Annotated in this window: 44 protein-coding genes (1 of these 44 cut by a window edge); 11 read left to right on the top strand and 33 right to left on the bottom strand. The window is 38.7% G+C overall.

Going from position 1 to position 57,671, the window contains the following annotated elements:
• On the bottom strand, positions 1-354 hold the start of the coding sequence (locus KZP23_RS18030) for a sulfite exporter TauE/SafE family protein (RefSeq protein ID WP_226333178.1). It extends 402 nt beyond the left edge of the window; 354 of the gene's 756 nt are visible here — the first part of the coding sequence; its start codon is at positions 352-354; its stop codon lies off the left edge, out of view.
• A 271-nt stretch (positions 355-625) separates the two neighbouring features.
• Between KZP23_RS18030 and KZP23_RS18025 the strand changes: the two genes are divergently transcribed.
• The 5 genes from KZP23_RS18025 (at position 626) to KZP23_RS18005 (ending at position 6,709) form a co-directional block, all read left to right on the top strand.
• The gene (locus KZP23_RS18025; RefSeq protein WP_226333177.1) at positions 626-1,372 is read left to right on the top strand and encodes a hypothetical protein; all 747 of its coding nucleotides are present in this window, start codon (positions 626-628) and stop codon (positions 1,370-1,372) included.
• Positions 1,373-1,918: 546 nt separating this feature from the next.
• Entirely contained in the window at positions 1,919-2,203 is a 285-nt protein-coding gene (locus KZP23_RS18020) for a hypothetical protein (RefSeq protein WP_226333176.1), read from the top strand.
• Positions 2,204-2,347: 144 nt separating this feature from the next.
• Positions 2,348-3,544: a hypothetical protein gene (locus tag KZP23_RS18015; protein ID WP_226333175.1), complete on the top strand. Its 1,197-nt coding sequence runs from the start codon at positions 2,348-2,350 to the stop codon at positions 3,542-3,544.
• Complete coding sequence (locus KZP23_RS18010) at positions 3,544-4,719, top strand: hypothetical protein (protein WP_226333174.1); 1,176 nt, start codon at positions 3,544-3,546, stop codon at positions 4,717-4,719. The genes KZP23_RS18015 and KZP23_RS18010 overlap by 1 nt, the downstream gene beginning before the upstream one ends.
• 523 nt (positions 4,720-5,242) lie before the next feature.
• Positions 5,243-6,709 (top strand): SLC13 family permease, encoded by a 1,467-nt coding sequence (locus KZP23_RS18005; protein WP_226333173.1) that lies wholly within the window; start codon positions 5,243-5,245, stop codon positions 6,707-6,709.
• A gap of 350 nt (positions 6,710-7,059) precedes the next feature.
• Here KZP23_RS18005 and KZP23_RS18000 read toward each other — a convergent pair whose 3' ends face one another.
• Entirely contained in the window at positions 7,060-7,455 is a 396-nt protein-coding gene (locus tag KZP23_RS18000) for a group III truncated hemoglobin (protein ID WP_226333172.1), read from the bottom strand.
• Between the two features lie 259 nt (positions 7,456-7,714).
• Here KZP23_RS18000 and KZP23_RS17995 point away from each other — a divergent pair, with 259 nt between their 5' ends.
• Positions 7,715-8,131, top strand: a complete 417-nt coding sequence (locus tag KZP23_RS17995; protein ID WP_226333171.1) for an OsmC family protein — start codon at positions 7,715-7,717, stop codon at positions 8,129-8,131.
• 109 nt (positions 8,132-8,240) lie between these two features.
• Here KZP23_RS17995 and KZP23_RS17990 read toward each other — a convergent pair whose 3' ends face one another.
• The 22 genes from KZP23_RS17990 to KZP23_RS17885 all read right to left on the bottom strand — a co-directional run bounded on the left by KZP23_RS17990 (position 8,241) and on the right by KZP23_RS17885 (position 40,711).
• Positions 8,241-8,621, bottom strand: coding sequence for an endonuclease domain-containing protein (locus tag KZP23_RS17990; RefSeq protein ID WP_226333170.1), 381 nt, complete (start codon positions 8,619-8,621; stop codon positions 8,241-8,243).
• Positions 8,622-8,693: 72 nt separating this feature from the next.
• Positions 8,694-10,001, bottom strand: coding sequence for an ATP-binding protein (locus KZP23_RS17985; protein ID WP_226333169.1), 1,308 nt, complete (start codon positions 9,999-10,001; stop codon positions 8,694-8,696).
• Positions 10,002-10,082: 81 nt separating this feature from the next.
• Positions 10,083-10,907, bottom strand: coding sequence for an N-acetylmuramidase domain-containing protein (locus tag KZP23_RS17980; RefSeq protein WP_226333168.1), 825 nt, complete (start codon positions 10,905-10,907; stop codon positions 10,083-10,085).
• A gap of 4 nt (positions 10,908-10,911) precedes the next feature.
• Positions 10,912-11,781: a tetratricopeptide repeat protein gene (locus KZP23_RS17975; protein ID WP_226333167.1), complete on the bottom strand. Its 870-nt coding sequence runs from the start codon at positions 11,779-11,781 to the stop codon at positions 10,912-10,914.
• Positions 11,782-11,790: 9 nt separating this feature from the next.
• The gene (locus KZP23_RS17970; RefSeq protein ID WP_226333166.1) at positions 11,791-15,369 is read right to left on the bottom strand and encodes an eCIS core domain-containing protein; all 3,579 of its coding nucleotides are present in this window, start codon (positions 15,367-15,369) and stop codon (positions 11,791-11,793) included.
• 47 nt (positions 15,370-15,416) lie between these two features.
• The gene (locus tag KZP23_RS17965; RefSeq protein WP_226333165.1) at positions 15,417-16,877 is read right to left on the bottom strand and encodes an eCIS core domain-containing protein; all 1,461 of its coding nucleotides are present in this window, start codon (positions 16,875-16,877) and stop codon (positions 15,417-15,419) included.
• Between the two features lie 5 nt (positions 16,878-16,882).
• The gene (locus KZP23_RS17960; protein WP_226333164.1) at positions 16,883-18,499 is read right to left on the bottom strand and encodes a contractile injection system tape measure protein; all 1,617 of its coding nucleotides are present in this window, start codon (positions 18,497-18,499) and stop codon (positions 16,883-16,885) included.
• On the bottom strand, positions 18,500-22,765 hold the full coding sequence (locus KZP23_RS17955; protein WP_226333163.1) for a hypothetical protein: 4,266 nt from the start codon (positions 22,763-22,765) through the stop codon (positions 18,500-18,502).
• A gap of 11 nt (positions 22,766-22,776) precedes the next feature.
• The gene (locus tag KZP23_RS17950; protein WP_226333162.1) at positions 22,777-25,578 is read right to left on the bottom strand and encodes a hypothetical protein; all 2,802 of its coding nucleotides are present in this window, start codon (positions 25,576-25,578) and stop codon (positions 22,777-22,779) included.
• Entirely contained in the window at positions 25,566-28,727 is a 3,162-nt protein-coding gene (locus KZP23_RS17945; RefSeq protein WP_226333161.1) for a baseplate J/gp47 family protein, read from the bottom strand. Before KZP23_RS17945 ends, KZP23_RS17950 begins: the two co-directional genes overlap by 13 nt.
• 12 nt (positions 28,728-28,739) lie before the next feature.
• Positions 28,740-29,150, bottom strand: a complete 411-nt coding sequence (locus KZP23_RS17940) for a GPW/gp25 family protein (RefSeq protein ID WP_186757803.1) — start codon at positions 29,148-29,150, stop codon at positions 28,740-28,742.
• Positions 29,151-29,153: 3 nt separating this feature from the next.
• A complete protein-coding gene (locus tag KZP23_RS17935) occupies positions 29,154-29,444 on the bottom strand; it encodes a PAAR domain-containing protein (RefSeq protein ID WP_226333160.1) in 291 nt (96 codons plus the stop codon).
• Positions 29,445-29,508: 64 nt separating this feature from the next.
• Positions 29,509-31,254, bottom strand: a complete 1,746-nt coding sequence (gene vgrG, locus KZP23_RS17930; RefSeq protein ID WP_226333159.1) for a type VI secretion system tip protein VgrG — start codon at positions 31,252-31,254, stop codon at positions 29,509-29,511.
• On the bottom strand, positions 31,255-31,941 hold the full coding sequence (locus KZP23_RS17925) for a CIS tube protein (RefSeq protein ID WP_226333158.1): 687 nt from the start codon (positions 31,939-31,941) through the stop codon (positions 31,255-31,257).
• A 3-nt stretch (positions 31,942-31,944) separates the two neighbouring features.
• Complete coding sequence (locus tag KZP23_RS17920; protein ID WP_226333157.1) at positions 31,945-32,097, bottom strand: DUF5908 family protein; 153 nt, start codon at positions 32,095-32,097, stop codon at positions 31,945-31,947.
• A complete protein-coding gene (locus KZP23_RS17915) occupies positions 32,097-32,540 on the bottom strand; it encodes a phage tail protein (RefSeq protein WP_226333156.1) in 444 nt (147 codons plus the stop codon). Before KZP23_RS17915 ends, KZP23_RS17920 begins: the two co-directional genes overlap by 1 nt.
• A 5-nt stretch (positions 32,541-32,545) precedes the next feature.
• Positions 32,546-32,974, bottom strand: coding sequence for a phage tail protein (locus tag KZP23_RS17910; protein WP_226333155.1), 429 nt, complete (start codon positions 32,972-32,974; stop codon positions 32,546-32,548).
• Positions 32,975-33,103: 129 nt separating this feature from the next.
• On the bottom strand, positions 33,104-35,071 hold the full coding sequence (locus tag KZP23_RS17905; RefSeq protein ID WP_226333154.1) for a phage tail sheath C-terminal domain-containing protein: 1,968 nt from the start codon (positions 35,069-35,071) through the stop codon (positions 33,104-33,106).
• Positions 35,072-35,083: 12 nt separating this feature from the next.
• On the bottom strand, positions 35,084-35,938 hold the full coding sequence (locus KZP23_RS17900; RefSeq protein ID WP_226333153.1) for a hypothetical protein: 855 nt from the start codon (positions 35,936-35,938) through the stop codon (positions 35,084-35,086).
• Between the two features lie 3 nt (positions 35,939-35,941).
• Positions 35,942-36,535, bottom strand: coding sequence for a DUF4255 domain-containing protein (locus KZP23_RS17895; RefSeq protein WP_226333152.1), 594 nt, complete (start codon positions 36,533-36,535; stop codon positions 35,942-35,944).
• Between the two features lie 806 nt (positions 36,536-37,341).
• On the bottom strand, positions 37,342-38,727 hold the full coding sequence (locus KZP23_RS17890) for a DEAD/DEAH box helicase (RefSeq protein ID WP_226333151.1): 1,386 nt from the start codon (positions 38,725-38,727) through the stop codon (positions 37,342-37,344).
• Between the two features lie 316 nt (positions 38,728-39,043).
• Positions 39,044-40,711 carry a DUF6909 family protein gene (locus KZP23_RS17885; protein ID WP_226333150.1) on the bottom strand — a complete coding sequence of 556 codons (1,668 nt, stop codon included), beginning with the start codon at positions 40,709-40,711 and terminating at the stop codon, positions 39,044-39,046.
• Positions 40,712-40,940: 229 nt separating this feature from the next.
• Here KZP23_RS17885 and KZP23_RS17880 point away from each other — a divergent pair, with 229 nt between their 5' ends.
• The gene (locus tag KZP23_RS17880; protein ID WP_226333149.1) at positions 40,941-42,494 is read left to right on the top strand and encodes a SulP family inorganic anion transporter; all 1,554 of its coding nucleotides are present in this window, start codon (positions 40,941-40,943) and stop codon (positions 42,492-42,494) included.
• A 10-nt stretch (positions 42,495-42,504) separates the two neighbouring features.
• Here the strand turns inward: KZP23_RS17880 and msrA are convergent, their stop codons facing one another.
• The 4 genes from msrA to KZP23_RS17860 all read right to left on the bottom strand — a co-directional run bounded on the left by msrA (position 42,505) and on the right by KZP23_RS17860 (position 45,051).
• Positions 42,505-43,077, bottom strand: coding sequence for a peptide-methionine (S)-S-oxide reductase MsrA (gene msrA / locus KZP23_RS17875; RefSeq protein ID WP_226333148.1), 573 nt, complete (start codon positions 43,075-43,077; stop codon positions 42,505-42,507).
• Positions 43,078-43,098: 21 nt separating this feature from the next.
• Positions 43,099-43,338, bottom strand: a complete 240-nt coding sequence (locus KZP23_RS17870; RefSeq protein WP_226333147.1) for a hypothetical protein — start codon at positions 43,336-43,338, stop codon at positions 43,099-43,101.
• 12 nt (positions 43,339-43,350) lie between these two features.
• Positions 43,351-44,406 (bottom strand): PA0069 family radical SAM protein, encoded by a 1,056-nt coding sequence (locus KZP23_RS17865; protein ID WP_226333146.1) that lies wholly within the window; start codon positions 44,404-44,406, stop codon positions 43,351-43,353.
• Between the two features lie 102 nt (positions 44,407-44,508).
• Positions 44,509-45,051, bottom strand: coding sequence for a class I SAM-dependent methyltransferase (locus tag KZP23_RS17860; protein ID WP_226333145.1), 543 nt, complete (start codon positions 45,049-45,051; stop codon positions 44,509-44,511).
• A gap of 92 nt (positions 45,052-45,143) precedes the next feature.
• Here KZP23_RS17860 and KZP23_RS17855 point away from each other — a divergent pair, with 92 nt between their 5' ends.
• Positions 45,144-47,141: an LTA synthase family protein gene (locus KZP23_RS17855; RefSeq protein ID WP_226333144.1), complete on the top strand. Its 1,998-nt coding sequence runs from the start codon at positions 45,144-45,146 to the stop codon at positions 47,139-47,141.
• Positions 47,142-47,212: 71 nt separating this feature from the next.
• Here KZP23_RS17855 and KZP23_RS17850 read toward each other — a convergent pair whose 3' ends face one another.
• Genes KZP23_RS17850 through KZP23_RS17830 form a run of 5 tightly spaced genes read right to left on the bottom strand, consistent with a single transcriptional unit; the run spans position 47,213 to position 53,005 of the window.
• A complete protein-coding gene (locus KZP23_RS17850; RefSeq protein ID WP_226333143.1) occupies positions 47,213-48,403 on the bottom strand; it encodes a hypothetical protein in 1,191 nt (396 codons plus the stop codon).
• Positions 48,403-49,632 (bottom strand): YaiO family outer membrane beta-barrel protein, encoded by a 1,230-nt coding sequence (locus tag KZP23_RS17845; protein ID WP_226333142.1) that lies wholly within the window; start codon positions 49,630-49,632, stop codon positions 48,403-48,405. Before KZP23_RS17845 ends, KZP23_RS17850 begins: the two co-directional genes overlap by 1 nt.
• Entirely contained in the window at positions 49,622-51,076 is a 1,455-nt protein-coding gene (locus KZP23_RS17840) for a glycosyltransferase family 2 protein (RefSeq protein WP_226333141.1), read from the bottom strand. Before KZP23_RS17840 ends, KZP23_RS17845 begins: the two co-directional genes overlap by 11 nt.
• Positions 51,069-52,628, bottom strand: coding sequence for a hypothetical protein (locus KZP23_RS17835; RefSeq protein ID WP_226333140.1), 1,560 nt, complete (start codon positions 52,626-52,628; stop codon positions 51,069-51,071). Before KZP23_RS17835 ends, KZP23_RS17840 begins: the two co-directional genes overlap by 8 nt.
• A gap of 17 nt (positions 52,629-52,645) precedes the next feature.
• Complete coding sequence (locus KZP23_RS17830) at positions 52,646-53,005, bottom strand: response regulator transcription factor (protein ID WP_215225691.1); 360 nt, start codon at positions 53,003-53,005, stop codon at positions 52,646-52,648.
• A gap of 243 nt (positions 53,006-53,248) precedes the next feature.
• Here KZP23_RS17830 and KZP23_RS17825 point away from each other — a divergent pair, with 243 nt between their 5' ends.
• Genes KZP23_RS17825 through KZP23_RS17815 form a run of 3 tightly spaced genes read left to right on the top strand, consistent with a single transcriptional unit; the run spans position 53,249 to position 57,655 of the window.
• Entirely contained in the window at positions 53,249-54,925 is a 1,677-nt protein-coding gene (locus KZP23_RS17825; RefSeq protein ID WP_226333139.1) for an amidohydrolase family protein, read from the top strand.
• Positions 54,926-54,936: 11 nt separating this feature from the next.
• Entirely contained in the window at positions 54,937-56,316 is a 1,380-nt protein-coding gene (locus tag KZP23_RS17820; RefSeq protein ID WP_394370941.1) for an amidohydrolase, read from the top strand.
• Between the two features lie 37 nt (positions 56,317-56,353).
• On the top strand, positions 56,354-57,655 hold the full coding sequence (locus KZP23_RS17815) for an amidohydrolase family protein (RefSeq protein WP_226333138.1): 1,302 nt from the start codon (positions 56,354-56,356) through the stop codon (positions 57,653-57,655).
• The last annotated feature ends 16 nt before the right edge of the window (positions 57,656-57,671 follow it).

Below are 57,671 nucleotides of genomic sequence, written 5' to 3'. Positions count from 1 at the left end.
GATTACGGTAAGGAAGATAATGATGGCCATAATGATTTTAAAGGTTTGCTCAGGAAGGTCCATACCAAACCAACTTCCCAGCACGATTCCCAATATCATCCAGGGAAGAAATTTGGCCACGTATTTCCATTGGGTATGTCGATTATAATAGATCACCGCAAACACATCTGCCACTATCAATAGGGGCAATACGATGCCAGTGGATTGTTTAGCTTCGAAGGCTATGGCCATAAAAATCACATTGATGACTGCTATTCCTTTGATGCCGGCTTTGGACAATCCGATCACAAAAGCGGCTAAAAAACTTAAAATCCATGAAGCGGTACTGATTTCTGAGATAAGGGATAAAAACATAAATGGTGGTCAAAAGGGAATGACAAAATCTATTCAATCCCGCAAACTTAAAAAAAAGAGCCGGAAGACCGGCGAAATAAGCTGGCTTAAATCAGAAATTAATTACAATCTCAATGCACTTGTGTAATTACTTGGTAATTCCAGGGTGTAGCATATGCTACACCCTGGAATGGTTAGGGATGTAAAAAATACCCCACATGGGGTATTGACTTAATTAACTGATTATTTTAGGTTTAGGTGAAAAGTATTTTTTAACTAAATCCAAGTTTTTATGTCAAAACAAAATTATGAAGCTACCCTTGAGGAGCTTAAGACCATTTCCACCGAAGATGCCAATATCCCGGCCATTCCCGTGGATATTTATGTCCAAGAGGCAGCAGACCTAGCTGTATGGGTGGAAGATGAAAAATCAGCGATGAAAAAGGCCGGTATGGATTGGGAGTTTGCCGAAAAACTACCGATATATGCCGGAGCCTTGCGCCATGCACAGTCCCTGTGGATGAAGGAATTCAATATCCAGGAAGAGGCCCGACGAAAATGGGAGGAAAAGTCTCCTGTGGCATTGGAGCTGAAAAATGACCTAGAGGCAGATTGCCGCTTTGCTTTCCGTAAGCGATCCGATCTACTGGCCAAGGTTCAGCAAGTAGAGCAGGGGACCAGCCATGCGGATATGGTGCAGGACCTGAGTGATCTGGCAGCCTTGGGCAATGCCAATTTTTCCTTGCTCAAAGCCATTGGGGTGAGTGCCGAAAAGCTACAGCTGGCCGAGGATACTGCTACAGAAATGTCTGAGCTATTGGCTCAGATGAATGGGGAAAGCGCCACGAATAATGAGGCCAAGATCATACGGGACAAGGCCTATACGCTGCTGAAAACAGCCGTGGACGAAGTTCGGGAGACGGGCAAATATGTATTCCGTAAAAATCCCGAAAAGCTCAAAGGCTTTACCAGTGCCTACTATCGCAAGATCAATAAAGGCCGCCCTGAAAGATCATCAGAGGATTTTATGGACAATTAAGTTAGTCTATATTTATCAGTAAGATAGTGCCGCTTTCTTTAATTAGGAAGCGGCTTTTTTTGTTGCATAAGTTGCAATACAAATGCGGGGTAGGATTATGTACGGTTACTAGGTGTAGCATATGCTACTCCTAGTAATGGTTTCACGTCATCACGAGCAGCGCGAAGTGATCTCACACCATGAAACCGCAATCTAATTCTATAAACCGCAATCTAGTCCTTGTTTGCAACGAGGACTTTTAAATCCGTGCGTTTATAGCGCCTTATTTATAAAATCAATTAACCGCATTGCAATGCTTTGATTTAGCAAGATACCTTGCAAAAACGGGTTAAACTAGATTTTTTCCAAATAAAATTTGGGGAAACACCTTTCCTGTAGCTGAAGAAGCCGTCCTGTACCCAAGGTATGGCTTCCTGTAGGCAAATGAACCCTCTTGTATGTCCGGGACCCTTCCTGTAGGTCCGGGACCTTTCCTGTAGCCAAAACTATGCTTCCTGTAGGTAAAGTAGGGCTTCCTGTAGGTGGGTAATGCCTTCCTGTAGGTATATGAAGGCTTCCGGTCATAGTATAAAGGCTTCCGGTCAACCCATTAGCCCGTCCTGTAGCTTCCCAAAGCCTTCCGGTCAAACAGGATGCAGTCCACAGGCTACAGGAAGGGTGGAAAAGGTAACAGGGGAGAGGGGAAGTGATACAGGAAGGGTAGAATTATGTACAGGAAGTAGAGAATTGACTACAGGGTGGGTAAAAAATTCATGTTTTAATGAAAAAATACCCCAGATGGGGTATTGCGAGAAGAATATGTATTGGATAGATTTGGAGTTTAGTTTTTAAACATGGTTTTAATTACGATTACCTTTAAGATAAATACAAAAGAGTAAAATTTCTGGAAGGATTATAGAATTAAGAATATTTTTAAATTGAGTATTTTGCCTTTTCTTGTTAAAGATTTAAAGTAATAATTTAAAAAAATAGTATATGAATATAGACATTCTTTCACGCATTATAGATGAGAAAATTGAGGCTTTGAATGTCCTTGCAGAAATCAAAGTTGGAGATTATTTACAAATTGCCAAATACATTATAGATGATAATGAAATGCAACGGAAGAAAGTCAAGTCTTCTAAAACCGTTTACTCATTGTTAAGAAATGATTTAAAAGATGGTTGTACAATTCCTCCGATTTTTTTGGCAATAAGGAAAGAAGCTATTGATGGCGATGAACAAGAATTTTTATCAAAGGTAACTGATGATGAAATTAAACAGTCAATTAGAGATAAACAGTTGATTATACTAGATGGACTTCAGAGGACACATCAAATGTTAGCCTTAGAAGATGAATTAAAGAAATCAGGAGAAAGTGAAGCTTTAGTGAAATTCCAAGGTAGAACATTGAGATTGGAAATTTATGTTGGAATAAATAAAATCGGGATTCTTTATCGAATGTTGACTTTAAATACTGGGCAAACCCCTATGTCTATAAGACATCAAATTGAGATTTTATATCAAGATTATGTTACTGATACCAAAATTCCGGGGGTGAATTTGTTAAGAGAAGTCGATGGAGCAAGAGTAATTGGGATTGGCAATTACAAGTTCAGCGATGTGGTAGACGGTTTTCAATCATACCTTGAAAAGAATGAGTTATCAATAGATCGAGCAACTTTACTAGATGATATTAAAAGCTTGGAAAAGCTAGCAAAGAAAGGACAGAATGTGGAGCTTTTTCAGCAATTTTTAAAAGTGTTTCATAAGTTCATGGAAAAGATTAACCAGGTGAGTGATGATTGGGATTTTACGAAAATGGATTATAGTGAAGATTATACGCATCCATTTGGAAGAGATGTTGCAAATTTCTTTTTACGACCTCAGGTTGTAACAGCGTTTGGTGCTGCAATCGGTATTTTAGAAGAAAATGATGTGATTACCGATTTGGATACGTTATCAAGTGAACTAGACAATTTAAGTTTGGGAGGAGAATCAAGTGAAGTGTATGAAGAGTTCTTAAAAAATTTAGAGTTTATACGATCAACCTCAAAAAAGATTGGAAATAGTCAAAGGAGGTATTTTTACCATTTCTTTAAAGCTCTACTAAATGTTCATGGAGAAAATAAGCTAGATGTATACAAGGCTATAAAGAAAGCAAGACAAATGTATAATGTTGAATTCTTATAATGGGCCTAAAGTTTTTAAGAATAGACGATCCTGAACCATTAAATCTTGATAAAGTTCGTTTTCTGCCTGGTAAAAATAAATTTTTGTTAAGTTCATCACAGGATCCAGGAAATGAATTCTATTGTGATTTTTGTTTTGAAAAGAATCCTAGTTACTCACACCTGCGAGATTCACAATTTGATGTTTATTTATTTCATAATTCAGCTTTTGCAGCAAATGATATTTATCAAATTTCAGACTCAAAAAGTAGGACAGAGGCTAATCGCGGAAGATTGGGCTATTTAATACCTATTCAATCCCTAATTAATGCAGAACATGATTATGGTGATAATGAACATTTTTCCCCTTATGCATATCACGCAATAAGAATATTACTTTCTGATAAAAATGCATTGCCATATAAAAGATTGGGTATACCAAATTCTGTTTTTATTGACTTGGAAGCTATATATGGAGAAAATACGCATGTACTTATACTTCATAAACCATATGTTACAATTTGGGAGAAAGTGCATGCAATTAAGTTTGAAATTAAATACTTTCTGCCTTGCTTATGGTCATATGGTTATATGAGTATTGAAGAATCTAACTTTAATGTTCTATATAAGGATAAAGAACACGGAAATGGAGCAGAAAAGCCTATTAATGGGATTATAGAATTTACATCAATAGCTCCAGATCTTAGGACTGATCCGTTTATACTAAATCTTTTTACTTCCTTTCTATACAGTCAGAAACATGAACTAATAAGATTTCATTTATTGTATCAGGTAATTGAATTACTAATTGAAAAAGTATTCCAAAGTGAATTAGGATCTATAATTCAAGATTTCGATAATAACGTAAATAATTTTTATGACATTAAAGAGAAACTAACCATTGTAGCAAATGAAAAATCTAGAATTACTAAACTGTTTAGTAATTATTGTATAGGACAAAACGCCTTATTGGAAGCTCTTAAAATTTCTTGCAATAAACTACTAAAACAGGTGAATCCTGAATATGAACAAAGTTCGCCTCAGATTGCAGTTTATAAGACGCGTTCGCTTGTCTTTCACAGTTTTAGGTCATTACCGACAGAATATGATGAAAATCTTAAGGTTATAAATGATGATTTTGAAGCGTTAATAATTGCTACAATTAATAGTTTTAAATATCCGGAGAATTCTAATTAATATATTGAACCGTGTATTAGCCTTATCATAAGTATGAAATCCAGAACTCTTGTAACTTTTACTAAAATCTTAATCGAGGAGAATTACATAGAATTTTAGATCTTGTACATGTACATTTTATAGTAGCTCTTAAGGTATTGGATTTGTTATATAATTTACATTATGTTAAATAAAGAATTCAACACCTCCTATATTTTGATCCAGAGCCCTATTCATTAAGTTTTCTGCTGATTTGTGCTTTGCTCCCCTTTTGATGGCTTGATTAGTAATAGAGATTCCTCCTTTGTCGGAATGACAGCGATTATTGAGGATTGATTACAATTTTGATGAATCCTAAAACCATCTGTGTTAATCCTATGCATCTGTGGTTTATAATATACTAAGCTGAGATGACTTCAATACGATTAGTAAAAGAGATTCCTCTACTGACTACAGATTACCGTTTACTGATTACCGATTACCAAATACCGACAATAATCCTTATTATTGGGACTTTACTTTGTCTTGTTAGCAATCAATCTCTATGAATAACCCTATTTGGAGGCGTGCCGGATTAATTTTGGGACCGCTGGCTTTTACATTGATTCTTTTATTTTTTCATCCACAGGATTTATCGGCCGATGCCCGGGCTGTGTTGTCCTTGGCTGTTTGGATGGCGATTTGGTGGATTTCTGAAGCCATTCCCATAGCTGCTACGGCCTTATTGCCTTTATTGATATTTCCCCTGACCGGTGCTTTGTCCATGGATGATGCGGCCAGTCCTTATGCTGACCCTAAAGTGTTATTGTATATGGGCGGATTTATGATTGCGGTGACCATCGAGAAATGGAACCTGCACAAGCGTATAGCCCTCTCTATCATCGCATTTATAGGAACGGATATGCGTTTGATCGTGCTAGGTTTTATGCTGGCCACAGCCTTTCTTTCGATGTGGATCTCCAATACCGCCACCTCCCTGATGATGCTGCCCATAGCTGTGGCGGTGGTCCATCAGTTGTCCGAAGGGCTTTCCGGCACAAAGGTGAGCGAAACGATGATCGGCCAGGCCTTAATGCTGGGGATTGCCTATAGTGCTTCCATTGGCGGCGTGGCTACGATTATCGGGACCCCTACCAATATCGTTTTAGTGGGAATAGTAAAGGAATTGTATGGCATTGAGATTGGATTTGCGGAATGGATGATGATTGGTTTGCCCGTTTCTTTAGGATTATTGGGGATTTGTTGGTGGTATTTGGTGAAAGTTGCTTATCCTTTTCCAGCTAATATGTCCCTATCTGGCGGTAAACAGGAAATCCAAAGGCAGCTCCAGACTTTGGGAAAAATTTCAGTACAGGAAAAGCGAGTTTTGGCGGTCTTTAGTTTGGTAAGTTTTTGTTGGATCACTAGGGTGTTTTTACTGCAGGAGCTCCTCCCCTTTCTAAATGATACCATTATTGCCTTGGCCGGTGTTTTATTATTGTTTATCATTCCTTCCGGGCAGGGAAACAAGCGATTATTGGACTGGAAAACAGCCGAAAATATCCCTTGGGGCATCTTATTGCTTTTTGGCGGTGGACTTTCCTTGGCAGCAGGCTTTAAAGAGACTGGTTTGGCAGCTTGGTTGGGCGGGCATTTTGAAGCCCTACAAAACATCCATTTCCTGATTTTCCTTTTTGTAATCGTTGCCTCTGTGAACTTCTTAACAGAAATCACTTCAAATGTAGCCACAGCATCCATGCTATTGCCGATTTTAGGTTCCGTAGCCTTGGCTTTGGGTGTCCATCCTTATGGTTTGATGGTGGGTGCGACTATGGCGGCAAGTTGCGCCTTTATGCTCCCTGTAGCCACTCCACCCAATGCGGTGGTCTTTGGCTCTGGCTATCTCACTATCCCAGCCATGGCCAAGGCCGGCTTGTGGATGAATATATTGTCCATCATCTTTATAAGTCTCTTTGTCTATTACCTGATGCCGGTATTATGGGGATTGGATTTGAAAGTTTATCCGTTTTAGTGTAGTATTGAGTAATGAGTCCTGAGTATTGAGATTGGAGTCAGGTTAAGTCATCGCGAGGAGCTTGCGACAAGATAAAAGAAGCTAGACAAAAGATAAAAGACTGGATTTCGGTTGGTATGTGAGTTCGTTGGGAATACTCGGATCGAGGGGAAAAATGAGGTAATAGATGTGCACGGATCGTTAATATGGAGCCTTTTCTATATATATCGATGTCATTCGCCGCGGCGATAGGATCTCTTTAGTTAATAGTTACTGGAAGAGAAGCTTCCTATCGTCAGCATGACATTAGTCTTTGCTCTTTCCTCTTAAATCTAATATCTAACGTCTAGCATCTAGTGTCTAATATCTCAATTGTCTCTTGCCTCATAAATCCTCAAAAATAATATACTTGCCATATTTCTTGCATGTTCCTTGGCGTGGTCGGCTACTTTGCCATCAAAAAGCATGTCCAAGGTGGTAAACCAAAGTTCCAGCCAATTGCCAAAATGAACTTGGCTCAGCCCCTGCCCTGTTTTCTGGTCTACTTCCTTATGAGCTTTGAGCGGGTTGAATTTGTTTTTCCCTGGTCCGCTTTGTAGTAAAATCATTTCCCAGAAATCAGAGAGTCGCTCCAAGTGCTCAGGCCAATTGGTGACAATCCCATTAAAAATGGGGCCAAGATTGGGGTGCTCCCTTACCTGGGCATAGAAAGTATGCACCAGCTTTTCTACATCTTCCCTATTTCGGATATCGTGATTTGCCATAGTGTAAAGTTAGCAATTTAGTCTTGAGTATTTAGTCTTCAGTCTTGAGTATTAACCACAGAGGTCACAGAGGTGTCGCAGAGTACCCTGAGTTATCCAGTTTGATATTAGATTTAAGCCAATAGGCAGCTAGTCACAGTCACTTCTTCCGACTTTGTACCTTGTACCTTATACTTCGTACTTTAAAAAAGTAAAGTCTTGTTAAGGTCGATACTTAAGCTTAACTTATAGTTTTACAACCTTAAAAATGACCATAATTATGAAATTTACAAGAAGAGCATCGGCAAATTGGCAAGGAACTGGTGATGATGGATTGGGAACCGTCAGCACCCAAAGCGGTGTATTAGATAAAGCAAAGTATTCTACCAAAGCCCGTTTTGCTGACGGAAAAGGTACCAATCCGGAAGAACTGGTGGGAGCTGCACATGCCGGTTGTTTTAGCATGAAACTGGCCTTTGTGATCAATGAGAAGGGATTTACTGCATCCAATATAGATACAGAGGCAAAAGTGACTTTTGAAGATGGGAAAATCAGCAATATCCATCTAAAATTAAGTGCTTCTGTTGAAGGGATGAGCGATGCAGACTTCCAAAAGGCCGCCAAAGAAGCCAAAGAAGAATGCCCCATCTCCAAGTCCCTGGACACAGAAATCACCATGGATGCGAAACTGGTGTGAAATTAATCCCTCAGTCCTTTGGACAGCTCCCCTTAAATAAAGGGGAGCATAGATTATCTTTCAAAAGATGATTTATATAAATATTATGATCAAGTTCCCCTCCTAATTTTTAGGAGGGGTTAGGGGTGGTGAAATTTCGTTTGATTTCAGATAAAACGTTCTCCAATGAATTAAATACCTCCTCATTTTTGAACCTTATTACGCAAATATTTAGGTTTTCTAAATATTTTGTTCTTTCCTTATCATATTCATATCCTGCCTCAGTAAAATGATAAGCTCCATCTAATTCAATACACAATCTTTCAGAAGGGCAGTAAAAATCTAATATATAATTACCTGCGCTGTACTGTCTTCTAAATTTTCTTCCATTTAGTTTTTTATTACTTAGGGCTTTCCACAAAGTAGCTTCAGCAGGCGTGCCATTGTTTCTGAGTGCTTTTCTTTTTGCTTTTAAGTATGGTACATTATATATGATTTTTTTAAACCCCATTTGCCTTAGATTTAATTACATTAAACGAGTATTAAATTTACGTACGCCCAGTGTTGGAAAAGAACAAGATAACTAATTCACCATCTTCCCTTCCTTCACCAACTCTTTTTTGATTCCGGCAAGTAGGTCTTCGTGTTCTAAAACCTGTTGCTCTTTGGCCAGGGCTTTAAGGCTGGCAAATTGGATGACATTCACAATATTGGCACCGGACAATTCATATTTTTTTGCCAGGATATTGAGATCTAAGCCCTCTGCCAATGCGGCTTTTGGAGGGATATTCTTTTCCCATAATACCAATCGCTCTGCAGCAACAGGCATCGGGAACTCGATGATACTTTGAAATCTTCTGGTAAATGCCGCATCTATATTGCTTTTGAAATTGGAGGCCAGGATCACAAGTCCAGGGTGGTTTTCGATCCTCTGCAATAAGTAAGAAACTTCCTGGTTGGCATATTTGTCATGGGCATCGCGGACATTGGTTCGTTTGCCAAAAATGGCATCTGCTTCATCAAAAAATAAGATCCAATCTTTATTGGCAGCCTTATCAAACAGTGAAGAAAGGTTCTTTTCGGTTTCCCCAATGTATTTAGAGGTGACCAAGGATAAATCTATTCTATAGACATCCTTATTGGTGTATTTACCCAATAAGCTAGCTGTAAGGGTTTTGCCTGTTCCTGGAACACCAAAAAACATGACCCGATAACCGGGTTTAAGCCTGTTTTTCATTCCCCAATCATGCAATAAGGTTTGTTCATGTTTGAGCCATTCTTCTATTTCTTGAATTTGGTTCAAGGTTTTGCTGTTGAGCACAATATCCTCCCATTCCAAGTCAGTGCTGATCAGTTGAGCAGGGAAATTATTGCTCAATTTGGGTTTATTGATATGCTCTGTGGTAAATAGTTCTGCATATTCATTATCCATTAGCAGGGCTGTAGACCATAGGGGCTCATTTCTGTCGCATTCATCTAAATATAGAATCCCTTTTTGGAATAATTTGGATTGATGGAATAAGGGAAAATATTTCTTTCGGGTCTCAGGATCATTGCCTGCTAATATATAAAGGGCTGTTTCTCCGGTGGGTATAATCCCCCTATGGTGCTTGGCTTTTACCCCCCCAAATTCTGGAAACTCCCCTCCTTTTGGAAAATAGTCTTGTATGATTCTATTGAAAAAACCGGGATCAATATGGGGAACGAGCGCTAAGATAAGCAATAAGAGATCTTGGTTTTTTATATTATGCTCAAATATAAATTTACCCAGGGAGGCTTCCTTATTCAAATGAAGGTCCATCTGGGGCTTTTCCAATGTTTTGTTTTTGCCCAATTCAAAATCCAACCTTGACCGAATAGCGATATTTAAAAACTGTAATAACTCGTTCATCTGTGGCCTCGTTTTTTAAAACTCTAGTGTCCCGTCTGCTGCCTTAAGTAAGACTCCAGACTCCTTACTCAAGATTCAATACTATAAACTATATTTTTCGTAAGCTCTTTGCATTTTGATATCATATTTATTTTGGGCATAACCCGGTCCGTTATAGCCTCTGGCAAATTTGGCCCAGTTTTTTTCTTTTAAGTATTTGATCAAATTATTGACCGCTAAGAATTTCCCAAAGGCTTTTAAATGCTCTCTTTCATGTAATTGCATTTTAGCTACAAAATCATCTATGGAGGAATAACCTAAGCTATCGCAGTGGTAGCCCATTATTTGAAATGCGCCCCAGGAAGCGGATTTATAAGCTGCCTCCTTAAAGCCGGGATTATGGTTGATTTCAGCTGCTTTTTGTAGTCTTAGGTATTCGCCTGCACCACCCTTATAATGGCTTCTGGTCCATTTGGAGTATAAAACATCCTTGGTTTCCTCATTGGCATAATTGCCTGGGTCTATGCCCAACTTCTTTAGCTGTCTCCAGAAAACATGTCCTTCAAACAAAATTTTAGCCCTTCCGTCTGGTAAAAAGCCCTTTCCGCTGCTTTCTACCTCGTTCACAGCTTTTACTGCTGCCAGTTCGAGATCATATTCTATGGCAAAGTTGATCAAGTCCTGTTCGGACAATAATTTGCTGTGCTGACCCAAAACAGTTGGGTTTTTGGCTAATATTTTTGTCCAGGTTTTTATGCCAACAATTCCGTCAACGACCAAATCATTTTTCTTTTGAAAGTCCATGACGGCTTCATGGGTTTTCATATCGAAATAATTGGAAACAATAATATCATATCCCAGACCTGATAAAATTTCCTCTAAATATTGGACTTCAGGTCCTCTAGAACGGTATCTTAGGGTTTGCATAAGGTTAGGATGTTTGGTTCTCCACTAGGTTTTTATAATGCTGGGCTTTTCTATTTTCTGGCTGGATTTCCAGCGCTTTTTCAAAAAGCTTTAGGGCCTCTTCATACTGATGAAGACTACAAAAAATAATGCCCTTTTCGGTTAAAATTTGAGCGTTTTCAGGGTTCAATTTCAGAAGGAGGTTGATATGCTTTAAACCCTCATCCATATTGCCCGTTGCTAAATAGTTTATAGCCAAATAATACCTGTAATCTGGATGATCAGGGAAATCTGCCAAGGATTTTTTGAGGGCTTTTTCAGCTAAACCATGATTTCTTAATTGGAATTCACATCTTCCAATTTGAAACCAAAGTGCAGCTGAATCACTATTATTTCCTTGCTGGTAAAGTATATTTAAAGCTTTGTCAAATTCCTTTTTCAAAATCAGGGTTTTCGCTAGCTCAATAAGGTGACTTTCCTGCGGGTTAATATTCAGCAGGGCTTCCCAATATTTCTCAGCATCATCCAGATTACCCTCATAACTGGCCAATTTTGCCAAGGACAGCCAAGCATTGGCATGCTTTGGATCTAAATCAACTGCTTCCATGTATCTTTTACGTGCTGCTTCATTTTTGCCCATCATGGCCAGTGAATTCCCAGCATTGATTATAAAATTAGGCTTCTTTTCCTGGTCAAGGGCCAATTCAAAAAACTCCAGGGCTTTTTCAAAATTTTGCTGTTGATGGTGGTATAGCCCAAGGTTGTTTAGCAGTGATGCATTATTGGGATCTAGCTCAAAAGCAGCTTCATAGCAGTCCATCGCCTGCTCAAATTCTTGGTGGAGAAAATGCTTTACTCCCTGATTATTGAGTGATATAGCGTTATCCTTTTCCATAATCATAATTTAATCAAATAAATCGTTTTTAACATCTCTGGCTAATCCTTTGGCCATATCGATCACATCCAAATCCGGATAAATCACTTCGATATCATCAAAGGACATATCAAATGGTTCTCCCTCCCTGTAATGGACAGGGAAAACGACTCCAAACTGTATACCCGGTCCCCATTCATAAGAGGCAAGATTATGCCTCCATGTTTCGGAAACTGAAAACCAACCGATACCTAAGCTGGCTCTTGCAAAAGCATTAATGTCAAAGGTGAATTTCGGATTGACGGTGATCCTGCCTTCCGCATCCAATGCCAGACCCGTTTGAGGGCTCCAGTTAACATCCACCTCCGCTGCTGCCTCACCTTCCAGTCCCAAGGTTCCTGCCAACTCAATACCACCACTAAGGCTGGCAATGGCCACACTGACCCCTAAACTTAAATCCCCTCTAAGGGTCAAACCAGCATCTGCAGGGATAGCAAATTCCCCATGGCCTGCTATAGTAGTTTCCTCTTCTCTTTCTGGATTATAGGTGATTTCTGCATATAGGTTTCTTAATTCCCCAGGGCCAAAACCTGCAGTAAAGTCCAAGCCACCACCTATTTGGGCTACCAAGCCTAGACTTCTTGGTCCCAATGGAATGGCGAATAGAGGGATTTCTATGGTAGGAACACTGAAGAGGTTTCTATTGATTTCCCTTCTTCTGAATACTTCATAACTATCTGAAGAGAGCCTGGCAGTGACTTCAATTTCACCTTCATGAGTAAAATTCACCCCTGCAGTGGCTGCCAGCCAAGGAGTGAGTTGTAAGGTCAGGCTGCCTCCACCATATACCCGCATGGTATCATCGGGTTCTCCGGTGGGCTCCCCGTCATCACCAATGGCCCTATTGGTAGCTCCTACATTCACGGTTCCGCTGAGCATGCCACGACTGTAGGAAGCCGATCCTTCAATGGTCAAGGCCCCATTTTCATAGGTAACGCTCAGGGAAGTCGTAATGCCTGGTATATCCGGTTGGGCAGTTCCTGAAACAAAAATATCATACTCCTCTGCCCCTGCTTCCTTGGAAATACGGGCTTCCACATTACCTCCAGTAATGCCAGGAATATCTGAGCTCAAATCAAAATTACCGCCAATGGAAAAACCTTCTTCACCATATTCCACGGTCATTGACCCACGTTCAATCCCAGGAATGTCCAGTTCTGCCTCACCTGTTGCGGTGAAATTGTTTTCACTATAGGATGCGTTAATGGTGGCACTTTTGACTCCTCTTACCTTCCCTTCAGGAATGCCTATTTCACCACCAATGGTCCAAATATTGTCCTTATATACTACATTGATCTCTGCAGGATCAAATAGCTCCGAATCAAAGTTAAAGGCACCTTCCAATTCAAATCCGCCAGAAGTAGAAGCAGCCGCACCAATATGTCCCTCCCCGACTTGATCAATACCAAAGTTGACCTGACCTTCTATGCCAATTCCTCTTTCAGTAGATACAAATAATGATAAACTAGAATCAGATATTTCGAATGGACGGGGGAAATTGAAACTGCCAATATCAAAAGTCTTGCTTATTTCTATATCTCCAGCTCTAATACTTAAGTCCAAATCAGTACCTTCAATTAAAGAAAGTGTAGGGTGTACTTTACCTGTAATTTCAGGGCCATTATTACCATAAAAATTTGCTCCAGTAAAAGTAACAGGACTAAATTTTTTGATATTAAAGGCTCGGTTTGAATATTGCTGGAGAAAAAATTTATTTACATCTAAATAACCAGCAAAACGAGAACCTCTGTATCTATTAATAGTCAGAGGTGTTGAATCTACAGCATTAGCTACTTCATTTTCTTTTAACTCGAGGTGAAAATCACCTAAGGTGTCGGTATTTTCACTGCCTTGTGTTGTATTAAATGTCTTGGATGTAATTACCCAAGGGTTAAGCCATAATTTTTCATTTTGTATTAAAGAAGTATTATTGTTGAATTGCTTTCCAACACCACCGTTAGTAAATGGAAAAATAAAAACTTTAGATTCATCTCCTAACGAATCAATAGACTCCAAACTAATGTCGTTTGTGGATTGTAGGTGTTCACCTGAATATATTTGATCATAATCCCAGTGACTTGGGTTGGCGTCAGCTCTTGATGTGGGATCGTTAACAGCATTATTGAATCTTAAATTCCAATGTTGTTTTACGACTGTGGCATTTTTCAAATTAGATCTTGGTCCGGATGGATTTTCTTTTTCATGATTACCTATTTTCCCAGCTATCATACTGATAGTGTTATTGATTGAAAAACCATAGGCTCTATTGGAATCCTCATTCAATAGATTTAAGTTATTCACTTCATTTTGACCTCCTAGTTGTAATTCCTGTTTATGATCTATTTGGAACCACCGTCGACTACCATTGCTTCGCCAAGAAGGAAGAGCAAGCTCTTCTTTGATGGCTTCAGGTTGGCCTATAATTCTTCTATATTGATTACCTTGTCCCCCTGGAACTTTAAATACATAAATTTTGCTATCTCTGATATCTTCTCTAAACTGAGTTCTTACATTTGATTCAACAAAGTCAACTATTGCTGAAGAAGATTTTAAATTATTTGTCCAAAGTGATCTTTGACTATTGTTTTCTTCGTTAGATTCTCTTCTATAATTTTTAGGTCTTGAAAAGGGGCGTTGACGATTATGAATAGGAACTTTATATGCCCCCATAGGAAATTTATCAATTACTATTGTATCGCTATTTGATATAATGACCTCAAGATTTAAACCTCTTACATCATTTATAGTGAAAGTGTCTGGGCTGAATGAAGATTCCTCTTCCCCATCCTTCTGCACCATCTTTCCCTGTACCGAAGAACTGCTTCCTTGCTGTATAGTGTGGGTAAGCTCGTGGGCAAGCAGGTGCTGACCAGAGGTACTTCCCGGATCATATTTTCCTTCATTGAAATAGATATCATTGCCATGGGTGAAGGCCTGTGCACCGAGGTCCCTGCTCATTTGAACTGCTGAACTGTCCGTATGGACCTTGACATCACTGAAATCAGCCCCAAATCCACTTTCCATATTGGATTGGGTATGGGCATCCATGGAACTTCCTCCTGTACCGGATTTAATTTGGCTTTCGAGTCCTGGGGAAATGGAATTACTCTGGTCTGATTTGGCTTGCACATTACCTTCAGCATTGTCATCCTCTCCTTCATCACTTGCTTCTATGCTTTTTTGCACTTCCTCTTCTTCTTGCTTTTGGAGCTCTTCTTCCTCTTCTTTCTCCTGGACTTGCTCTTCTTCTACCTGAGCTTGTACAACTGGTGTTACTGTTTCTGCAAGGGGCTTTCCTTGGACTTCAGCCTCTGCTGTTTCCTTTGTTTGAACTTCTTCCTCTTGTTGTGTTTGTATAGCGGTGTCTGCAGCATGGTTTGCTGAAGGATCATTGATACCTTCAACGACTTGATCGGCCATTTGATCTGCTTCCAACTCATACTTGTCCCCTGCTTGACCCATGTTCAATTTAGCCTGAAAGAAGCTATCAGCTTGGCTTTGGGCAGCTTTTCCTTTGCTGGAATAGGTTTTTGAGTTAAAAGATTTCATTGGCAAAATTTGGCTCTAATGGTACATGCTAAAAAGTTTGTTGCTAACTAATTGCCCAATTTCATTAGATCGATGAAATTGAATACATTGATCTTGTTGAGCTCGTTATTATTGAGGTTTTTTCTGACTTTATCCAATTGCTCAGGATTGGTTTTTACCAGTTTTTTATCTGCATCGGCCATGGAATAACTTGGATGGCCTCCTCCTCTCCACATCATATTATCCTTATTTTGAAGATGATGTATTTCTTTGATCAGCTTACCTATCATTCCAGATTCGTCACTTTTTTCCATTAAGTGCTTCAATCCGGCTGTATGTCCAACCTCATGAGGAATGGTGTTTTTATCGGATCCTGAAATCATTCCTGGAGTATGTTTCTCATTTAAGTAAACTATGGTGCCGTAAAATGGTCCCCTACCATAAGTGCCGTTTACCTTGGGATGGCTATCGTCTAGCACAACTATCAAATGCTCAGACATAAAATTGAGGTCGGTAAGTTGATTGATCACCCTGACATTGGCAGTGGTGCTGACATCATATACTACGTCAATACCAAAAATGCTTTTTCTTAATTTCCCTTTAAAGCTATTTTCAATTTGGCTTTTGGCAGCACTGGCCAAACCTGCGGTGTTAAGGGCTGCATTTGCACTTTTATTAAGTACAGCTCCTTCAAATTTCAATTTTAGATCTGCTTTGATGGTTTTGCCATCATAGGATTTATAGTTTTCATTCTTGCTCCAGTTTCTTTGCACTTTCTTTTGTACCATGCCTTTTTGCTGTACGGTGTGTGTGAGTTCATGGGCCAAAAGCTGTTTGCCTTTATGCGATTCAGGACTGTATTTTCCGGAATTAAAATAGATATCATTCCCATGGGTGAATGCTTGGGCACCTATGGCTTTATTCATATGATTTGCCCGTTCATCGGTATGGATCCTAATATGACTGAAATCTGCACCAAATCCTGTTTCCATTTCATTTTTGATACCTGCATCCATTTGTCTGCCAGAACCCTTACTTTGATTGAGGCTAGGTTCAATATGATTGGCACCTTGTTGCTTGCTGGAAGTAGTCTCAGCTTTAGCCTGCGCGGCTTCCTCTTCTTCCTGGGATTGGACAGCTTCTTCCTCCTCAGATTTCGTTTGCATGGCTTCTTCCTCTTCCTCGGCTTTTTGAAGCGGCTCTTCTTGTTCCTCTTCACCGAATTTGCTTTGAACGGGTTCTTGCTCTTCTTTTAAATCTTGTTTTTGTACCATACTAATCGATGATGCCAAAGGTTTTTGCTGTAATTCTTCCTCCGTTCCTTTTTGTTGTATAGGGTCGTTTTTAGCAGAAGTATTGTTGACAACTTGATCTGCTATGGCATCTGCTTCTTGCTCATATTTATCGCCCGGTTTGCCCATTTCTAGTTTGGCTTGCACGCCAAAAAAATCTTTTTGGCCTTCTTCCTTTTTATTGATTAGCCCTTGGTTGGATTGCCCTGGTTTATTCCTTTTTTTTAATTCTCTCATAGCCCTTACCATTCAATGAATAATAATCCTCTTTTCCATGGAAACTTTGCCATTCCGATACTCCAAGGCAATTTTTCCAATAATATATCTTGGGTTTTTCTCTCAATGATCAGTTTTGAATGCTTTCCTCGAGTATCCAGCTTACCTTTTCTACATAGAAATTCTGCCCTCAAAGTATCCAGCCCTGTACCTTTTAATGCTTTCCAATGATTAATTACAGCGTTCAATAATTCATCCGCATGATCTTTTAATTCATTCGATAATACAATCTCTCTGCTTACGATATGGTCTTTAGGAACTCCACAGCAATATTTTTCAAATATTAAATCATGGTCAAATGCCAGTTCTTCCTTGGTGGCCAAGTAATGTAATAAATGAACTGCCCTATCTTGATCTATAAATTCATTTTGCTGGTTGATTAACTTACAGTTGGTGAAAAGTTCCTTGAAGAATGGATGCAAAAGGATCAAGCCTGCCTGGTCCATATGGAATTCCTTATCGGCAAATTTGTCATCCAATAAATGATCTTCTTCCTGAGGCAAAGTACCTTTGCTTTTTTTCTTAAGATCAGCATCAGCACTACTTTCTTGAGTGCTTGATTTTTTTAGCTTTTCAGCTTTGTTTCCTCTTTCTTTTTTAAGGACTGACTGAATGAAAGATTCAGGTTTATCGATGGCATCTGATAATTCGCTATACCAAGTGGATTTGCTTATTTCCTTATAGCCAAATTTTTCGAAAGCGACCTTAAAGCTGGTTTGATAGATGATAAGCAGCTTTTTCTGTTCAGCAGTCACAATGCTTTTTATGGCATGGATTGATTTTGTAAAAGAAGACTCTATTTCTGATTCGGTCCTTTCAGAAAGCAACAATCTCCAAATATCATCCATAATCAATGATTTCAATGGACTAGATATATCTTTTGGCCACTGCGATAATACATCTTGACCCTTAGTCAATATTGGTGATTTTGAATAATATGCAGAAAGGATATATTTGATTTGCTGGTAATTGAATTGCTTTAAAAACCTTCTTCTTAAATCAACTTCTCTTCCACTTCTTTCCAGTAATTTGTGAAATTTTGGATGAAAGAGAATAGGCTTTACACGGTTAGTATCAGACCAATCACTAAATAGCTCTATTTTTTCCTGAGCACTTAGCCACCAAGGCTTTTCACCTGTTTCCAGTATCTGTATGATACTTTTTATTTCTCTATCTAGACTTGATAAGCCTAAATGATTATCCTTTGATAAACTATCAAGTTCAAGGCTAGCTTTCGAAATCGATTTGGCTTGGCTGACTTTATTTTCTAGTTGCTGAAATTGTTGTTCCAATTGTTCCTTCAGCTGTGATAGCAGATGGTCTTTGGCCAACTGGTCCATAGATGCCTTGGAGCTTTCAAACACCTTTGAGGAACTATTTATATTTATTTCTAAATTCGGAATTTGATAGTGGGCATTTTCTATGGTTCTATCCATTTGATCCAGATAGCGCTCCAACAAAGGCAATAATTCAGACTTTAACCATTCCGCCAAATTGTTTTTGAGCATTTGGCTTCTTTCAGGACTTGCCTCAAGTACCTCGCAATAGATTTTATGGATAATATGTGATGCCTTGTTTTCCAATTAAGCGATCAATTGAGATTGTTCTTTAATAGCGGCCTGTATATAGTCCACTCCATCAAATTCCACAATTAAGTTTTTATAGTAAGTCTGCATGCTTTTATCAGCATCCCAAATCACTTTAAATTCAACCAGTCGTTTCATCATTGAAGTCATTACTTGAAGAATTTGCGAAAATTCAGCTTTAAATTCATCATAATTGCTTCTATCTTGACACTTGATAAGGGTATAGAATAATTGAATATAAAATTCGAACAGTTCTTTGGCAGGGGCCATTCCAGGACCATTTCCACTATTCATTTCTACCATATAGTCCGTTAAGGCTTGAATTTGAGGTAATAGTATTTTTTCTAATTGTCCATTTTGCTTACCAGAAACAAAATTCGGGGCATCCTTTGCAATCAAGTTTATGGTATCTATGGCATCGGTGATAATGCCTTTGCCCCAATCATCTACTTTTTTGAATTCTTCCGTTTGTAAAAAGGCACTAAACCTTTCCGCTCCAGATTGGATAAACCTAGTTCCTTCTTCCATACAGTTTCCTGATCCTTCATTAAGATCAATCGTTATGGTTTCACTACTTGCTTGCTTACAGGCATTATCCAATTCTACCATTACCCTTACCGATATGCTATCCAGTTCAGCAGGAAGCTCTTGCTTCATGCCCGTAGCCGTCGTTGGGTCCAAGGCTTTATTGTCCAAGAACCAATGGTATTGGGTCCCCGTTGGGAATGGTGTATCTACTTTAAGTGACAGCAGTTTGTTACCAGAGGCAGGGTCAACATCTATTGTATAACTAAAGTTAATGGTAGGTCTTTCATATACCCTTACAGTTAAATCTGTGGCTTGACCATTCACTTTAAAATTCAAATCTTTGCCTAAATTGATGTCACTGACTAATAGAGGGTTAAATACATAACCATTGGCTGTGTTTTGAACCCCTTCCCCACTGACTATACCATTTTCTGGAACTACCGTAAATGGAATGGGGCTTACTTGAGCATCTCTACATATCTCTCTTGGCTTAAGGTCCAAGTCAACCTCTTCTACTGCTTCTTCAAAAATGATTTCTCCGCTTACTGTAGCTGGACAAGCGCCATTTTTAGGTGTAATAGTGAGGCTAACGGTCACCTTGTTTTCATCGTTGACTGGCAACTGATAACTTACTTGTGGGCTCTTTTCTGTAGACTGTCTGTCATCACCAAAATCCCAAGAATATTCCGCATCCTCAAAAACAGGAGAGGCGGAAAGCAATAAGTTAGGATCAGTGACAGGATGAGCAGGTAAGTTCAAAGCAAATACAGGGCTTTGGAAAACCCTAATTTCTGCTGTAGTAGGTTCATCATTTACCGTAAAATTGATCGCTTGACCTAAGTGATCAACAGGAAATAGACTAGCATCAATACTAATTGCATCTTCACCAACGATAACACCAGAAATTTCATCTACAACTTTGATAGTGCCTCCCACAGGGATCACCTCAAATCCAATAGGAGCTTGCTCCAAGCCTAGACAGTAGGTGTCTTCACTTAGGTTCAGATATACTACTGGACGTGGAACTACGAAATTGATTGGTGTACAATCAGAGCAACATCTATATGGCAGCATAAAATCAGCCATTACAGTACCATCTTTTAGGCTACTTTTTAATTGACCTTTGCTCGGCAATGCAATATTGGATATGCTTGTCTCTCCAGCTAATGCTTTTTTTAGGGTGGCTAAATCATCTTCTAATTTGGTGGGATCCTTGAATAGTTCATATTTTTCAGCGATACTATTATAATCAGACTTTTCATAAATAGCCTCCTTATATCCGCCCCATTTTTCCATGATGCTCAGACCGGATATTGCTTTTTCTACTTTCCTAGGTTCCCTGCTATAATAAACCATAACAAATGTCCCACCTTTTGATACTCCAGCTTGATGATCCAATCCAGGATGATGTTCAAAAAAATTACTCAATTGAAGACCTTCCAAAATGGTTTGCTTTCTTGAATCGATCTCGGCTTGCAAGATTTTCAATTTATTGGCAGCACAACAAATGGATGAATAGAAAAGGGCTTGTGACTGATAGTAGGACTTTAATCGATCACTTATATCCAATTTATCAAGGCTTTTGCTAAACTCTACTAACTTCTTACACAAACTTTCAATGGAAGCTTCATATTGGTCAATATAGAAATCATCCAATTCAAAAAGACGCTCAGGGATATAATTCGATATATCATATGAGGCAGCGATTATCTCTATGGGTTTATCGATAAAGGCCATTTTATAGTCTTCTGAAATCTCTATATCCTTGATATAATTTACTGCTTCTTTCTCTGCAGCTACCTTGATATCATTATAGCTGTAATAAGGATTATCCTCTTTTTTGATGGTGCTGTCAAAGACAATACCTAGACTTTCTGAATCTGAACTGATATTTTTGGTTATACTTTCCTGAATACTTGACCGTGATTCAGTTTTATAATCCTTTGTGGCTTCAAACAAATATGGATAGAGCCTTTGGGCTTCTGCCAGCGATATTTTACCATTATTGATCAAAACTGCCACGTCCTCTATGGTCACAGATTTAGGTTCATAAGCCTTATATAAAGGCTCAGCCATTTCTACTTTTGGACTTACTGTCTCGGCACTTTCCACATTGCTGGCCTCTAAAAGCTTTTTGATATCTAAAGAAGAAAAGAATTGACTGATTTTGCCTGTTATACAGCTGATCTCATCATTCCAAGCTTCCATCAATAACATCAAATCTTCAAAATGACATTTATAGTCTTCCATTTTGATACTGTCCAGTACCTGATTAATAGAGAGTGCCTTGACGTCAAAATCTAAATTATATTCTTTAACCTTGTCCATTATTTTGATCAACGCTTGGTCGTAGGATTTACCTTGATGTCCTTCAATTCTATAAAAATCAACCTCATTGGAGTCATATTCCAAAGGCTCTATGGGGTCATTGGTTTGTGGATCTATTGCTCTTTTGAAGCGAGGTATTTCATCAGTCCTTCCCCTTTTGGTTTTATCGAAATTCCAATGATCAATAAGGTTATTACTATTCTTATAGTAAAATGGTATAGCTTTATCTCCTAGATTTCCTTTAAATACTGATGGTGTAATGGAAATGTCAACTTTTGGTGTTTGGAAGGTAAAAAGCATTAATTTCATCCGTTCCAATAGACTGTTTAGCCTGGAGGTTACTGAAGTGTCCCCTGTAATGGGAGATTTATAAAACCCATGTCTAAAATCATTAATATCGTCTTTGGTGATGACCTTCCCAAGCATAAGATGTTTTGGAAAAGCATCTATATCTGGTAGGCATGTGGCATTGAGTGTATAAAGGATTTCCACAATCTCATGATAGGTGTTGATGATATCTCTTAGCCAGTCATATTGATATTGGAAATTGTTAACATAACTTGGATTGGGCTTGGTTAAGAATAGTTTTACCCTTTGGGAAATATTGCTGGGCAATCCAAGAAAATTGGAAAGCGCGCTTAGTCCATCATTTAAACCCTCAATATCAGTAGCCATGATAGCCTTATAATAGCTATCTTCAAGTTTTTGTAGGTCTTTGGTATTTGCTTGGGATAATAATACCCTTTTTAGTTTAATGTGTTTTAAAGAGCGATAAAGACTTTTGATGTCCAGCCTTTGATAGACTCCGTCATTGTCCATTAAATGCTTGGCACCCTCTTCATCTGTCAATAGCACATGCAGTCTAGCTACCTGCTCTACCCCTTGATTGTCACAATTGATACCACTACACATGTCTGCTTCCAGTGGGTAGGTTTCTAAATAAAGCAAGGCAATTTTATCTGCCATGTTTTCCATGCTGGAAAGGGCTTGATCTGTCTCAGTTACTTGTTCAGGGGGAACTAGTTTCCAAAGGTTAATTTTAGCTTCTCCTTGCTTAAATTTTTCATAATGGCTGTTTTTATCTTCAAACACCCTGAAATGGGTATAGTTAACATGATCGTCCACCATTTTAAAGCCTGAAATAGCTGGATCATCGTATTCCTGAAGTAATTTAAGCAAGTCTCCATCCGTAGTTACTCCAATGCCTTGTGTAACTTGGACAATACCGCTAGTCGGCCGACTTACTTTAAATCCACAAACTATTCCAACACCATTTAAAAATACACGAGTCAACCTATCTTGGTCCTCAAAAAATGATATGGATTCATTTAATTGGGTATGTGTTAATACCTGATCTACTTTATAAGTATGGTATTGAGTGGTTATGATACTTAATTTATTAGCCATGACGGTATGGATTAAAGTGTTCCCAGATTCGTTTTTCCTAAAATTAATTTTCCATCAAGATCTTCCTCCTCATCCTCACAATCGTAAAGTCTACCTGTAGGGTAAATGGTATGAAGTCCCGTTAGAGAACTAGTCATTTCGTTCAATACTTTATTGTATTTGTTCATTGATGCGATACTTCCGCTTCTCTTGTGGATATCGGTTAATTCAAAGAGATAGGATTTATAGGCTTTCTCGAAGTTAACCAATTGGTTTTCTTTAAAAATTGGGCTTTCAGGATTTTCTACATCTTCTTGTGGTAGTTCCGGTTCTTCGCCCTTTCTATATCCTATCCAACATATTTTTGCTACGATATGAGCAGGGAGTTCCTCTCTGATAAGGTTCTCCAAGTAATTTCTAAAGTCTTTATTGGCAAAGCGATAGGTAAAGCCTGGAAGGATAACGCTTAGCCTAAATGAAAATGGATCGATCATTTTACAAGAGTCATAATCGTCCGAGCAAAAAGGAAGGAAATTTCCAAGGACATAATCTTTGTCCGCGTCTTCCTGAGTTTTCTTGTATTGCGCATCCAGTGGATTGGGTCTTAAAAGGATGTGTTCCACTAGATAAATCCCTTCTTCAGTAAAAGTGTGCTTTATATAATCCAATAATGATAATGCAGCATTGATCGCCTCGTCTCTATGGGGATAGAATGTATATTGTTTGGCAATGATGAAATCAGGGCTTGAATGGGATTCAATTTCTGTATTAACAATGTCGAAGCTGAATTTTTCGGATGTTGCCGCTTTATGGAATTGGAAACTTCCCGCTAAGTATTCATTGGCCACTGCTGCTGCTTTCAACTTTTCCAGTTCTTTACTGGAAGTCTCCAAAATTTTGAGAATGGCAAAGTACATTTCGCTCCCAGCAACATTATAAGAAGGATATGATGTCGTGGCCGATAGAAGTATATTACCTTCTTCACTTCGCAATCTCCAACGGTAAAGCCAATCACCGTCTACCTGTTCATATCTGTATATTTCCACTGCCGAGTCAGCAAGGTTTCGCCTGCTGTAGTCTTTTATGCCGACTAATTTTGCTATTCTTCTTTGGGCACCAGAGACATTGTCTGTATTCCAAAGGTCCTTTTTTTCCTTGTCGTAATAATCGAACGCTTCTCCCCTTTCCTTGCTTATTTCTCTGTATTCCCTGAGAAAACGTTGCTTGTCCTGTAATACCACTTCATCCGTACTGGCTCCATAAAGGAACTTCATCAAGAAGGCATAATTCCCAAAATTTTCAGCAAATCGGGCAATCAAATGATCCATCAACTTATTCCTACGCTCAACTGTATCATCCAAAATCCCCATTAGGTTTTCTGTTAACTCAGTATCATTATCAAGTGCATTAGGGTCTTTGAATAGTTTTTCTGCATCTTTGATATCTTTCACGGCCTTGGTGAAATAGGTGATACTCGGCCCTTGGTCAAGTGAAAGCAGCTCCTTTATTTTTTCTAAATGCTTAAAATAGGAGGCTAGGATTTGGTCGAAAAACAGTAAATAACCTTTTAATTGTCTTGCTAGGACTGCTCTTTTCTCTCCTAAATTTTGAGGTAATCCTTTATCACTTAATCCATAAGTTTCAGGAAAATCATGTTGGATGGAGCTATAGGCTCCCCAGTTGGCAAAAGTTCCTTTTGGGATTTCAGGTTCAAGGTGTTCTTTAGCTTTATCATCATGATCAGCACGTGATTGGAGGATTTTTTCTTTATAGCTGGCAACCCTGGCTTTATTGATATTGATGGGTAAGACACCTTTGAAATAGTTAATGGTGGTCTTCTTACAAAGTTTTGGTTTTTTGCCCTCAGGGATACAAATGACCCATTTGTTGGGATCAGTACCATCTTTTTCGTCACAATTACCTAAGGTGATATCCTTAACCACTTTCACACCTGGAATACCCATGATAATATTGATGATATCGGAAAGTCGCACTTCTTTTCGAAGTCCAGAGGCTTTTAGCTCCTTGGTATCTATAAAACCATTTTCCAAAAATGGCCCTTCAAAGATTTCATCCATAGGATAGCCTTTGTCTATCATTTCCTTAAGCGAGTAATGGCGTGGTGATGGGGCCATATAATCCTCCAATGCTACAATTATCTGTGCATGAACCAATTCCTCATCTGCTTCGGGATTTACTTCCACATTTGCACAGACAGACACTGGTTCGGAGGGTACTTTTTCAACTTTAACCAGGTCCTCACAAAGGTTCCTGTGTGCATGAAAGCGTTGAAATATTTGTTCTTTTAAATCCTCCGGAAGCTCTTTTTGAGCATCATCTGTTTCTACCAGGATACTATAGAGTCCTTTAAGATCAAATTTTGCCTTTTGATTTTCCTTCAAACCCTCCCAAATGACCTTTTCATAAGCTAATTTTTGGTTTTTCAGGTCTGCAAAGACGGTTACCTTTTCTTTCTTGATCCAACAGTTTTTAACCCCTTTGATGTCAATAAATAGTTTTCTTAGATCTAGTTCTGTGGTAGGTGCAGAGGGCAAAATATCAGCTACTTTATAAAATTGTCCTTCAATTCCATTGTCCTTTTGGGCTACAAGATCTTCTATGGGCAAATTGATACGGTTTCCTAAATCAGTGATGGCATAGCAAAGTACCTCAAGCATGGTAATGCCCGGGTCATGTGTATTATAATCGGTCCAGATTTGGCTTCCCAATTCTCGGATATGTCTGATTCCTTCTTCCCGCAGAAAGTGAAAGTCAAGATCATCCTTTGAGGAGGTGTCTCTGGCTATACTTTTATGATTGCTTAATGTTGACATTCTTCGTGGGAGTTTGCAGGTTCATTTTTACAGGTGACGGTAATGGGGTTCACTTCATGTTCTTTGGATGAAACCAAAATGGATTTTGGATTACTGGGCCGGATAAAGTCCTTTTCCAAGACCTCTTCGAATTTTGGTTCGCAAGGTGCAGAATCTGGTTGACGCTTCATTAAAACTAAGTTTTCCAGATAATCTACATAAGCGAGTTCCTCCAAATAATGGATCAGTTGGCTTTTGTGTAAAGTGACGCCAAATTCAACCGTAACTTTTTGATCATATGCCCAAGGGGAAAGAAAGCGCTTTATATCCTCTTTTATCTGACCTAAATAATAGCTAGCATCCAATCCCTCTTTGAATTTTACCTTAACACTGACTTTTACTTCCTCATAGTTGGGATTGATTACTTTGGCTTTTACATGAAAAGTATTTAGCTCATTGACAAATGTTCCAACTTCATTTAAAGTCGCTTGACTTACCCTAGGTTGGTAGATATCGAAGACAGCTTGCTGAACAGTATCAGGAACTAGAATAATGGTCACATTTCCAGGGGATTGAAAGGATGAAGAACAGGTGTGGTTGAGGCATTTTACCTTATAGACCTTTGGAAACTTTTGTAAAATTAAATGCTCATAATCCCAGAGTGTTATGGCCCTGTTTTTATGTCTTAGTCTTTCGCTTACCCTTCTATAATAGGCAGCGTCTGATTCTTTGTCCTTGCCGCCTGTGGAGGGATAAGGTTGCTGTATTGATTTTACCCAACTTAATCTTTCCTGTAATTTGCTAATGGTTTTTTCAGGAAGCCCTTTGTCTAGATGATCTCCAGAATTGTCTTGGTTTTCAAATACAGCCTCGACTGCCTGTGCTTTTATATCAATCAATTGACATACAATGTCAAAGGGCTTGGCCATCGTAGCTTTAATCCAATGAAAGCCTGTTGGAAGGACCGTATTGTCCTTGGTAGCTGATTTGGGAACAGAAAACTGGAATACCCCAGATTGAAGAAAGCGGGGACTTTGATTTTTGATGATTTCACCGGTCTCAAAATTTTCCCATTGATTATTTTTCAGGTATTTCCAATTGATTTTTTGGTCTCCCGTAAATATGTCTTTGATACTAGGGTTTTCGCTACCTTCTAGAAACTGGAAATGTAAAGTTATTTGTTGAAGGTTTTTTGCATTTTCCAGCCCAATATAAAGTTCTCCTCCTTGGCAGTATTCAGGTACTAAATCGAGCTCCTGATCAGTCTGGCCAGGAGAAAATACTTGATGGAATCCAAAAGGGGATTCGTGTATTAATGTGATATTATTTTCTGAAGACAAAGATCCAAAATTGATGGTTTCGCTTGCTTCATAGTCCAGAACTAAATTTTCTGCTAAAGGTGTATAAGGTTCATTGGGGATTTTATCTATAGAGATACTTCGTCTGTTATGGATAGTCGCTACTGTTAGGTAATGCGGATATTTTTCATGTAGAAAAGAGTTATTTAAGGTGATTTTTAGCTCTTTTTTTACCGTGTTTTTCCATTCATTATTGGCTAAATTAAATGTAAAAGTAGAATCATAAATCCCTGAGTTAACATTAAAAAGTTCATTATTATCATTATCATGGGAAGGGGAACTGGAAAAGCTAAAATAATTTAAGCCTTTAATTATGGCGTCAATGTCATTGTTGCTCACTCTTTCTCCATACTGTGAATAATGGCTTACCAGGTCATCAGGGGTATTGAGGTAATCCATCCGAAAATTGAAGCTGTTTATGGGTTTGTCCGCGACTTCAGGATACTTTACAATGAAGGAAGATCCTTTTCCTGGTCTAGGTCCAAAAGGATAAAATGGCTTTTCAGGATTAAGTACACCAAGGTCGTTTTCCAATTGAACTTGCTGTATGCCTGAAACATCAGTAACTATCTGAAGACTTGATAAAGTATTTTTATTGAGTAATCGATATAAATTATAGCCTTCTTTTTGTTCGGTTTTGAATATTACCCTTAATAAGGGATGTTCAACCTGATAGCTTCCTTCATGTAGCTCTGAATTATAAGGTATTACTTTGGGCTGCTTATTTTCCAATTCGAATACCAAAATCATTTTATTGCTATTTGCAGAGATAGCACTTCCCGTAATCAGTTCCATTGGCGCACCGGTAATCCAGCCTTTTTCACCGCTAATTTCTAAAAATAGGGCATTGTTTAGACTGAACTCGTTTGCTGAACTTGAGAGGATGGTATTGGCAAATGTAAATTCCAAGGTTACTTTACGGGTGCCTTCAGACAATCGAAACATATTGCTTGCCAAGGAAAAGCCCAGTCTGACATTGGGGAGTGGAGGCAATTTGGTATTGGCATTACAGATTTTGGTATAGCCAAAAGGCCACCATTTTTCAGCTCCCTTAGGAAAATCAGCCCCCAGACCATCATAGGAATTCACCATTGGAGCCATCACAAAGTTTCCTGTACTTAAATCAGTTTCTAGTGCATTGATATCTTCTCTTGCAATGGAAATTTCATTGTATATGCTTTTGATTTGGGCAACACTGGTTTTGTTTAACACTGTTTCGGAAAGCGAAACATAATTCCTTTTCTTGCCCAAACTGTCTTTTCCCCCGTCCAATAAGGTTCCTTTTTCCAGTTTTTCTTGGCTGGCATTTTTGGCCAATTCAAAAATTAAATAAACATGATCTGCTTGTATTGGTTTTTTGCCTATTTGAAGGACTTTCTGGTAATAATAGTCAAGATGTCTTTTTGTTAAATGGTTAAATCTTTTTTTGCTGAAGTCCAGTAATTTTAGAAAAGAGATAAAAAGTGTAAGATGCGGTGTTAGTTTGCCAGTGAATGCTTGATCTGCCAGAAAATCATCTATCTCAACTTTTAGTTTTTCAATAGTAGCCTCATTTTCCAAATCATTGATCATAGCAGGATTAGAAATGAAATCACTAAAGAATTTTTGCCAATCTCCAGAAGGCTCAAGTGCCAATGAACTTGGGAAAAAGTTGAGTTGCTTGGAAAGATTTAATGCAAAGATTATCCAGTCCTTTTGTTCAAAGTTTTGCAATTGGACACTTTCAGGAGAAAGTTTTGGGTCTTGCAGCTCAGATCTACCAGTGCCGTCTCTTTTAAGTATGTTGACAATATGATTGCAATTTGCGCTCATGCGTTAATTGGTTTAGGTGTTGGTGCCTTCTTCCAAATAAAAAGGATAGACCATATTATTTCGGGCATTGGTCGCCCTTACTCTGTATTGAAGATGAATCAGTAGTTCTCCTTCCAGTGCATTGCCTTCTGTGATATCAATTTTTTCAGGATCTATCCGTGGTTCGTGGTATAAAATCGCATTTTTGATCAGCTCTATGACATAGGTTTTAACTGTCCTGTTGATGGGATTAAATAACAGTTCATCGAGATTACATCCGTAGGTGGGCTGCATGATCCGCTCACCAAGTCGCGTGCTAAACAAAATTTCAAGACTTTTTTGAATATCATCAACACCAGAAGTGGTTTTAGCTTGACCAGACCCAGTTTCAAATTCCGGAGGAAAGCTCCATCCTGTCCCTAAAAAGTCATTGCTGTTTTCCATGGTTTATCCTATTAATACAGTTGCTTCTCCTATTACAATGCTGCCACCGTGCGCGGTGGAATCTCCTAATCTTGCTGCTGGCATCCCACCAATCATGACGGTGGAGGATCCCATTATTATGGTGTCAGGAGGACCTGTGCAGGTAGCCATATCCCCTACTCTTGCTGCTGGCATACCCCCAATCAAAACAGTTGGCTCTCCTGGTGGTAAGATGGGGCCACCCACATGGGGCACGGTTCCCGTTACCATTGGACAGACATGCATATCGTTTGCTCTAGCTGCTGGCATTCCCATTATAATAGATCAGTTAGGTTTAAGACTTTATTTTTTTATATCACTACTAGCTAATTAGGCTTTGTCAATTGATTTGCACCAATGAACCTTTTAGGACTGCGACAGCGCTGGTACTTAGCTCAGCTCCCGCTGAACCTTCTGCTTTAAATTGTGCACTGGCCTTAATATTTACATTAGTGCCTTCCATATTGATGTCTCCGGTGGTTTTGAGATTAAAATCTTTGGCAGATTCCATGCTGATTCCGTCACTATCAATTAAGGTCTTATTGCCATTTTGGTCTTCGACTGTAATGCTGCCATCGTCATCATTGAGCTCCAATTTGTTACCTGCGGGTGTTTCAATCTTGACGATGGTTTTATCATCATCAAAATGGATCTTAATGCCTGATCTGGTTTGTATGCCTTTTTCATGATTATCATTAGAAGCTGTTATTGGGTTTGGGTTAGCACTACTGTGCAACATGCCTAAAACAACAGCATCATTTGGGTCTTCATTGATAAAGCCTACTATCACCTCATCCTCAGGTTCTGGCCTGAAAGTAAAACCTCTGTTATTTCCAGCATCAGGGAAAGCTTGTCTGCACCAAATGCCTTCTTCTTCGCTGTTAATAATTGGGATTTTTACTTTTATTCGCTCTTCTCCTTCAGGGTCTTCTAAATCAGTAACCAAGCCCACGTGAAGTCCACTTATTCCGGCATTTAGTCCTGCTGCCGGTGGCATGGAAATACTGGACATTGTTTCTGCAAACCACTCAGGATCCATTCCGTATTGTGTGTCTATGGTCCAGTTTCCTTCTGTTATTTGATGGTTGACTGCTGTTACGTAGACTTTGCCGTTAAAGCGCTCCCCTACTCCTTCTAGCAATAGGTTGGTGCCTGGTTTTACATTTGGGATGCCTTGGAATTTCATCCTTCCTCTTGATTTTGCTAATTGTTGGAAGGTCCATTTGGCATTGGCCCATTCCTTTAGATCTCCTTCCTTTTTATTCCCACCATGGCGCATGACGACATCATCTTGATCCAGTAATGCTGCCAAATCACCTGAGCTGATATTTCCGTTGGTGCTCAAAGCGGGGTCTGCTCCTTCTATTTCCAATAATTTCTGATCAGCGATATTCCAAGCTTGGGAAATAACCTTAGGAACTTGTGTACGAGCATCCATTTCGGCGTCGAATTCAAGTAAAGTCGCCCCAAATGTGATGGTTTCCACCTCTGCAGCATTCAAGTCCGGCTTTTTTAGGCTTATTTTTCCATCATCTACCATGCAAAGCAGTCCATTTGCCTGAGTACGAAGCATCATAAAATCCCAATCTGTGATATCATATTGAACCATTTCCGGATGAACAATTGAGGTAGAAGCAATATCTGCCTCAAGGGCATGGGCTTTGATGAGTTCTTCCAAGATATCAGCATCACTCAGCTCGTAATAGTACTTGCTTTTCCTGCGCAACGTCATTTTTACGGCCTTGTCTTTTGCTTCAATCATCAAAAGTGATTGGTTATTTCTGATTTTAATATTTTGCTTTATAATAATACCTTTGAAGATGGTAGCCTCATCAGAGTGATATCCAGCAGTGATTTCGATTTCCTTTCCAGGAATGAAGTGATCGGAATTGCTCACCTTGAAATCCCTTTCTGCAGGATCACCATCTAGTACAGCAAGACGAGCAGTTGGAATCTTATTGATACTTTTGCTTACTTGTATACTTTTTACTTGATAGGTTCCAGGAATTTCTTCTCCTCCAATAAGGATTTTGTGGGTTACCCTGTCTACACTTTGGCTGGTCGCTATGGTTCCGCTATTGTTCATTTATTTTTGTTTTTGAAGCGGTGGAAAAAATAATTCTGTGCCGGTTTTTAACTTTCTGAAATTGGTCAGCTTATTGGCTTTGGCAACTTCTAGGTAATACTTGGAGTCGCCGTAAATCCTATAAGTCATCAAGGGAAGTGTATCTCCATCATTCACTGTCCTGTAATGGGTTAGATCAGGAGATTGGTTGTTTTCTTGGGCTGTACGAAGGTCTTCTTCTACAAACTCCCCGATTTTGGTGGTGGCCATCGCCCTAATGGGTGTGCCATCCGGCCTGAAGAGTTTGTATTCAATATCCATTTCTTTGAGATAGCCTTTGAACAAAAGGCTTCCCCATGTGATCATGAGGTAATTGGGCTTGTGTTTTTCGCCATTGTATTCATAAACCACTTTTTTGAAGTGTTCTATATCATCGATGACGCCATTTTCACTTGCCTCATAGCCAGCAATTACACCTGTTCGGTCAAACAGAAAATCAAGTTCTAATGTTTGAGGTAGGATTTTATTAAATCGGATCGGGGCTGCGCTGGTTCCTGCAGCCTGATCTTCATTCTGCTCTACCCTGTATTGGAACTTGTACTTTTCTGGATTGAGTAGTGTAGTGAACTCCCCATTATCTACTTCATCCGAAAATTTGGAGTCCTTATAGGCTACGATTTTTAATTTTTCCAATTTACCTTCACTCATGGCTTACCTTTCTTTTTGCTCTCTAATTACTTCCATTACCTGTTCGACGCATTTGGCAATAAGATCCTGCTGGTTGCCCCCTTGGGAGGACTTAGATCCGCCACCGTTTTCGTCTACGGTTATTTTGATGTGCAATTCTTTGATTTCTATTGGCATCAGATTATCGTTTTAAAGTAATTATAGGACAGCTCTATGGATTCAATGGCCATTTTACTTTCCTGGGCATTAAAATCTTCAACATTCCATTTTACTGGATAGGCATGTACCACATTCCAGGTCATTAGTGGTTCATGTTCCTCGTTGAGGAGTTTTACAGTCAAGTCAATGGGCTTAAATTGAAAATCCTCGATGGCATCCCTGCACCAAGCAATCAATTTGGAATCCATGAGCATACCACGTTTAAGGACCAGATTGGGATATTTGGTTTTGACAGGAAACTTATGCTTGAAGCGGTTTTCACCACCCTCAGCTATTTCTTCGGTGTCTATATCTACTGAAAGGCCAGAAACCGACTGAAATTCATGATCTCCCTGTCCGGTATCTAATCCGGTAAATTCCACCAAAAAATGGAAGCTGGATGGCGGATAATAAGTGGCCATAGCGTCTATTCATTTTGAATGGTGAGACCTTCATGGGCCAATTCCATTGATTCGATAGCCACTTCATTACCATCACCTTTGAGGTCAGTACTTTGTACTTTCAGTGGCCAAGCATTTTTAACTTTCCAGGATACAACGGGTTTGTGTTCTTCATTAAGTAAACTTATGGTGATATCCCTTCTGTCTACTTTATTGAGATTGATGGTATTATACCATTCGAAATACTCATTATCGCTTTTGAAGGTGCCCCTTTTTAAGGTAATATTGGAGAATTTTTGCATGCCAGGCATTTTGATTTTGCTGTATTCAGGGCTTGCACCGTGTCTGTATTCGATAATTTCTGTTTCCACATCTAGACCGGAAACTTCTGTAAAGCCAATTTTTGTTCCTCCCCATTCAACAGAGAAATGAAACTTTGATAATGGATAGCTCATGATATTGTTAATTAGTTATTTAAAAATTGCGTTATTGGAAATTAGCATTGGTCAAATAAGAAAATGATAAATTCTACTTCCTTCTTCGTACTTCCTACTTTGTACCTCGTACTTTGTACTTCTTACTTCCTATGATTCCTGCATTTTGTGGGAGAATTTCAGCACGATGAATTCTGCTGGTCTGACTACTGCCATACCAATTTCTACATTCATTTTTCCAGCTAAAATATCCTGTGAAGTCATAGTTTGACCAAGGCCTACTCTAACATAAAAAGCATGTTCTGGCTTTGCACCTGCGAGCGCTCCTGCCCTCCATTGTAGGGTGAGGAAGTTTTCGATCATCGCTCTTACCCTTACCCAGGTATTGCCATCATTAGGCTCAAATACAAACTGTTCTGTAGCCTTTTTGATGGATTCCTCTGCCATATTGAAAAATCTCCTTACAGGAACATATCGCCATTCGTTATCATTGCCCGCTAAGGTCCTTGCACCCCAAACCATGATGCCTTTTCCTGTAAAAGGCCTGATAATATTGATGGACTTGCCCGCAACAGTATCCACATTGAGATTTTCTTGTTCTTTATTATCGATAAGCTCGGTTACGCCAATTACATTGTTCAAGGAAACATTGGCAGGAGCCTTCCATACACCTCTATTGGAGTCAACCCGGGCATACACACCGGCCATGGTAGCACTTGGTGGAAGGGTCAGGTATTCATTGGCGATGCGTTGGTAAATGCTTTTCAAGGCTGGAATGGCATCTGTTGTTGATGTTTCCACTGTAGCAGTAAAACTCTCTGCAGAACTGGTGATAAGGTCCAAGGATGATTTTATGCTACTCCATAGTTTGTTCACAGCACCTACATGCGGTTGGATTTTTTCTGGATTGGTAGTACCTGTACCAAAATAAACATTGGTGGATGTACTGTTGGAATAATCTAAGCCAGTCGCTGAGGCTGCAAGCGTCAGCGCTGATGACAATGAACTTGAGTCAAGGGCAATTTTGGCTATTTCATTTTCTGTAGCATCCAGAGCAGTCCCTAATTTTGACACCAAAAAGTCAAATAGGAATTTGGTGTCTCCAGCAGGATTGCTTTTATCCTCTAAGCTTACAGCTGCCCCTCCTAGGTCGATAACATCTCTCACCAAATCCATGCTACCTGTGTAATAATTGATCAAGGCTTCTAGGTTAGCCTTGTTAGGCGTATTTCTAAGGGTATGGAATAAGGCTTCGAATTTTGCCTGATAAGAAGGATGTGCACCTTTCAATGTATCCAAAGCGTCATTAATCGTATTTTGATCATCGACAAGATTATCAAGTCTGTTGGCGAGGGCTTTGGCATCCGCATCTGCTATTAAATCTGCCAAATCCACTGTTGGACCGTTTTGCGTTATTTTGCCTTTTATATCTTTGTATTTGACTATTCTGGGGAGATTGGCTTTTAGCCAAGGGGAATATGCTGCACCATATTTCAGGTAATTCATACCAATTCCATTTCTGAAGTTTTCAACAGCATCATCATAATCCACGCCTAGTTCCTTCAAGTCAAAAATACAAAAGCGGTCTTGCAGGTCATTACATTGACCCAGCATGGCTGTATATAGTGAATTGATATTGTTTTGACTCATCAGTGGAGCATCAGGAGCAACGAGTAAAGTAGGTCGGTCTATTTTTTTTACCTTAGAAAGACCGGCCAAAAATCCGGGCGTTGAACCATCTGCAGTACCGTTTTGGATGGTATCACCGTATTTCCCGACCGAAATCACATAACAATCTCCACCACCATTGGCATAGAACATCCTTATACACTCAAACAAATAGTATTTTTCGGTAAGGTCAACCTCTGTTACTTGATTTTGTGCATTGATTTCCAATGTGGTAACTTCTACTTCAGGAGCACCACCAAAGTATTCTGTAAACTCCAGTACTGAGGAGATTTTTACTGGCTCATTAGGTGGCAGTTCTTTGTCTCCATCCTTTGCCTGTGCAGTATAGCCTATAAAAGCGGGAATTGCAGTTTCAACTTGTGCTACAGAAGGTGGAAATTTCGTGATTTCCTCAATGTAGACACCTGGTGTTTTTAATGTTGTTGCCATGGATAAAAAGGTTTAAATGAATATTTCTGAATAAAGTTTATTTCCTATTGATTTAATATGTAATGGATTGGGATTCGGAAATTTATAATCCGCCAAGTCTGGAACATTACTCTTGAAGTCTGTTGGACTTTCTAAATGTACAAAGCCATAGTGTGTCAAAGGCTGGACTTTTTTAGTCTCTGTCTCAAATGCTCCCTTATGATGGATATATTTCCAAATGGTTTTTTGATTGTCAAAATGAATTTTAAAATGCGGTAATTGATTTTTTAACTTGCCATTTTGTTGTAGAACACTGTTTCCTACATTATCGGCCTGAATAAATAACCTAAGGATGCCAGTCGGCGCATTGTCCTCTAATTGTGTTTGCTCCAATAATTCCTTTTTGTTTTCTCCAGAGAATAAAAAGTTGGAATTGATTACTTTGTTTTCCTGTGCTTTGTGGAGAGGTTCAAAATCAAAAGGAGCTGATAGGTTGGGTTCCTTATTGGTAAAATATAGTATTTCCTCACCTGTAAAAGGCAAATGGGTGTAGTTCCAAAAAAACGGATCTCGAACTTTGAATTTAAAAATCAATTCCTCATCACCAAGAAATTCAATAAAGGGAATTTGCTCATCCGTTGGATCGACCTTCAAGGCTAATAATAAATGATCTGCATATGATTTTACGGTAATATGATGTCCTTGAAGTAATTCCAAAGTGGCATTACTTGGCGAAATATCGAAAAATGAATTCCAATGATAGGTCTTTAATTGTTCTTGTTTTTTATCATCCACCATACCGACAAATTCATCCTTTCCATCATTTAAAAAGTAATTATGATAGAGGCTTATTTTTAAAAGCGGCTTAAAAACAGTTGACACTTTCATACCTTATTGTTGTTTATAATTTCTGTGAATCTCTGTGATGACAGACTCAGCTGAATTGATCATATCCCTATCAATTTCTATCAGGTTCATCCGGTAAAAGACGGATGGATATTGTCTTCCTCCCAGTGTTCCCCAGATATAGTTCAATTCTTCAAAAGTTGGGGTAAATAATTCCATGGTAAACCTGAAATGTTTTACGCCACTCATTTCGTCCAAGTCCCTATCAAAGCTGGTATTGGATTGTGTGAAAACTTTTTTGGATTGGAAAAACTCCAGGATTTTGGATAAGTCGTTGAGGGATTTATTGTACTGTGCCCTGTTGGCGCAAAAGATCAAAAACAGATTAATATGGACCTTTGGATTTTTAAAGCTTATAGTATCCCCGTTGTTCACACTGTTGGGAAAGTTTTTAAGGGTAACTTCCTCTCTTAGATTAATTAGGGATAATATGATCTTATTTTTTAATGCCTCAGCACTGTCTGACTGGGAGTCAATCATGGCTACATTGTCCAAAATGAGCTCCGAATCATCCATTTCTAATTGCTGAAAATAATTGTTTACTTCTCCTGTGAGAATTTTTAAAATTTCAAAAATCATATCTAAAAGATTCAACAATAAAAAACAGCGGAACAATGCTGCCATTGCTCAAAATTGCGCCATCAAAACTTAGTAATTTGCTAAACTGGTAAAGGGAATAATTAAAAATACAACCCCTTATATTCAGTTACCATCGTGAGTTCGTTGCCCTAAACTTGGTGAAATAATTAGGTGTGTTATTGGTGTCACGATTTATATAAAGGTAAGTAATTAATTTTTAATGTCAAATAATATATTGAATTAGTGTATTAATTAAAAATTAAATTTTGCTACTAAGAGTTTAATAAGTAAAACATTCTAACTGGTAATATTTGTTTACTAATTTGAAAGGATCAAATTCTCATCGACTATTCTGTATCAATATTTTTCGACATCTGTAAATATTATTGTAATAAGATATTTTGTTTCCCATAAAATGATCTGTTGACGCTCTTATTTGGAAGGGATATTGTTTGTGCTTTTGAATAATTTAAACTAAAAGGTATCAGCTTAGAGATTGTTGGCAATCCATTTTAGAGTTTTCAACAATTAATAGTGCTTGTCTGTGGTTTAATGATTCAAAAAATGTGATCAATGCAGAATTCATTTTGGGGAAATGAGTAATTGTTATTTCATGTTTGAGTCGAAAGGAGCTATGAGAACACGGGGTTATTATTACCGTTTAATAACTAAAAATACCAGTCATCCAATAAGTTAGAAAACAAAATAGCCCAAAATATTTTTGGGCTTACTAAGGTTTAGGTGTAAAATAATTTTCTAAATATAGCTAATCTATCATTATGGACACTGGCTAATTGGGGACAAGATTAATCCTGTTGACTGTTCTTGACATTTGATCTGGTCCTGAATTTTCCTGTTGTATTATTGGAATTCCCAATGGGCTGCTTATCCTTATGGGAATTATCCTTGTCCTTGTGAGGATTTTTTGAGTGTTGATTTTTTGCATGATGCTTTGACCCAGTCCCATTTTGCCGCTTTTTAAATTTGCTTTTAGGATTGTTACCCTGCTTTTTATTCTTAATATTTCCTTTTGACCTACCTTCTTTATATTCTGGTCCTCCTTCAAAGCCATCAGGTAGATCCAACCTTGGAATTTCTATACCAATCAGATTTTGGATCTTATGGAACTTAAACAAATCCTTTTCATTGACAAAAGTGATCGCTTCACCCTTTTTATCGGCTCTAGCGGTTCTGCCTACCCTGTGTACATAGTCTTCTGGATCACTAGGGGTATCAAAATTAATGACCAATTCAATACCTTCCACATCGATTCCCCTCGAAATGATATCGGTACCGACCAAAATTTTCAGGGTCTTATTTTTGAACCTGGACATAATTTTTTCCCTTTCCACTTGTTCCAAATCAGAGTGAAAAGATTCTACGTCGAATTTCTTGCGCAAGACCTTGTAGATGCTTTTGACTTTTTCTTTTGTAGAGGCAAAAATCACTACAGCTTCATAAGTCTTTTGGGTGAGGATATGTTCAAGTAGTTTTTCCTTTTGACTGTCATAGCACATATATGCTAATTGGCTGACACCCTCGGCGGTTTTACTGATGGCAATATTGATTTCCTTGGCTTCATTCAGGATTTTTTTACTGAATTGCCTGATTTTTGGTGGCATGGTAGCGGAAAAAAGCACCGTTTGCCTTTCTTTTGGAAGGTAATTGATGATTTTAAGTAAGTCATCTGAAAATCCCATGTCCAGCATTCTGTCAGCCTCATCCAGTACCAAATGTTTTAGTGATGATAAATCTACTTTCCCCCCTGCGAGCAGGGCAATTAGCCTTCCCGGTGTAGCCACTATGATTTCTGTTCCATGTTCCAAGGCTTTTTTCTGCTGTTCCCAGGCCAATCCATCTCCACCTCCATAAATAGGAATGGAACTGATGCCTACAAAATAGGCCAAGCCTTGAATTTGCTGATCTATTTGGATGGCCAGTTCTCTAGTAGGCGCCAAAATCAAGGTATCCAGTTTTCCTGCCCCACTTTCAGCTATTTTATTAAGTACAGGTAGAATAAACGCTGCTGTTTTTCCCGTTCCAGTTTGTGCACAAGCTATCAAATCACTGCCAGACAGGATTTCAGGTATAGCTTGTTGCTGTATTGGTGTAGGCTTATTGAAGCCCATGGCATCCAAGCCTTCTTGTAAAGCTTCGTTGAAATTAAAGCCATTAAAGTTGTCTACTTTCATAAATTCTATTTTTATAAGGCCCCCAGTTATGGTCTATTTTTAATGTCATAATAGTAGGGTGAATCTCAATGATAAAAATTCCTATGGAGGGCCCATTCAATATTATCAGGTCAATTTGGCCTGATAGGTATTTTGGAGAGAATAAATTCCCTTCTCAAATGTCTTTTAATCAAACAAATATAATTATTGCTTTGTTCTAATTTGCCATTTGGAAACTTTAAAAACAAATTTGAAATTAAATATCTCTAATATTGCCATTAAAACCTAGGGTATATTGCTTATATACAATTTATTACTTAATGATATTCAGATTGGGTCAATTGGTAAATATACTTTCTAATATCTTATAGGTGATCAGGTAGGTGGGCTTCACTCCTTCCATCCCAAGGCTTCCAGAAGCCAGGGTACTTCCTGTTTTCAGAGGATTATCAGAAGCATAATAGGCATATAAAACCTTTACGTTTTTTCTAATACTTCTTCTGATTTTACTGGCTGATTGTAGGGCTTTTTGATAATGGGCTCCTTCCATCTCCAGACCAATGGCCTTCCAGGAAGAGTCCATAAAATAACTTAGGACATCTTTATTTTGTAAGGAAGTGCCCAATACCGTAATCATAGGTCCTTCAAAGACTTCAAGACCATACCCCTCAAAATCACTTCCCTTTAGCCTGTTTTTAAAAGGATAATTATCAGCTGTTCCCTCAAAAACATGGGAAGTTGGAATCATAAGATCGCCTTTATTGCCCTGTAAAATCCCAGCCTTTCCCATTATGGAAGCAGAAACCACATCAAGTGGGATCATTTGTTTTTTGGATTCAAAGGGTTTTAAGAGCTCATCAAAGCATTCATAGGCTTGCTCACCAAAGGCATAATCCATTACGACAATTACCGGCTTCTTTTTGATTTCTTCAGGAATGCTAATTCCAGGAATAATGGTATTCTTTTCCATTTTTGCAGTATCAAAAATCTGGGCACCTATATTGGTACCTGAAACATCAGGAATTTCAATAAAACCATTTTTGAGGGCATATTCCCGGATTTGCTTTTGTTTTTTGCTTTTATGGTCTAAGCTTATCTCACTTACAATTTTTTCGATTTCCTCAAAAGAATTTAAACCTAATAATTGATGCCCATAGATGGTATTGAGTACACTGTGTAAGTTGGCACTGATAATATGGATCGGCCGGTGCAATAGGTTATTATCTTCCAATATTCCTTTGATATGCTGTGCCCACTGCTCTCCATAAACATGGTGACCAATCCTCTCTCTTAGGGTGGCAGAAAAGGAAATTTCCCGGTCTTTTTGTTCCATCGCTTCTTCTATGGACAATTTCCCCAAATGATAGACGATACTAAACAGGCTGTTGGAATTGGAAGATATATTGAATTTTTCGATCGCCCTATGGGTCTCATCATAGGTTCTTCCAGTAATATGGCTGAGGTAGGAACAGGCCGCTTCATGGTTATAGGGCTCTCCTAGTTTGTCTTTTTCAACGATTTCGCCTAGCATCTTCCAGTTGAGGTTGATTCTTCCCTTACTGTCAGTGCTATTATTCCTGATCTTTTCAGCCTCTATATACAAGAAAGTAAGGTGTGTCAGGATATCATATATATCACTTTTGCCCCGGGTCATCTCTACAAACATTTGGTTGCGGTCTACTCTATAGCAGTTCCTCCTACGCTTACTTGGGATCAGCTTTTCAAAATCTGCGTTTTCATAGCCTTCCCTGCTTATTAGTCTGATATACCTACATTCTTCTATACCCCTAGGTAATCTTTCCATGACATATAGCAGCCCATCCAACTCGATCTTTTCATTTTCTGTGACTAAACCATAAATCTCCGGCTGTAGCACATGTAAGGCAGAAATCAGGGACTCCCCAGAAACCCCCAAAGGTTTGTACACACCGCGCATAAATAAATGGCGCATGGTGATATAAAGTCTTTCTATTGCTGCGCGTGATTCTTGTGCTCTGGTTCTCATGATAAAGTGGAGATTAAATTTTTGAAAATTAACTGCCTAGCGCTCAAAAGTGATATAAATAACTTCAATATATGCTACAGAAATGATCCTTTTACATAAAAATACTTTTTTTCTTAAAACTATATAGCAAAGAACTGCTTTGAAATGCTTATATTTTAAGTAAATCGTTAATTATTAATTGCTGATTACTAATGATTTAAGTGTAGTTTTTTTACATAAAATGGGCGGTATGAAGAAAAAATTAAATTACTATTTAGGTCACCTTAATAAAGATTTCCCTGCAGGCTTGGTGGTATTTTTAGTGGCCTTGCCCCTTTGTCTTGGTATCGCACTGGCCTCTGGAGCTCCACTCTTTTCGGGTTTGGTTACAGGGATTGTAGCAGGTTTGGTCGTGTCCATGCTCAGTGGATCCCAGACTGCTGTCAGTGGTCCAGCAGCAGGACTTACGGTAATTGTTCTTAATGGTATTGAAACCTTAAACAGTTATGAAGCCTTTTTGGTAGCAGTGGTTTTGGCAGGCCTAATCCAATTGATTTTGGGTTTGATCAAAGCAGGTGTCATTGGATTATATTTCCCTAGTGCGGTTATTAAAGGTATGCTGGCTGCGATAGGCCTGATACTTATCTTAAAGCAAATCCCTCATTTTTTGGGTGTGGATTCGGATTTTTTTGGCAATGAAGGTTTTAAACAGCCTGACGGAAAAAATACCTTTACTGAGTTATTTTATTCCATATTCCATATTGGTCTTGGTCCTATGATTATTGGAGTGGTTTCTTTGACTATCATGATTCTTTGGGAAAAACCCTTTATCAAAAAAATCAAGGCTTTGACTTTTCTTCCTGGAGCTTTGCTGGCTGTATTGGCTGGAATATTGATCAATATTATTTTTAAAACGACCATACCCTCATTAGAGGTGGTACAAAGTCATTTGGTGAATATCCCCATGATCAATTCCTTTTCAGGTTTGGCGGATCAACTCACCTTTCCTGATTTTTCCATTTTGGGAAATATAGATTTGTATATCGTAGCGTTTACTATTGGAATTGTGGCCAGTCTGGAGACCTTACTCTGCATAGAGGCTTCCGATAAACTGGATAGGCATAAGAGAAGGACACCCAATAATAGGGAATTAAGGGCGCAAGGGATAGGTAATATTATTGCCGGTTTAATCGGAGGACTTCCCATGACTGCAGTTATTGTGCGGAGTTCTGCTAATATAGAGTCTGGTGGTGAAACAAAAGTGTCCGCCTTTATCCATGGTCTCTTGCTTTGTCTTTGTGTGGCTTTGATTCCCGATATACTCAATATGATCCCCCTATCGGCATTGGCAGCGGTGCTATTAATGGTAGGATATAAACTCACCCGATTGGATCTTTATAAAAAGATGTATAAAATGGGCATCGATCAGTTTATTCCCTTTGTGGTCACTGTTATGGCCATATTGCTGACAGATTTATTGATTGGGATCGGAATAGGTATGTCCGTAGCGATTTATTTTATCCTCAAAGCCAATATCAAAACACCGTATTTTATGGAGGTGGAGAGGAATGCCAATCAACATTCCTTCAAGCTGTCATTGAGTGAACATATGTCTTTTTTGAATAAGGCAAGCATGACCAAAACTTTGGAAAAGATCCCTGAAAATGCCATCCTTGAAATAGATGGTGGTAAATCGGTATATATCGATATGGATGTATTGGAAACGATCTATAATTTTCAGGAAACAGCCAAGGACAAAAACATACAATTGGTATTGAAAAACCTGCCTAAAGTAGAGGTTTGATCTTAAAGATCTACTTGGCCAGGTTATCAAATGCCCTGGTTACCTTTTCCAGTTTTGGGCGGATAACAAATTGGCAATAGGGTTGGTTTTCATGTGTATTAAAATAATTTACATGCATGTTTTCTGCTGGATAAAAATTCTGGAATGGGCTTATTTCAGTCACTATGGGTGAATCATAAACTCCTGCTTTTTCCACCAGTTGCTTGAAGTCCTCTGCAATGATCCTTTGTTCTTCATTGTGGTAGAAGATGGCTGAGCGATATTGGGGTCCAATATCCGCGCCTTGTCTATTTAATTTGGTAGGGTCATGGGTTGCCCAAAAGACCTCAAGAATATCCTGAAAGGCAATTTCCTCTGGATTATAGAAAAGTTGGATCACTTCAGCATGACCGGTAGTTCCTGTAGTCACTTCATGGTAGCTGGGTGCTTCTATATGTCCGCCACTATATCCTGGCATGATTCCATTGACACCCTTGATTTTTTGGAATACCGCTTCCGTGCACCAAAAACAACCTGCTCCTAAAGTAATTACTTCATGATCTTTAGGAACATTTTCTACAGTGGTTTTGGGTAGTGATAGCATAATGGTTTATTCTCCTTATAATTAAACTTTGGACTTTTTTGATACTTTCATCACAGTAAGTTTGGTCGACTCACCTACTTGACTTGCAGTTAAATTGATTTTGCCCATTTCCTCCAAATGGTGCGCGGCGGTTTCGATTTCACTGGTAAAATGCTGCCAGTCCTCTGGGAAAATCCATTTGATCACCTCATATAGTTCAAAAGGTTTTTTGCCTCTTTGTCTTATCATTTCTAAAATAGCTATTTCCAAAATATTATCCATGATTGCCCTGGATTAAAATAGGCGCATTTGCCCATGAGGTGAAAATTTGCTGAGATCAAAAGCAGGCATTGACCTGCCTTTCATAAATTTATCTTTGGATGTGGTGAAAATCCTATCGATCATATGGGCAATGGCTCCGGAACCTTTGATCCTTCTGCCCCATTCGGTATCATTCAATTTCCCTCCATGAAGTTCTTCAATTTGATGCATTATCTTCTCTGATCGATCAGGAAAGTTTTCCTCTAGCCAATTGGTGAATACTTTTTTAACATTGCCATTCAGTCTAACCACAGTATATCCCGCATTTAAGGCACCAGCTTTGGCTGTCTTTTGGATGATTTTGGCGATATCTGCTGTGTTCAATGCAGGGATGATGGGTGCGACCATCACGCCACATGGAATCCCTTTGCTGGAAAATGCTGCCATGGTATTTATTTTCTTTTCCGCAGTGGCCGTCCTCGGTTCCAACAAAGCCTTCAATTGGTTATCAAGGTGGTTAATGGAGAAATAAACATGTACCAAATTGAGTTTTGCCAATTGCAATATTATATCTTCATCCCGTTTGATCAGGGTGTTTTTTGTAACGATACTAACAGGATGTCTTAGTTCCAAACAGAGTTCCAATATTTTCCTGGTCAAAGCATATTGCTTTTCCGCAGGTTGATAACAGTCTGTATTTCCAGATAGCATTATAGGAGAAACCACGTGGTTTTTCGCCTTCAATTGTTTTCTTAACACTTCAACAATATTGCTTTTAACCATAATATTGGTTTCAAAACCAAGACCTGCATCAAATCCCCAGTATTGATGTGAATTTCGGGCATAGCAATATATGCAACCGTGCTCACAACCTTGATACGGATTGACGGAATAGTCTAAAGGAAGATCAGGACTATCATTTTTACTCAGGGCACCTTTGGTCTGTTCTTTATAGAATTTGGTTGTTGGTTTATCCTGGTACTGCTCCTCATCCACCCCTTCAATATGCGCTATGGTTACCTTTCGCTTTAAATAGGGATTGTCCGGTTCAATATGCGCTCCCCGTCCTTTGAATACTTCTTTACTCATCTATTTCAAGTTAAGGCAATAATTTTTAGCGCAAAACAGATTGACATAAAATGTCTCGAAAAGCAATGGCATTGCAAAGAAATGATCCTGAATGGGTGATGATTATTTACAAATAAGGATAAAAGCTGGCGGGAAATTTTTTAAGGTAAAGGCCGTTTTTATGTTTTTGAAATAGTTGGCAAACTGAAATTTCAATAAATAAGAATAGCATATTTGTATAAAAAAACCATTTTCGCCTAATGAGGACCTGGTTTTGGAATAAATTTTATTCCTGGATTCTTTTGGAATCAGACTAAAAGGTAGTGATGAAAGAATAAGATCTGCATCTTTTCCTTCCAGGTATTTGTCCATATTTTCAGCAGAATCATTGATAATCTGTACGTTTTTTTGAGGGAATTCCCTTTTTAGGTTCCTGCAAAAAGGCTCACTTATTTCAAATACGAGCAAGGTTGCATCCTTGTCCATTCTACTGATGATACCTCTGGTAATGCTTCCATCTCCACCTCCCAATTCGATAATGGTTTTTGCTCCTTTAAAATTAGCAAATGATAGCATTTTATTAACAAGAGACTTTGAACTAAATGTTACTGCGCCTGTAGTTTTTATATTAGCAAAGAGTTCTTTTATTAAGAAACTTTTATTCATTTTTATAGTGAAATTTGAATTACAATATAGTTAATTTGTTGCGAAAATAAGTATTTCGAATTTGGATAAATGTCCATCATTAAATAATAATAATGAGTCAAAAAACGGCTATCAAATCCAATTTGGTAAGCAATATTACAAGCAATTTGATGAAATTCTGGCAAATCAGTATTATTTTCTTGTTGCTTTTAATTATTGTTGGCATTGTCGAGGTATTATGGATTGGTAATATTCATGGGCTTTCGGCTGAGCCTCAGTGGGAAGTGTTCTTTATTAATTTATTGGAAACCATTAAGTGGGGATTGTATGCCGTTGGGGTGTTTTTTTTGGTTCAAGGTGTTTTTGGACTAGTTTTTCCTAAAATCTCCTACACCCTTTATAGAACACTGCTTAGTTTATTGATTATTGGCCAAATAGGTCTGATTTTCTATTTCTCTCAGGCCCTGGTTCCCTTGGGTGCTGACTTATTTACTTATTCCTTTAATGATTTGCTGGAGACTGTGCAGGCCGCAGGGGCATTAAACGCATTTAGTTTGATAGCCTTTCCTGCTGCTATCGTATTTGTCTATTGGTTGTTGGGATTGGGTAAGTTTATCAATTTCAAATTGAAGGCATTGCTTTCAATCTCCCTTGCTTCTTATGTTCTTTTGGCCATTTTACTGTTTGTGCCCATTTCAAAACCTCAGGGCTTTTCAAGCTTGGAAGCTAATCTTTCTGAAAATAAATCCCTTTTCTTTTATGAGGAGGCTTATGAGTATTTCAGTACTTCCAGAAATATTTATTTTGATTTTTATTTGGCACCGGAGATGGATGAAAATGCCTTGGTGCAAAAGGAATTTATTGATCCTACCTATCCATTTTTACACTTGAATAACTATCCGGATTATTTGGGACCCTTTTTCGATTCATTTGACAAAAAGCCTGATCTGGTATTTATCATTGTAGAGGGCTTGGGAAAGGCGTATTCAGGGAAAAATGCTTATTTGGGTAGTTGGACACCATTTTTGGATTCACTGGCCAATAAGAGCCTTTATTGGGAAAATATGCTTTCTACCACTGGTCGTACCTTTGGTGTACTTCCAGGATTGTTTGGCTCATTACCTTTTGGTGAAAATGGTTTCATGGAAGTAGACCCTTATCCTAGACACAATACCCTTATTTCATTATTAAATGAAAACGGTTATGAAGTCAATTTTTTCTCTGGTTTTGATTCAAAATTTGAAAATGCCAGAGAATTCCTCCAATATCAAGGAGTGGATCTTTTGATAGATGAGGATGACTTTGATAGTGACTTCCAAAAATCCCCTGCATCTGCTGCTGGATTTTCATGGGGCTATGCGGACAAGGAAGCTTTTCAAAATGGAATTAGGAAGCTTCCCAATTCGGATTCTCCGCAATTAAATATTTTTCAGACAGCTTCGATGCACTCTCCCTTTTTAGTACCGGACCAAGAATTATATCTAGACAAGGTTAAGGAGAATATGGAGAGCTTGAATGTGGACGCTGGATATGACCTAAGTAAATACGAAAATGAATTGGCGAGTGTCCTGTATGGTGATGATGCCCTGAAAGAGTTTTTCAAGGAGTATTTGAAATTGGAAAAAGCAGAAAACACCATTTTCTTTATCACGGGTGACCACAGGCTACCAGAGATTCCTATGTCCACTAAAATAGACAGATTCCATGTTCCATTTTTGATTTATTCCCCAAAGTTGAAAAGGGCCAAATCTATGGCTGCGGTAAATACTCATCTCGAGGTAAGCCCAAGTATCTTGGCGTTTTTAGAGACCAATTTTGAGATACAATTGCCCGATTCTGTGGCTTGGAGAGGCAGTGTTTTGGATACTGCAGCGGCTTTTCAATCTAAAATTAGCCATGCCCTTAAGAGAAACAAATATCAGTTTGGTGATTATATTGATGGGACTTATTTTATGTCCGATAATGAGGTTTATGAAGTCATGGAGTCCCTTTATTTAGAACCAATTAATGAAATTGAAACCTTGGATAAACTGAAAGCCATGTTTGATGATTACAATGGGAAAGACAGTTATGCCATGAAAAATAACGCCATTTTGCCTGAAGAAAATTAGGCGGAGATTTATAAATGAATTGGCCTTCCACCATGGAAAAACTGGTAAATCAATAAAAAATAATGACGGAATTATTTTTGGTAGTCCTCCAATATATTCTGAATTAATGGATAGAAATAATTCCAATAAAAGGAATTTCGGTTAGAGTAATCTGTTTTATCATTAACCAGCTTTTGTAGCCTAGCAATGCCCAGAAAAGGCGTTGAGCTCATGGATATGGGATTGTCTGAGAAGTCTCCTGTAAAGTAAAATATATTTCCTTTCCCATTTTTTTTGATCATGCTTGCCGGAAAATATCTAGGCAGCCCCATGGATTGAAGTTTTTCCAGACCACTCTCTGTTGGTGTAAGGTCAAAATAGGAGATTACCTCATAATTTTTGTCAATTCTAATAATTTCAAACCAGTAAGGATAATTCGTTTCTTGGGGCAAATCATACTTTTGTTGGCTTTTTAAAGTAGAAACGATCAAAGGAACCTGTTGGACCATATCCTTTTTGTGTTCCAGGATTTCAATTCTACCTGTTTCATTCACGAAAACCTGGGCAGCACCCTTAAACAACCATTCTCCTTGATGTTGCTGTTTGTAATTTTCGATCAGCCAGTTGGGTATTTCGTTATTGATCAGGGTATCCAACTCATCAAAATAGCGGCTTATCCATCCTGACCATTTGATCTTCATGATTTCTTCAAACTCTAATCTAAGTTCAGGGCTTGTGGGAGCGCCCATGGTATTAAACTCCGCTATGACCAGTTTTTCTTGGTCGATGGATTTTGAAAGGAAGTCAACGTCTTTTTGACTTAGTCCACCGTAAATCTTTTCTGAATAAGCGTTTTTATTGTTATTCCTGAAATCAGCTTCATAAACTCCATAAGTATCAGCAAAATAAAGAATATCCATTGCCTGTGTCAAAGAGTCCAAGGCTTGAGGCCTGTACTGTTGCAAACTTTTTATTTTGTGCTTGCCATTTTCTTGGGGGTAAAACCCAAGATAATCTTTATCAAATTGGTAAAATTGACCATCTTCCCTACGAATGTTCAGGTGCTTCATAGCCCAAAATAAAGATCTATGTTCTAGCCTCTCCTGATCAGATACAGTTTTATCCATGATCACTACATTGATATTCTTGGGTGTAGAGAATTTCCAGGCTAGATGACTCAAACCTGGAATAACAACAACTGGAATAAGAATGATCAGGACTATAATGAAGGTTAGTCCAATTTTTGATCTTGAGAACCTGTATGCAGCTTGGTTAGAGGTCATTAAAATCTGAATTCAGTTCCTATTGAAATATTTAGATTTGGTCGATAGTTGTCTGGGCTTAGTTCATCATAAGAATAGCCCACAAAGGCATAACCTAGCCATCTTGGACTCCAAAGTTGCTGGTAGCCTACCCTTGCCCTGTAGGAATTCAATAATTGAGACTGAAGATCCCTATCTTCCTCATCAGGGGATACCCCAGTACTTACTTGAGCTACAAAGTAATCCTCAGACCCTTTGAAGTAGTACCTGGCTTGGATATTTCCGCTTATGGAGCCTCCTTCTTCGGAAGGGACATGATTAGCCCTCAAGTTTAACCACCAATTACCGGTGTATTTGCCCACAGAGGCTGTAAGGATATGGGTAGTTTCACTAAAGCGAAGATGCCTGTACCCAATATCAAATTCATAGGCTTTTGGTAGACTCCAATATATGGAAGTTCCAAATCTATAATTGGGAAAAAATGAGGCATTCGAAGCACCCACATTGACGTAGGCATAGGAATTTTTTCCCAAACTTGGGTAAGCATCTATTTCATATTGGGTACCATTGCTGTCAAAGCGATGTGAGTGAGTTGCTCGTCCAATGACATTGCCCAGGAATCCTACTCTGGTTCTAGCGTATAAGGAATAGGTTTGCCAAGGCGTCAACTGCCCTTGGAATGAATCATGGTCTGCAGTTACACCTACAGCACTTTTTATCGTTAATCGCTTTATTCGTTGGATATAAGAAAGCAAGCCATCTATACTGGCATTGTTCTCATATAGTTCCTCAGCTATTTGAATGGCTTGTTTATAATCTTCGCGATAATAAGCATACTTTGACTTTCTGTATTGCAGGGCTGAAGAGCCTTTGCCAAATTGCGTTTCAGCTCTGTCCAGTACCTGCCCTGCAGAATCAAGTTGGTCTGCCCAGAATAAATTGTCAAGATACCCTATATATGCATCTTCATAATCCGGGCTGATTTCAATGGCTTTTTCAAAATAAATCGATGCGGAATCATTTTTTCCATCCCAACTGTACATTCTCCCCAATAAGATCCAAACATCAGAATAACCGGGATATTTTTCTACGATTTTATTGGCCAACTTTATAGCTTCTGCTCTATCTCCATTAATGGCCATGTCCCTAGCCTCAAAAAACTTTTTATCCGGATCAAAGTTTTCTTGGGCCATTGCAGGAATTGCAAATAGACTTAATATTAATAGGGTATATATAGTTTTATTTGCCATTATTCTCTGAACTTGATTTCAATTTGTTATTAAATCCCACACGAACCATTTCACCCCAGCCTCCAATGCCTTTGATAAATTGCCAGTGGCCTTTCATACACCAGCTCATTATTTTTGGATGTATGAAAAGAGGCTCCTTTAAAACCGTTGTGATCAGCTTTTTCAGGTCACCTTTTTCTTGATAATTGTCAAAGGCCAGCTCTTCGAATAGTATACTGAAAGACGAAAGCATTACAGCAAAGAAATAAATCAGCACAAAAAGACTTAGAAAGTAAAGCGCACTGAAATCTCCCATGACGATCAAGATGATGGTATAAATGGCACCAAGGAGTTCTATTATTGGTGCATTTTTTTCAAATAATGACCAAAAAGGAAAAGATATCATTCCTATGAATCCATATTTTGGATTCAGTTGCATGGTTCTGTGCAGCTGCAGTGTTTCTATTGTTCCGCGCATCCATCTATTCCTTTGTTTGGAAAGGACTTCTTCCGTTTCAGGAACTTCAGTCCAACAAAGCGGATCAGAAACAAAAGCCACTTTATAAGGAAGTTTTTGTTCTTCCATATAGCGTCTCATCCTTACCACTAATTCCATATCCTCTCCTACCGTCTTAGGGAAATATCCTCCGACTTTTAATACCAATTCCTTATCAAAGAATCCAAAAGCTCCTGAAATAAGTAAAAGTCCGTTCATTCTTGACCATGCCAAGCGTCCCAAAAGAAACGAGCGGAAATATTCAATTACTTGAAACCTTCCCAATAAGCTGTCAGGAACCCTGTATTTTACAACGGTCCCATCCTTGATATCACAGTTGTTGGCTATACCAATCCCTCCTCCTACTGCTATAACCTTCTTATTGGTTTCTTCCAAGAAAGGTCTCAACATTCTAACAATACTGTCGGGAGCCAAAATACAGTCCACATCTATACAGGCTATCAGTTCCTGTCCGCTAATATTTATTCCAGCATTTAAGGCATCAGCTTTGCCTCCATTTTCCTTATCCACAACAATCAGTTTGCTGAATGAAGGGTTGTTGGATTTGTAAACAGCTTTTACCTTAGCAGTGTCAATTACCTGTTCAAAGGCAAATTCTGTCTTTCTTAAGTCAAAATTCTTTATCAATAAGTCTATTGAATCATCCTTGCTACCATCATTGATAATGATTACCTCATATCTACTGTAATGTAAAGAAAGTAAGCTCCTAACATTTTGAACGATGGTTTTACCTTCATTATAGGCAGGTGCTAGAATGGAAACACTAGGACCTACAGGCGTTGTGATTACATCTTTGTAGTCCACAAACTTATTTTTCTTGATTTGTTCCCTTAGTTCTAGCCCAGAAAGCAGGGTGATGATCATATAGATGATGATCACAGCAAATCCATAAAACAGGAAAAACATGCCCATAACTTGGGTTACCAAATCGAAAAGTAAACTATACATAGCTCAGCAAACTGTCTTTTATGTGATTTTTGATTAGGTAAATATGCTCTTGGTTGAGGTTTTGGACTTCTATTTCAAATCTTTGCTCATCCAATGCATGCAAGCTTGTTAGAATGCATTTTTGCAGTTTGAAATCTTCTGTCTCCTTGACTTTTTTACAGAGGAATTCTATTGAGTCTTCATTTCCAATGTCTGCCAATAAATTAGCGGCCAAAGTAGAAAGAGGATGATCATTTCCCATCAGTACCTTATGAACCAATTCCAACTCCCCAAAAGCAGTTAATGCCTTGAAGGATTTTAAAATTTCCTCCTGCTCAGAATAGGTGACATTATCATACATTTTAGAAAGTTTTTCTATTAACTCAATCTTTCCAAGAAACCTGACCAGCCTTATTCCGAAGAGTCGAACTGTGTGGTTTTCTGAATCCAATAGAATGGCAACTCCTACTTTTTCTGTTTTTGGGATATTTTTCAAGACCCTGTAAATGGACATTTGTTGCCATTTTGAAAGTGGGTATTTCTGCTGTGCCAAGAATTTCAGGTCTTTATCTATAGAGAGATGCAAAACAGCCCTTACAGCATTGGTCCTTACAATGAAGTTTTTACTGTAGATCAGTTTTTCTATTTCCTCTACGGCATATTCTATATTCATTTCAAAAAGCTCAACTATACCAGAACTTTGCTCGTCCCAGTTTCTACTTTTTAACTTGTGCAGAGAAAACTTGTCTAGGTCAAGTATGGTATAAATGGCTCTCAGTTTATCTTTAAACTCACCTTTTAGGTTTTTATTGACATTAACAATTTCCTTGACCAGTGTGTCTTTAAAAAGTGTTTTACTAAAATTGGATTTACCAAATTCATTGGCTATTTGGTCGAAGGTCATTGACTCAATTTCCTGATAACTGTATTCAAACAGTAAACTGGAAATAGGTGATTGGCAAAGCAGTTTGTATTCCTGGATATGTTTTTTCTGCTTAGCATTTTTTGATCTGACGATGGTAAGAAAAAATAGTAGTGCCAGAAAAGTAATAAGAAACAGACCCAAAATCCCAAGTAGAATAATGAATTTAACATCATTAAAGATTTTGTACTTTAACTTATAAAAGGGCTTAAATGGTATCCTACTTGCAGCAATGATCAACTTTTCATTCGTTTGTGCTTTTTCTGTTTTAGGAATGTAAAGTTCATTTTTCTTAACTATCGATATATAGTCAACGACTTCTTTAAATTCCTTGGCATCATCAAAAATATAATACTCTATGTCCGTATTATTGATCCCGACATTAATTAAAGAATCTCTAGTAAAAGTAGCCTTTTCAAAATCGTAATAAACCTTGTTTAAGATTTGCTCAAGCTGATTGGCTTGTGGGTCAATGCTTTGGCTTGGTTGATCTTTTTTGATCTTGAGTTTAAAGTACATGGACTCTACCTTTTCCACCCCATTTAGAAATGAAATGGTAGCCACTGAGTCACTCACTTGAAAAGCAGTAACTGTACAGACTTTTAATGACAGCAATGCTGCAAAAAGAAAACTTAAGTAAAGTTTGATCACAATAATGTATTACCGGTTCAATTAATCAGTCTCTTCACCCTAATAGCGAGTTCATTTGGGTTGAATGGTTTAGGCACAAAATCAGAAACCCCCAGGTTGAAGGCTTCCATTACTGTCCCCTCCTCTTCACCCAATGCGCTAAGTACAATAATCGGACACTCTGGATATTTTGCCCTGGCAAATTCTATGATTTCAATCCCACTTTTAAATGGGACCATAATATCGGTGATGATTAGGTCAGGAGTATTTTCTTCCAAGGCTTTTACGCCTTCATTTCCGTCTTCAGCCAAAATCACTTTATGTCCCTCTTTTTTAAGTCTAAACTCCACCATTTTCAAAATTAAGAGGTCATCTTCAATTACTAAAATATCTTTCATGGCTGATGTTAACGTCGTTTAATAGGTAAAAATATACACTTTTCTTAATAATTCTATCTACAAATACCATTCGTATAACATCGATTTTTTGCAGGTTATTTTCAAATAGTGAAAAACATTTTTCACATATATAATTACGCATTTAACCATATTATTTTACCGATAAGAAAATTATGCTATGTCAAAAAATAAATCTTTTGTTAGTTTATGGTTTGATTTAATACTTTATCTACCCATAATTTTATGATTAAAAGACAGAACACCTTAAAGCTTTTAATGGTGTGGATTTGTTTACTGCTTGGACAATCTGTTTATTCCCAAAGTGATTATACCGGGAAAAGACGAGTCACAGGAACCTATGCCATCACCAACGCTACCATTATCACCTCCCCCGGCAAAACCATTGACCATGGTACCATAATTATCAAAGATGGGCTTTTTGAAAAAATAGGGACAAATGCTAAAATTCCAGTTGATGCACAAATAATTCCCGGAGATTCCTTGATGATATATCCAGGATTCATTGATGCATTGGGTGAGCAGGGTGTCTCCGCTCCCGAAGAGGCCCAAAAGCCTGAAGGCATGGATCCATCTAATCCTCCCAATGATGTGGCAGGTATCACGCCTGAACTTCAAGTGTTGGATTACTGGGATGTCAATGACCATAATGTCCAAGAATGGAGAAAAAATGGTTTTACCATTTCACAGATCGCTCCCAAAGGTCTGATGCTGCCGGGGAAAACCGCATTGGTAGTTTTTGGCCATGAAAAATCATCTAATTATCTGTTATCAGAGACCGGCTTGTTTGCACAGTTCAAAACGCCTAGGGGATTATACCCCGGCACCACGCTAGGATTGATGGCAAAATGGAGGGAATTGTATAAAAACGCCAAGCTTAGACAAGAACATGGCAAGATGTTTACCACCGAAGGTAATGGGTTGGCCAGACCCCAAAATGATCCAAGTTTGGAGGCCTTTTATCCAGTGATTAATCAAGAAATCCCTGTGATTTTCAAAACCAAAAATGAATTGGAGATCCGTAGGGCATTAAGGCTGCAAAATGAGTTAGGTTTTGAGTTGGTATTGGCAGGAATAGAAGAAGGAAGCAATTTGACAGATGAGATAAAAGCTGCCAATGCCGCTGTAATTCTTTCACTTGACCTTCCAGATCCAAAAGCTTCAAAGGCAGCATTAGAAGAAGCTACTGCGGAAGCTAAGAAATCCCAGGAACGCGTGGTAGCGGCCTATAATGAAGTACTTATGCAGGCTGCCAATTTTGAAAAGGCGGGAATTACTTTTGCATTTAGTACGCAGGATGCCAAATCAGCAGATTTTATGAAAAACCTTAATTTAATGATTTCTAATGGATTAAGTGAGGAAGCAGCTCTTGCCGCTTTGACCATTAATGCTGCTGAATTATTGGGCATTAGTCGCTATGCAGGCAGTATCGCTGAGGGTAACTTGGCCAATTTGGTCATCACCACTGACAAGCTGGGCCTTGAGGAAACTAAAATAAAATATGTTTTTGCGGATGGGTATTTATTTGAATATGAGGAAGATCATTCAAAGATAAACATGGCCAAAGCCAAAGCGCTGGTGGGGACCTGGAATTATGAATCCAAGACACCTGGAGGAACTTCAAAAGGAAACATAAAATTTGAAATAAGTGATAAAGAATTACAAGGAGAAATCTTGGTAGATGATCCTGAAGGTAGTGGACAGGTTAGTCGGAAGTTAAAAGACATCCATTTTGATGGTAAAGAACTCTCTTTTACCTTCTCTATTATGGTTAGGGAAGAAAAGCTTATTGTCCATACGAAAGGAATAGTGAAGGAGAATGAGTTTGAGGGGGATTTCAGTATTAAGGACAAAGGAAAATATTCCATAACTGCCAGTAAGGTTCCAGAATTAGAATTTTAATGATGAGATCAATGATGAAATTTAGATATATACTCTTATTTGGATTGCTTTTAGTGGCTCATGGGCTTTCTGCCCAAAGTCCCAAGGGCAGTGTATTGATAAAGAATGCTACGGTGCTTACGGTAACGCAAGGAACCCTTGAAAATACTGATGTATTGGTTGAGGATGGATTGATCAAGAAAATTGGGCAGGGCCTTTCTGTGCCAAAAGGCGTAGAAAGCATAGATGCTTCGGGTAAATTTCTGATGCCAGGAATCATTGATGCCCATTCCCATTTGGCCTTGGATGTGGTCAATGAAGCCACCGCCCCGATTACTGCACAAGTATCCATGGCAGACGTGGTCAATCCATTTGATGTGGGAATTTACCGTGCGCTGGCCGGAGGGACGACCATTGCACATGGATTACATGGTTCTGCCAATGCCATTGGCGGGCAAAGTATAACCATGAAGTACAGGTATGGCACGAGTGATCCTGAAGGTCTTTTTATGAAGGAAGCACCAAGGACCATAAAGTTTGCTTTGGGAGAAAATCCAACCAGGGTTCATGGACGCGGTAAAAACCTCCAGCCAAGAACCAGGATGGGAGTAGAAGCTGTCATTAGAAATGGATTTGAAGAAGCTATTCAGTACAAAAAGAAATGGGAGACCTATAATGCCGCAAAGGATAAGAAGAACAGCACTGTCACGCCTCCTGAATATAACTTGAAACTGGAAACACTATCTGATATTTTAGATGGTGAAATCATTATTCACTGTCATTCGTATCGGGCAGATGAAATTTATATGTTGATCAATGTTTGTAGGGATTTTGGTGTGGATAAATTGGTATTTACCCATGTGAACGAGGGATTTAAAGTAGCCCCTGAACTCGCCAAATATACAATGGGAGCTTCTGTGTTCAGTGATTGGTGGGCTTATAAGTTTGAGGTGTATTATTCTACAGCTTACAATGCTGCCATCTTAATGGAAAATGATGTGATTACTTCCATCAATTCAGATTCCAATGAATTAATTCGTCACCTTTACCATGAAGCTGCCAAGACCCAAAGGTATGGTGGTCTTAGCGATGAACAGGCATTGTCATTGATTACCATCAATCCTGCCAAGCAATTGGGTATAGATCAATACGTGGGTTCTATCGAAGAAGGAAAACAAGCCGACCTAGTAATCTTTGACCAACATCCCCTTTCTGTCTATGCCAAACCTCAGATGACTTTTGTGGATGGGATTAAATACTTTGACATCAATGAAGATGTGGATGACCAAAGATTAAAGGTTAGTCCAACGCAAATGGTGGAGCCGGTTTACCTTCAAGCGGAGGATGAGCGTTGCATGCATGGTGTGGAATTGTTCACTGAAGAAGCAGCCAATTTTACGCACACCCATTAATATATAATTCATTGATAAATAGATGAATAGATACAATATGAGAAAGAATAGTTTAATTATATATATCGTGCTTTTATTACTTCTTCCTGTGTTGTCCTATGGGCAAATAGAAGGAGAGGTTTTAAAACCTGAAGGAGGCAGTTTTTTGCTAAAAGGAGCTACTGTGGTGACCGTTACCGATGGCGTGCTGGAGAATACGGATGTACTGATTTCCGCTGGTAAAATTCAGGAAATAGGTAAAAATATAAGCGCCCCTTCTGCTACTGAATTGGATTGTCAGGGGCAGTTTATTTATCCGGGCATGATTGATTCAGGTACCCGCATGGGATTGGTGGAAGTTGGTTCTCTTGCCGAAACACAGGACTATGCAGAGATCGGTAATGTAACGCCCAATATGCAGGCCCTTACTGCGGTCAATCCTAATTCGGTCGTGATTCCTGTCACAAGGGTTTCAGGGGTAACCACTACCCTATCTGTTCCAGCTGGGGGGCTTTTTCCAGGTACTTCAGCTTTGATCAATTTAAATGGTTACACGCCTGATCAAATGTATGCCGGCTTTAAAGGTGTTCCCATGAATTTCCCCACTTTGGCTCGCAGAGGTCACTGGGATAAGCGAAGCGATGAAGATATAGAAAAGGATGCCCAGAAAGCCTTGAAAGATATCAATGATATTTGGGAGCGAGCGAGTACTTATATGAAATTGGAGGATGCTGATGCGGATTTGACCTATTATCCTGAAATGGAGCAGCTGGCCAAGGTAGTGAGAGGAGAATTGGCCTTGATGATTGAAGTCAATAGGGCTGAAGATATCTTAAGTGCCATCAAGTGGATTAAAGAAAAGAAAGTCAAAAAAGCCATTTTGACCGGTGTAGCGGAAGGCTATCGTGTGGCAGCTGAAATAGCCGATGCTGGATTTCCCGTGATTACTGGCCCTGTTTTGGCCATTCCTTCCAGAGACTCAGACCGCTATGATGCTGCTTATTCCAATGCCGGTAAAATGCAAAAGGCTGGAGTCAAGGTAGCCTTAAGAACCAATGAGGCAGAGAATGTAAGGAATCTCCCCTTCAATGCTGGCTTTGCAGCTGCTTATGGCATGGGCAAGGAAGAAGCACTCAAAGCAGTAACCATAGTGCCCGCAGAGATATTTGGTGTGGATGATCGATTGGGTTCCATAGAAGAAGGTAAAAGCGCCACCCTATTTATCGCTGATGGGGATCCATTTGAAACCAAAACCCAAATTAAGCATGTCTTTATAGATGGATATAAGATTCCAATGACCAGCAGACATATCAGGTTGTATCAGGAATTTTTGGAAAGAAATCCTGGTTTGGAAAAATAATTAACAAAACCCCGGT

Origin of the sequence: Echinicola marina (assembly GCF_020463795.1) — a bacterium.
Classification (GTDB): Bacteria; Bacteroidota; Bacteroidia; order Cytophagales; family Cyclobacteriaceae; genus Echinicola; species Echinicola marina.
This window is presented reverse-complemented; position numbering and strand designations above follow the sequence as displayed.

Bases quoted from the DNA above. Each gene is read 5' to 3' on its own strand.
- KZP23_RS17970 (WP_226333166.1), bottom strand. From the start codon at position 15,369: ATGAAATCTTTTAACTCAAAAACCTATTCCAGCAAAGGAAAAGCTGCC.
- KZP23_RS17945 (WP_226333161.1), bottom strand. From the start codon at position 28,727: ATGAGCGCAAATTGCAATCATATTGTCAACATACTTAAAAGAGACGGC.
- KZP23_RS17990 (WP_226333170.1), bottom strand. From the start codon at position 8,621: ATGGGGTTTAAAAAAATCATATATAATGTACCATACTTAAAAGCAAAA.
- KZP23_RS17975 (WP_226333167.1), bottom strand. From the start codon at position 11,781: ATGGAAAAGGATAACGCTATATCACTCAATAATCAGGGAGTAAAGCAT.
- KZP23_RS18000 (WP_226333172.1), bottom strand. From the start codon at position 7,455: ATGGCAAATCACGATATCCGAAATAGGGAAGATGTAGAAAAGCTGGTG.
- KZP23_RS18025 (WP_226333177.1), top strand. From the start codon at position 626: ATGTCAAAACAAAATTATGAAGCTACCCTTGAGGAGCTTAAGACCATT.
- KZP23_RS17980 (WP_226333168.1), bottom strand. From the start codon at position 10,907: ATGCAAACCCTAAGATACCGTTCTAGAGGACCTGAAGTCCAATATTTA.
- KZP23_RS17850 (WP_226333143.1), bottom strand. From the start codon at position 48,403: ATGACCTCTAACCAAGCTGCATACAGGTTCTCAAGATCAAAAATTGGA.
- KZP23_RS18020 (WP_226333176.1), top strand. From the start codon at position 1,919: ATGAAGGCTTCCGGTCATAGTATAAAGGCTTCCGGTCAACCCATTAGC.
- KZP23_RS17815 (WP_226333138.1), top strand. From the start codon at position 56,354: ATGAGAAAGAATAGTTTAATTATATATATCGTGCTTTTATTACTTCTT.
- KZP23_RS17870 (WP_226333147.1), bottom strand. From the start codon at position 43,338: ATGGATAATATTTTGGAAATAGCTATTTTAGAAATGATAAGACAAAGA.
- KZP23_RS17825 (WP_226333139.1), top strand. From the start codon at position 53,249: ATGATTAAAAGACAGAACACCTTAAAGCTTTTAATGGTGTGGATTTGT.
- KZP23_RS17900 (WP_226333153.1), bottom strand. From the start codon at position 35,938: ATGAAAGTGTCAACTGTTTTTAAGCCGCTTTTAAAAATAAGCCTCTAT.
- KZP23_RS17955 (WP_226333163.1), bottom strand. From the start codon at position 22,765: ATGGCTAATAAATTAAGTATCATAACCACTCAATACCATACTTATAAA.
- vgrG (WP_226333159.1), bottom strand. From the start codon at position 31,254: ATGAACAATAGCGGAACCATAGCGACCAGCCAAAGTGTAGACAGGGTA.
- KZP23_RS17965 (WP_226333165.1), bottom strand. From the start codon at position 16,877: ATGAGAGAATTAAAAAAAAGGAATAAACCAGGGCAATCCAACCAAGGG.
- KZP23_RS18015 (WP_226333175.1), top strand. From the start codon at position 2,348: ATGAATATAGACATTCTTTCACGCATTATAGATGAGAAAATTGAGGCT.
- msrA (WP_226333148.1), bottom strand. From the start codon at position 43,077: ATGCTATCACTACCCAAAACCACTGTAGAAAATGTTCCTAAAGATCAT.
- KZP23_RS17995 (WP_226333171.1), top strand. From the start codon at position 7,715: ATGAAATTTACAAGAAGAGCATCGGCAAATTGGCAAGGAACTGGTGAT.
- KZP23_RS17860 (WP_226333145.1), bottom strand. From the start codon at position 45,051: ATGAATAAAAGTTTCTTAATAAAAGAACTCTTTGCTAATATAAAAACT.
- KZP23_RS17865 (WP_226333146.1), bottom strand. From the start codon at position 44,406: ATGAGTAAAGAAGTATTCAAAGGACGGGGAGCGCATATTGAACCGGAC.
- KZP23_RS17890 (WP_226333151.1), bottom strand. From the start codon at position 38,727: ATGAAAGTAGACAACTTTAATGGCTTTAATTTCAACGAAGCTTTACAA.
- KZP23_RS17885 (WP_226333150.1), bottom strand. From the start codon at position 40,711: ATGAGAACCAGAGCACAAGAATCACGCGCAGCAATAGAAAGACTTTAT.
- KZP23_RS17925 (WP_226333158.1), bottom strand. From the start codon at position 31,941: ATGAGTGAAGGTAAATTGGAAAAATTAAAAATCGTAGCCTATAAGGAC.
- KZP23_RS18010 (WP_226333174.1), top strand. From the start codon at position 3,544: ATGGGCCTAAAGTTTTTAAGAATAGACGATCCTGAACCATTAAATCTT.
- KZP23_RS18005 (WP_226333173.1), top strand. From the start codon at position 5,243: ATGAATAACCCTATTTGGAGGCGTGCCGGATTAATTTTGGGACCGCTG.
- KZP23_RS17935 (WP_226333160.1), bottom strand. From the start codon at position 29,444: ATGGGAATGCCAGCAGCTAGAGCAAACGATATGCATGTCTGTCCAATG.
- KZP23_RS17845 (WP_226333142.1), bottom strand. From the start codon at position 49,632: ATGGCAAATAAAACTATATATACCCTATTAATATTAAGTCTATTTGCA.
- KZP23_RS17985 (WP_226333169.1), bottom strand. From the start codon at position 10,001: ATGAACGAGTTATTACAGTTTTTAAATATCGCTATTCGGTCAAGGTTG.
- KZP23_RS17950 (WP_226333162.1), bottom strand. From the start codon at position 25,578: ATGTCAACATTAAGCAATCATAAAAGTATAGCCAGAGACACCTCCTCA.
- KZP23_RS17940 (WP_186757803.1), bottom strand. From the start codon at position 29,150: ATGGAAAACAGCAATGACTTTTTAGGGACAGGATGGAGCTTTCCTCCG.
- KZP23_RS17920 (WP_226333157.1), bottom strand. From the start codon at position 32,097: ATGCCAATAGAAATCAAAGAATTGCACATCAAAATAACCGTAGACGAA.
- KZP23_RS17820 (WP_394370941.1), top strand. From the start codon at position 54,937: ATGATGAAATTTAGATATATACTCTTATTTGGATTGCTTTTAGTGGCT.
- KZP23_RS17915 (WP_226333156.1), bottom strand. From the start codon at position 32,540: ATGGCCACTTATTATCCGCCATCCAGCTTCCATTTTTTGGTGGAATTT.
- KZP23_RS17855 (WP_226333144.1), top strand. From the start codon at position 45,144: ATGAGTCAAAAAACGGCTATCAAATCCAATTTGGTAAGCAATATTACA.
- KZP23_RS17880 (WP_226333149.1), top strand. From the start codon at position 40,941: ATGAAGAAAAAATTAAATTACTATTTAGGTCACCTTAATAAAGATTTC.
- KZP23_RS17895 (WP_226333152.1), bottom strand. From the start codon at position 36,535: ATGATTTTTGAAATTTTAAAAATTCTCACAGGAGAAGTAAACAATTAT.
- KZP23_RS17905 (WP_226333154.1), bottom strand. From the start codon at position 35,071: ATGGCAACAACATTAAAAACACCAGGTGTCTACATTGAGGAAATCACG.
- KZP23_RS17830 (WP_215225691.1), bottom strand. From the start codon at position 53,005: ATGAAAGATATTTTAGTAATTGAAGATGACCTCTTAATTTTGAAAATG.
- KZP23_RS17910 (WP_226333155.1), bottom strand. From the start codon at position 32,974: ATGAGCTATCCATTATCAAAGTTTCATTTCTCTGTTGAATGGGGAGGA.
- KZP23_RS17840 (WP_226333141.1), bottom strand. From the start codon at position 51,076: ATGTATAGTTTACTTTTCGATTTGGTAACCCAAGTTATGGGCATGTTT.